General features: G+C 38.1%; 59 protein-coding genes and 1 other annotated feature (2 of these 60 running past the window's edge). Of the genes, 6 read left to right on the top strand and 53 right to left on the bottom strand.

Annotated features, from left to right (window positions below; genetic code table 11):
- From HCH28_RS03480 to HCH28_RS03425, 12 genes are all read right to left on the bottom strand, one after another.
- On the bottom strand, positions 1-240 hold the 5' portion of the coding sequence (locus HCH28_RS03480) for a dihydroorotate dehydrogenase (protein WP_048394627.1). Its footprint begins 672 nt before the window's first position; the window shows 240 of its 912 coding nt (coding positions 1-240); the start codon lies at positions 238-240; its stop codon lies beyond the left edge, outside the window.
- Positions 237-1,010, bottom strand: coding sequence for a dihydroorotate dehydrogenase electron transfer subunit (locus HCH28_RS03475; RefSeq protein ID WP_004227355.1), 774 nt, complete (start codon positions 1,008-1,010; stop codon positions 237-239). The genes HCH28_RS03480 and HCH28_RS03475 overlap by 4 nt, the downstream gene beginning before the upstream one ends.
- A gap of 1 nt (position 1,011) precedes the next feature.
- Positions 1,012-4,209: a carbamoyl-phosphate synthase large subunit gene (carB, locus tag HCH28_RS03470; protein WP_221679773.1), complete on the bottom strand. Its 3,198-nt coding sequence runs from the start codon at positions 4,207-4,209 to the stop codon at positions 1,012-1,014.
- Positions 4,202-5,302, bottom strand: a complete 1,101-nt coding sequence (gene carA, locus HCH28_RS03465; RefSeq protein WP_221679772.1) for a glutamine-hydrolyzing carbamoyl-phosphate synthase small subunit — start codon at positions 5,300-5,302, stop codon at positions 4,202-4,204. Before carA ends, carB begins: the two co-directional genes overlap by 8 nt.
- Complete coding sequence (locus HCH28_RS03460; protein WP_221679770.1) at positions 5,302-6,579, bottom strand: dihydroorotase; 1,278 nt, start codon at positions 6,577-6,579, stop codon at positions 5,302-5,304. Before HCH28_RS03460 ends, carA begins: the two co-directional genes overlap by 1 nt.
- Before the next feature lies 1 nt (position 6,580).
- Positions 6,581-7,459, bottom strand: a complete 879-nt coding sequence (locus tag HCH28_RS03455; protein ID WP_131521614.1) for an aspartate carbamoyltransferase catalytic subunit — start codon at positions 7,457-7,459, stop codon at positions 6,581-6,583.
- 194 nt (positions 7,460-7,653) lie between these two features.
- Positions 7,654-8,964: a uracil-xanthine permease family protein gene (locus HCH28_RS03450; protein ID WP_221679768.1), complete on the bottom strand. Its 1,311-nt coding sequence runs from the start codon at positions 8,962-8,964 to the stop codon at positions 7,654-7,656.
- Positions 8,965-8,978: 14 nt separating this feature from the next.
- A complete protein-coding gene (pyrR, locus tag HCH28_RS03445; RefSeq protein ID WP_004227349.1) occupies positions 8,979-9,527 on the bottom strand; it encodes a bifunctional pyr operon transcriptional regulator/uracil phosphoribosyltransferase PyrR in 549 nt (182 codons plus the stop codon).
- 240 nt (positions 9,528-9,767) lie between these two features.
- Complete coding sequence (locus tag HCH28_RS03440) at positions 9,768-10,679, bottom strand: RluA family pseudouridine synthase (RefSeq protein ID WP_221679766.1); 912 nt, start codon at positions 10,677-10,679, stop codon at positions 9,768-9,770.
- Complete coding sequence (lspA, locus tag HCH28_RS03435; RefSeq protein ID WP_004227346.1) at positions 10,676-11,155, bottom strand: signal peptidase II; 480 nt, start codon at positions 11,153-11,155, stop codon at positions 10,676-10,678. Before lspA ends, HCH28_RS03440 begins: the two co-directional genes overlap by 4 nt.
- Positions 11,156-11,319: 164 nt before the next feature.
- The gene (locus tag HCH28_RS03430; protein ID WP_004227344.1) at positions 11,320-12,888 is read right to left on the bottom strand and encodes a sodium/solute symporter; all 1,569 of its coding nucleotides are present in this window, start codon (positions 12,886-12,888) and stop codon (positions 11,320-11,322) included.
- Between the two features lie 24 nt (positions 12,889-12,912).
- Positions 12,913-13,248, bottom strand: coding sequence for a DUF485 domain-containing protein (locus tag HCH28_RS03425; RefSeq protein WP_004227342.1), 336 nt, complete (start codon positions 13,246-13,248; stop codon positions 12,913-12,915).
- A 202-nt stretch (positions 13,249-13,450) separates the two neighbouring features.
- Here HCH28_RS03425 and HCH28_RS03420 point away from each other — a divergent pair, with 202 nt between their 5' ends.
- A complete protein-coding gene (locus tag HCH28_RS03420; RefSeq protein WP_221679763.1) occupies positions 13,451-14,656 on the top strand; it encodes an AraC family transcriptional regulator in 1,206 nt (401 codons plus the stop codon).
- A gap of 99 nt (positions 14,657-14,755) precedes the next feature.
- On the opposite strand, the gene ileS is transcribed toward HCH28_RS03420, so the two are convergent.
- The 32 genes from ileS to HCH28_RS03265 all read right to left on the bottom strand — a co-directional run bounded on the left by ileS (position 14,756) and on the right by HCH28_RS03265 (position 45,174).
- Positions 14,756-17,524 (bottom strand): isoleucine--tRNA ligase, encoded by a 2,769-nt coding sequence (gene ileS, locus HCH28_RS03415; protein WP_221679761.1) that lies wholly within the window; start codon positions 17,522-17,524, stop codon positions 14,756-14,758.
- Between the two features lie 112 nt (positions 17,525-17,636).
- Positions 17,637-17,860, bottom strand: a binding site (T-box leader).
- A 96-nt stretch (positions 17,861-17,956) separates the two neighbouring features.
- Positions 17,957-18,481 (bottom strand): DivIVA domain-containing protein, encoded by a 525-nt coding sequence (locus HCH28_RS03410; RefSeq protein ID WP_221679760.1) that lies wholly within the window; start codon positions 18,479-18,481, stop codon positions 17,957-17,959.
- Positions 18,482-18,576: 95 nt separating this feature from the next.
- Positions 18,577-19,365, bottom strand: a complete 789-nt coding sequence (locus HCH28_RS03405; RefSeq protein ID WP_221679758.1) for a YlmH family RNA-binding protein — start codon at positions 19,363-19,365, stop codon at positions 18,577-18,579.
- 170 nt (positions 19,366-19,535) lie between these two features.
- Positions 19,536-19,817 (bottom strand): YggT family protein, encoded by a 282-nt coding sequence (locus HCH28_RS03400; protein WP_221679756.1) that lies wholly within the window; start codon positions 19,815-19,817, stop codon positions 19,536-19,538.
- A gap of 20 nt (positions 19,818-19,837) precedes the next feature.
- Positions 19,838-20,335, bottom strand: coding sequence for a cell division protein SepF (locus HCH28_RS03395; RefSeq protein ID WP_004227319.1), 498 nt, complete (start codon positions 20,333-20,335; stop codon positions 19,838-19,840).
- Positions 20,319-21,023: a YggS family pyridoxal phosphate-dependent enzyme gene (locus tag HCH28_RS03390; protein WP_306829647.1), complete on the bottom strand. Its 705-nt coding sequence runs from the start codon at positions 21,021-21,023 to the stop codon at positions 20,319-20,321. Before HCH28_RS03390 ends, HCH28_RS03395 begins: the two co-directional genes overlap by 17 nt.
- 118 nt (positions 21,024-21,141) lie before the next feature.
- Positions 21,142-21,384, bottom strand: coding sequence for a PRC-barrel domain-containing protein (locus tag HCH28_RS03385; RefSeq protein WP_225340754.1), 243 nt, complete (start codon positions 21,382-21,384; stop codon positions 21,142-21,144).
- Between the two features lie 131 nt (positions 21,385-21,515).
- The gene (gene sigG / locus HCH28_RS03380; protein WP_004227313.1) at positions 21,516-22,289 is read right to left on the bottom strand and encodes an RNA polymerase sporulation sigma factor SigG; all 774 of its coding nucleotides are present in this window, start codon (positions 22,287-22,289) and stop codon (positions 21,516-21,518) included.
- Between the two features lie 114 nt (positions 22,290-22,403).
- Complete coding sequence (sigE, locus tag HCH28_RS03375; protein WP_009373518.1) at positions 22,404-23,111, bottom strand: RNA polymerase sporulation sigma factor SigE; 708 nt, start codon at positions 23,109-23,111, stop codon at positions 22,404-22,406.
- Between the two features lie 13 nt (positions 23,112-23,124).
- The gene (locus HCH28_RS03370; protein ID WP_221679751.1) at positions 23,125-23,958 is read right to left on the bottom strand and encodes a sigma-E processing peptidase SpoIIGA; all 834 of its coding nucleotides are present in this window, start codon (positions 23,956-23,958) and stop codon (positions 23,125-23,127) included.
- 182 nt (positions 23,959-24,140) lie between these two features.
- Entirely contained in the window at positions 24,141-25,298 is a 1,158-nt protein-coding gene (ftsZ, locus tag HCH28_RS03365; RefSeq protein ID WP_221679749.1) for a cell division protein FtsZ, read from the bottom strand.
- A 53-nt stretch (positions 25,299-25,351) separates the two neighbouring features.
- A complete protein-coding gene (gene ftsA / locus HCH28_RS03360; RefSeq protein WP_221679748.1) occupies positions 25,352-26,635 on the bottom strand; it encodes a cell division protein FtsA in 1,284 nt (427 codons plus the stop codon).
- A 95-nt stretch (positions 26,636-26,730) separates the two neighbouring features.
- Positions 26,731-27,102 carry a small basic family protein gene (locus HCH28_RS03355; RefSeq protein ID WP_004224852.1) on the bottom strand — a complete coding sequence of 124 codons (372 nt, stop codon included), beginning with the start codon at positions 27,100-27,102 and terminating at the stop codon, positions 26,731-26,733.
- 3 nt (positions 27,103-27,105) lie between these two features.
- Positions 27,106-27,825, bottom strand: coding sequence for a DUF881 domain-containing protein (locus HCH28_RS03350; protein ID WP_004224851.1), 720 nt, complete (start codon positions 27,823-27,825; stop codon positions 27,106-27,108).
- 123 nt (positions 27,826-27,948) lie between these two features.
- Positions 27,949-28,677: a DUF881 domain-containing protein gene (locus HCH28_RS03345; protein ID WP_221679746.1), complete on the bottom strand. Its 729-nt coding sequence runs from the start codon at positions 28,675-28,677 to the stop codon at positions 27,949-27,951.
- Positions 28,655-29,488, bottom strand: a complete 834-nt coding sequence (locus HCH28_RS03340) for a cell division protein FtsQ/DivIB (protein ID WP_221679744.1) — start codon at positions 29,486-29,488, stop codon at positions 28,655-28,657. The genes HCH28_RS03345 and HCH28_RS03340 overlap by 23 nt, the downstream gene beginning before the upstream one ends.
- Before the next feature lie 21 nt (positions 29,489-29,509).
- Complete coding sequence (ftsW, locus tag HCH28_RS03335; RefSeq protein ID WP_221679742.1) at positions 29,510-30,589, bottom strand: putative lipid II flippase FtsW; 1,080 nt, start codon at positions 30,587-30,589, stop codon at positions 29,510-29,512.
- A gap of 40 nt (positions 30,590-30,629) precedes the next feature.
- The gene (gene murD / locus HCH28_RS03330) at positions 30,630-31,979 is read right to left on the bottom strand and encodes a UDP-N-acetylmuramoyl-L-alanine--D-glutamate ligase (RefSeq protein ID WP_221679739.1); all 1,350 of its coding nucleotides are present in this window, start codon (positions 31,977-31,979) and stop codon (positions 30,630-30,632) included.
- Positions 31,979-32,950, bottom strand: a complete 972-nt coding sequence (gene mraY, locus HCH28_RS03325; protein ID WP_221679737.1) for a phospho-N-acetylmuramoyl-pentapeptide-transferase — start codon at positions 32,948-32,950, stop codon at positions 31,979-31,981. The genes murD and mraY overlap by 1 nt, the downstream gene beginning before the upstream one ends.
- Before the next feature lie 125 nt (positions 32,951-33,075).
- On the bottom strand, positions 33,076-34,992 hold the full coding sequence (locus tag HCH28_RS03320; RefSeq protein WP_221679735.1) for a stage V sporulation protein D: 1,917 nt from the start codon (positions 34,990-34,992) through the stop codon (positions 33,076-33,078).
- 57 nt (positions 34,993-35,049) lie between these two features.
- Positions 35,050-37,272 (bottom strand): penicillin-binding protein, encoded by a 2,223-nt coding sequence (locus HCH28_RS03315; RefSeq protein WP_221679732.1) that lies wholly within the window; start codon positions 37,270-37,272, stop codon positions 35,050-35,052.
- Positions 37,269-37,640, bottom strand: a complete 372-nt coding sequence (gene ftsL / locus HCH28_RS03310; protein ID WP_004224836.1) for a cell division protein FtsL — start codon at positions 37,638-37,640, stop codon at positions 37,269-37,271. The genes HCH28_RS03315 and ftsL overlap by 4 nt, the downstream gene beginning before the upstream one ends.
- On the bottom strand, positions 37,641-38,591 hold the full coding sequence (gene rsmH / locus HCH28_RS03305; protein ID WP_221679727.1) for a 16S rRNA (cytosine(1402)-N(4))-methyltransferase RsmH: 951 nt from the start codon (positions 38,589-38,591) through the stop codon (positions 37,641-37,643).
- Positions 38,592-38,653: 62 nt separating this feature from the next.
- Entirely contained in the window at positions 38,654-39,085 is a 432-nt protein-coding gene (mraZ, locus tag HCH28_RS03300) for a division/cell wall cluster transcriptional repressor MraZ (protein WP_048394670.1), read from the bottom strand.
- A 254-nt stretch (positions 39,086-39,339) separates the two neighbouring features.
- On the bottom strand, positions 39,340-40,956 hold the full coding sequence (bshC, locus tag HCH28_RS03295; RefSeq protein WP_221679724.1) for a bacillithiol biosynthesis cysteine-adding enzyme BshC: 1,617 nt from the start codon (positions 40,954-40,956) through the stop codon (positions 39,340-39,342).
- 395 nt (positions 40,957-41,351) lie between these two features.
- Positions 41,352-41,747 carry a DUF3397 domain-containing protein gene (locus HCH28_RS03290; RefSeq protein WP_221679721.1) on the bottom strand — a complete coding sequence of 132 codons (396 nt, stop codon included), beginning with the start codon at positions 41,745-41,747 and terminating at the stop codon, positions 41,352-41,354.
- Positions 41,744-42,646, bottom strand: a complete 903-nt coding sequence (locus tag HCH28_RS03285; protein ID WP_221679719.1) for a ketopantoate reductase family protein — start codon at positions 42,644-42,646, stop codon at positions 41,744-41,746. Before HCH28_RS03285 ends, HCH28_RS03290 begins: the two co-directional genes overlap by 4 nt.
- A gap of 120 nt (positions 42,647-42,766) precedes the next feature.
- Positions 42,767-42,892, bottom strand: coding sequence for a hypothetical protein (locus HCH28_RS24855; RefSeq protein ID WP_255600467.1), 126 nt, complete (start codon positions 42,890-42,892; stop codon positions 42,767-42,769).
- A gap of 131 nt (positions 42,893-43,023) precedes the next feature.
- Complete coding sequence (locus HCH28_RS03280) at positions 43,024-43,401, bottom strand: transcriptional regulator (protein ID WP_004224822.1); 378 nt, start codon at positions 43,399-43,401, stop codon at positions 43,024-43,026.
- 111 nt (positions 43,402-43,512) lie between these two features.
- Positions 43,513-44,280 carry an enoyl-CoA hydratase/isomerase family protein gene (locus HCH28_RS03275; protein WP_221679716.1) on the bottom strand — a complete coding sequence of 256 codons (768 nt, stop codon included), beginning with the start codon at positions 44,278-44,280 and terminating at the stop codon, positions 43,513-43,515.
- Between the two features lie 162 nt (positions 44,281-44,442).
- Positions 44,443-44,616 carry a 50S ribosomal protein L32 gene (rpmF, locus tag HCH28_RS03270; protein WP_004224819.1) on the bottom strand — a complete coding sequence of 58 codons (174 nt, stop codon included), beginning with the start codon at positions 44,614-44,616 and terminating at the stop codon, positions 44,443-44,445.
- A gap of 24 nt (positions 44,617-44,640) precedes the next feature.
- Entirely contained in the window at positions 44,641-45,174 is a 534-nt protein-coding gene (locus HCH28_RS03265) for a YceD family protein (protein WP_004224818.1), read from the bottom strand.
- A gap of 166 nt (positions 45,175-45,340) precedes the next feature.
- Here HCH28_RS03265 and HCH28_RS03260 point away from each other — a divergent pair, with 166 nt between their 5' ends.
- The gene (locus HCH28_RS03260; RefSeq protein WP_221679714.1) at positions 45,341-46,552 is read left to right on the top strand and encodes a nucleotidyltransferase; all 1,212 of its coding nucleotides are present in this window, start codon (positions 45,341-45,343) and stop codon (positions 46,550-46,552) included.
- Positions 46,553-46,596: 44 nt separating this feature from the next.
- Here HCH28_RS03260 and HCH28_RS03255 read toward each other — a convergent pair whose 3' ends face one another.
- Complete coding sequence (locus tag HCH28_RS03255; protein ID WP_221679711.1) at positions 46,597-47,643, bottom strand: SepM family pheromone-processing serine protease; 1,047 nt, start codon at positions 47,641-47,643, stop codon at positions 46,597-46,599.
- Positions 47,644-47,762: 119 nt separating this feature from the next.
- On the opposite strand from HCH28_RS03255, the gene HCH28_RS03250 reads away from it, so the two are divergent.
- Complete coding sequence (locus HCH28_RS03250) at positions 47,763-48,662, top strand: hypothetical protein (RefSeq protein ID WP_255600463.1); 900 nt, start codon at positions 47,763-47,765, stop codon at positions 48,660-48,662.
- Positions 48,663-48,720: 58 nt separating this feature from the next.
- On the opposite strand, the gene coaD is transcribed toward HCH28_RS03250, so the two are convergent.
- From coaD to HCH28_RS03235, 3 genes are all read right to left on the bottom strand, one after another.
- On the bottom strand, positions 48,721-49,212 hold the full coding sequence (coaD, locus tag HCH28_RS03245; RefSeq protein WP_004224812.1) for a pantetheine-phosphate adenylyltransferase: 492 nt from the start codon (positions 49,210-49,212) through the stop codon (positions 48,721-48,723).
- A gap of 1 nt (position 49,213) precedes the next feature.
- Complete coding sequence (gene rsmD / locus HCH28_RS03240) at positions 49,214-49,780, bottom strand: 16S rRNA (guanine(966)-N(2))-methyltransferase RsmD (RefSeq protein ID WP_221679710.1); 567 nt, start codon at positions 49,778-49,780, stop codon at positions 49,214-49,216.
- Positions 49,781-49,851: 71 nt separating this feature from the next.
- Complete coding sequence (locus tag HCH28_RS03235; RefSeq protein ID WP_221679707.1) at positions 49,852-51,273, bottom strand: RNA polymerase II; 1,422 nt, start codon at positions 51,271-51,273, stop codon at positions 49,852-49,854.
- Between the two features lie 56 nt (positions 51,274-51,329).
- On the opposite strand from HCH28_RS03235, the gene HCH28_RS03230 reads away from it, so the two are divergent.
- The gene (locus HCH28_RS03230; RefSeq protein WP_036077099.1) at positions 51,330-51,719 is read left to right on the top strand and encodes a DUF7147 family protein; all 390 of its coding nucleotides are present in this window, start codon (positions 51,330-51,332) and stop codon (positions 51,717-51,719) included.
- A 2-nt stretch (positions 51,720-51,721) separates the two neighbouring features.
- Here the strand turns inward: HCH28_RS03230 and HCH28_RS03225 are convergent, their stop codons facing one another.
- On the bottom strand, positions 51,722-51,994 hold the full coding sequence (locus HCH28_RS03225) for a YlbG family protein (protein WP_004224806.1): 273 nt from the start codon (positions 51,992-51,994) through the stop codon (positions 51,722-51,724).
- 377 nt (positions 51,995-52,371) lie between these two features.
- Here HCH28_RS03225 and HCH28_RS03220 point away from each other — a divergent pair, with 377 nt between their 5' ends.
- Positions 52,372-53,283, top strand: coding sequence for a glycerophosphodiester phosphodiesterase family protein (locus HCH28_RS03220; protein ID WP_221679704.1), 912 nt, complete (start codon positions 52,372-52,374; stop codon positions 53,281-53,283).
- Between the two features lie 90 nt (positions 53,284-53,373).
- Here the strand turns inward: HCH28_RS03220 and HCH28_RS03215 are convergent, their stop codons facing one another.
- Both HCH28_RS03215 and HCH28_RS03210 read right to left on the bottom strand, forming a co-directional pair.
- Positions 53,374-54,426 carry a tartrate dehydrogenase gene (locus HCH28_RS03215; RefSeq protein WP_221679701.1) on the bottom strand — a complete coding sequence of 351 codons (1,053 nt, stop codon included), beginning with the start codon at positions 54,424-54,426 and terminating at the stop codon, positions 53,374-53,376.
- Positions 54,427-54,535: 109 nt separating this feature from the next.
- Positions 54,536-54,982, bottom strand: a complete 447-nt coding sequence (locus tag HCH28_RS03210; RefSeq protein ID WP_004224800.1) for a YlbF/YmcA family competence regulator — start codon at positions 54,980-54,982, stop codon at positions 54,536-54,538.
- Positions 54,983-55,069: 87 nt separating this feature from the next.
- On the opposite strand from HCH28_RS03210, the gene HCH28_RS03205 reads away from it, so the two are divergent.
- Complete coding sequence (locus HCH28_RS03205) at positions 55,070-55,570, top strand: PaaI family thioesterase (protein ID WP_221679699.1); 501 nt, start codon at positions 55,070-55,072, stop codon at positions 55,568-55,570.
- On the opposite strand, the gene HCH28_RS03200 is transcribed toward HCH28_RS03205, so the two are convergent.
- The gene (locus tag HCH28_RS03200) at positions 55,551-57,023 is read right to left on the bottom strand and encodes a UDP-N-acetylmuramoyl-L-alanyl-D-glutamate--2,6-diaminopimelate ligase (protein WP_221679697.1); all 1,473 of its coding nucleotides are present in this window, start codon (positions 57,021-57,023) and stop codon (positions 55,551-55,553) included. The genes HCH28_RS03205 and HCH28_RS03200 overlap by 20 nt on opposite strands.
- A gap of 151 nt (positions 57,024-57,174) precedes the next feature.
- Positions 57,175-57,671, bottom strand: partial view of a CAP domain-containing protein gene (locus tag HCH28_RS03195; RefSeq protein ID WP_221679694.1) — the 3' end only. The gene runs 658 nt beyond the window's last position; the window shows 497 of its 1,155 coding nt (coding positions 659-1,155); the start codon falls outside the window, past its right edge; its stop codon occupies positions 57,175-57,177.

The following is a 57,671-nucleotide window of genomic DNA, read 5'->3' as shown; positions in this document are numbered from 1 at the left end:
TTTTTCAATGCCTGGATTTTGTAGACCAATGGCATTTAACATCCCCGCTGCTGTTTCGGCAACACGTGGCGTAGGGTTACCTGCACGCGTTTCGACCGTTGTTGCCTTAATCATGATAGCCCCCAGTTTAGATAAATCATAAAGCTGTGCATATTCACGACCAAAACCAAAGCAACCTGAGGCTGGCATAATAGGGTTTTTTAAATCTAAGCCTGGTATTTGAATTGTTAAACGACTCATAGTGCCACCGTTCCTTTCGGGAAAACTGGTCCATCAGAGCAAACTTTAACATAGTCTTTTTCAACCTGATCAGTTGTTTTGCATACACATGCAAAGCAAGCTCCAATACCACAGCCCATACGTTCTTCAAATGATAAATAGCCTTCTTTTTCAGGATAAAAGCCTTCTAATGCTCTTAACATTGGTAAGGGTCCACAGGAATAAAAAACATCAAATTCAGGAGCATGCGACTCTAAAACCGTTGTTACAAAGCCTTTTGTACCTTTCGAGCCATCCACCGTAACATAATGCGTTTCACCAAGTGCACTAAATTCATCCTCATAAAAGCAGACATCTTTTGTTTGGAAGCCTAAGACGTGGATTGTTTTCACACCACGAGCATTCAATTGCTTAGCTAGCTCATGTAATGGAGGGACACCAATGCCACCACCAACTAATAGTGCAGTACCTCCCTCTTGCACCGCTTCTACTGGGAAACCATTCCCAATTGGTCCAAGTACGTTGACCAGCTGACCTTCTCGATTTGTTGCCAGAACTTTCGTACCACGCCCCTCAGCACGATAGATCATTGTAAACTCATTGTTGTCTTTATCAATATTTGCAATACTAATTGGTCGACGTAAAAGCGGCTCCAGTGAATCCGACACCTTTACATGGACAAACTGGCCAGGAGTCATCTCCTGAACCAGTTCACCATGAAGTGTCAGTTCGAAAATGTTTGTCGCAATTTGCTTTTGAGAGACGACCGTCATTTTCTCTTGACGTATCATATTAGTGTACTACCTCCGCTTTTGGCATTTGTTCTGCTGTAAATGTCATAGATTCGATAACACGTACCATTGCTTCTGCTGTATCTAAAGATGTTAGACAAGGAACACCATTTTCTACAGACTCACGACGAATTCGGAAGCCGTCACGAGCTGGTTGCTTGCCTTTTGTTAAAGTGTTGACAACAAGCTGAGCTTCCCCATTTTGGATAAGGTCAATCAATGTTTGTCCTTTCGCCCCAATCTTGCCTACTACATCAGTTCGTACGCCTGCTGCTTCAAATGCTTTTGCTGTACCTTCAGTTGCTACAATGCGATAGCCTACTGTTGAGAAGCGTTTTGCTAATGCAATCGCTTCTTCCTTATCTTTATCAGACACAGTGAATAATACTGTACCTTCTGTTCGTATTTCCATACCTGCTGCAACTAAGCCTTTATAAAGAGCTTTTTCTAATGTTGCATCTTTCCCCATTACTTCACCAGTAGATTTCATTTCAGGTCCTAATGTAATGTCTACACGTCGTAATTTAGCGAATGAGAACACTGGTACTTTTACAAATACGCCTTTTTGCTCAGCTGCTAGGCCTGTTGGATAGCCTTGCTCTACAATGGATTTGCCAAGGATTGCTTTTGTTGCAATATTAGCCATTGGGATATTTGTAATCTTACTTAGGAACGGTACTGTACGTGATGAACGTGGGTTCACCTCGATAACAAATACTTCGTCTTGTGAAATGACATATTGGATGTTCATTAAGCCGATGATGCCTAGCCCCTTCGCAAGACGAGTTGTATAGTCAACTAATGTATCTTTTTGTGCCTGTGTTAATTTTTGCGGTGGATAAACAGAGATTGAGTCACCAGAGTGAACTCCTGCACGCTCGATATGCTCCATAATTCCTGGTATTAACACATTCTCACCGTCACAGATAGCATCTACTTCAATTTCCTGTCCTGTTAAGTAACGGTCTACTAATACTGGATGATCTGGAGATGCCTCTACCGCGTTTTCCATATAGTGCTGTAATTCTTCTTGGTTATAAACAATTTCCATTGCACGTCCACCAAGTACATAAGAAGGGCGGACAAGCACTGGGAAGCCTAGACGCTCACCAATGGCAAGAGCCTCCTCTGTAGAAACCGCTGTTTCTCCTTGAGGTTGTGGAATATCTAATTCACGTAGCGCCTGCTCAAATTTATCGCGGTTTTCTGCACGGTCAATATCCTCAAGAGACGTACCTAAGATTTTCACACCATTAGCAGCTAATTTATCAGCAAGGTTAATAGCCGTTTGACCACCGAATTGAACAACAACACCAATTGGTTGTTCTAAGTCGATAATATGCATAACATCCTCAATTGTTAATGGTTCAAAATATAATTTATCGGAAATTGAGAAATCTGTTGACACTGTTTCTGGATTTGAGTTAATGATGATCGCTTCATAACCTGCTTCTTGAATCGCCCATACTGAGTGTACTGTGGCGTAGTCAAATTCTACCCCTTGGCCAATGCGGATTGGACCTGAACCGAGTACCACCACAGAAGGTTTTTCTGACTTAATCGATTCATTTTCGTCTTCATATGTGCCATAGAAATATGGTGTTTCTGATTCAAATTCTGCTGCACATGTATCCACCATTTTATAGACTGGCATAATACCATGCTCTTTACGATAAGCATACAATTCTTCTGGTGTTGTTTCCCAAAGCTCAGCAATTTTCTTATCTGCAAAGCCTAAACGTTTAGCTGTTCGTAGTACGTCTTTATCATTCTTATTGTCAGCAAGCGTTTGTTCCATATCCACAATATTTTTAAATTTATTTAAGAAGAATAGATCGATTGCTGACCATTCATGAATTTGTTCAATTGTTACACCTCGACGTAAAGCTTCACCGATGAAGAATAGACGTTCATCCCCAGCCTTGCGAATACGTTTTTCAATCCAAGAATCTGAATTTTCTTCAGCATGTTTTAACTCTAAGTGTACTTGACCTGTCTCAAGAGAACGAACCGCTTTTAGCATAGCTTCCTCAAAAGTACGACCTAAAGCCATTACTTCACCAGTAGCTTTCATTTGCGTACCAAGATTACGTTTAGCAGATTCGAATTTATCGAATGGCCAACGAGGAATTTTTGCTACGATATAGTCCAGTGCAGGCTCAAAACAAGCATACGTTGAGCCAGTTACAGGGTTCTTAATTTCATCTAACGTTAAGCCTACTGCAATTTTAGCGGCTAGCTTAGCAATTGGATAACCTGTTGCTTTTGATGCTAATGCAGATGAACGAGAGACACGTGGATTTACTTCAATCACATAGTAATTAAAGCTATATGGATCAAGTGCAAGCTGTACGTTACAGCCACCTTCAATTTTTAATGCGCGAATAATATCGAGTGAAATATTACGTAGCATTTGGTTTTCACGATCAGATAATGTTTGCGTTGGTGCAACAACGATTGAGTCACCTGTATGAATCCCTACTGGGTCAACGTTTTCCATGTTACATACAACGATGGCATTGTCAGCTGCATCACGCATTACTTCGTATTCAATTTCTTTATAGCCTGCGATTGATTTCTCTAATAGACATTGCGTTACAGGTGAATATTTTAAACCTGATGTCACAATTTCTTCTAAGTCTTGATCGTTGTAGCAAATACCGCCCCCTGTACCGCCAAGTGTAAAGGCAGGTCGAACAATGACAGGATAGCCAATTTTCGCAACAAATCTTTTCGCTTCATCTAAGTTATGAATAATATCAGATTCAGGAACTGGTGCTCCTAACTCATACATTAAATTACGGAATAAATCACGGTCCTCTGCTTTATGGATGGCATCTAATTTAGTACCAAGGATTTCAATCCCAAGCTCATCTAGAATACCTGATTTGTCTAATTCGATCGCCATATTCAGGCCCGTTTGACCACCAAGTGTTGGTAAAATCGCGTCTGGGCGTTCTTTACGTAATATACGTGATACAAAATCAAGAGTAATTGGCTCAATATAGACTTTGTCTGCAATTTCTGTATCTGTCATGATTGTAGCAGGGTTTGAGTTGATTAAAATAACGCGGTAGCCCTCTTCTTTTAATGAAAGACATGCTTGTGTTCCTGCATAGTCAAATTCTGCTGCTTGTCCGATAACAATTGGGCCTGAGCCGATTACTAAAATAGTTTCAATATCTGTACGTTTAGGCATGTTGTTTCCCCTTCCCTGCTTCTACTTCCATCATTTCGATGAATTCATCAAATAAGTGGTTTGAATCTTCTGGACCTGGTGATGCTTCTGGGTGATATTGCACTGTGAAAATTGGATATTTTTTATGACGCACACCTTCACATGTTCCATCATTTAACGCGATATGTGTTAATTCTAAATCGGTATCTTTTAATGATTCAATATCGATGGCATAGCCATGGTTCTGAGATGTTAAATCTGTACGACCTGTGCGTAAATCTTTTACTGGATGGTTACCACCACGATGTCCAAATGGTAATTTAAAGGCTTTCGCACCACTTGCTAAAGAAAAGATTTGATGGCCTAAACAAATACCGAACATTGGCACTTTTCCAATTAAGCTACGTACTGTTTCAATGCCTTCTTGAACATCTTCAGGATTTCCTGGTCCATTCGACAGCATGATACCGTCTGGATGCCAAGCTAAAATTTCCTCAGCTGACGTATTATATGGTACTACTAGCACATCACAATCACGTTTGTTTAATTCTCGTAAAATCCCATGCTTCATTCCATAATCAATTAGGACAACTCGTTTACCACGTCCTGGAGATGGGTAGGCCGCTTTTGGTGATACTTCACGAACATGGTGTGTAATGGCTGGCGTTGCTTTTAATTGTGCCACTATTTCATCTACATTTACTTCTTCATCAGCAGCTGTCAAAATCGCTTTTACTGAACCTTTACTACGAATAATACGTGTTAATTTTCGTGTATCAATCCCTTCAATTCCTGGGATATCCTTTGATGTCAAATAGTCATCTAAAGTTAAATCACAGCGGAAATTTGAAGGATTTTTAGCTAATTCACGTACAACAAATCCACGAATTGCTGGCGTAATCGATTCAAAGTCATCACGGTTAATGCCGTAATTACCAACTAAAGGATAAGTTAAAGTGACAATTTGTCCATAGAATGAAGGATCTGAAATCGTTTCCTGATAACCCGTCATGCCTGTTGTGAATACAACCTCACCTTGTGAAGCGCGCTCGCTACCAAATGCTGTACCTGTAAATACTGTGCCATCTTCTAAAACTAGTAAACGTTTTTTCATTACTCTGCCTCCTGATATACGATATTGCCTTCAAAAATCGTTAGTACGGGCCAACCCTTTGCCACCCAGCCGTTGAATGGTGTATTACGACCTTTTGATACAAAGCCTTCTGCATCAATCGTTTGTTCTTTTTGAATATCAATTAAAATCATATCAGCTGAAGCACCCACTTCTAATGTGCCATATGGCAGATCAAAAATCTCAGCTGCTTTCGCTGTCATCCAATCAATTAATTGTTTTAACGTCCACTTTCCTGTTTCTACAAACTGTGTATAAAGTAGTGGGAAAGCTGTTTCGAAACCTACAATACCAAATGGTGCGCCAACCATACCGCAGCATTTTTCTTCTACTGTGTGTGGCGCATGATCTGTTGCAATGCAGTCGATTGTACCATCAAGTAGTGCTGCATGTAGAGAATCTTTATCATCAGCTGCGCGTAATGGTGGGTTCATTTTCCAATTAGCATCATCAGATGGAATATCCATCTCTTCTAGCAATAAATGATGTGGACAAACTTCTGCTGTAACACGGATTCCCGCAGCCTTTGCATCTCTTACCGCACGCACTGATTCCTTCGTCGATACATGACAAACATGGTAACGAGCGCCTGCTGCTTCTGCAAGTAGTACATCTCGTGCAATTTGTACGGATTCACAGATGGAAGGTATTCCTGGGAGGCCTAGCTCTTTATTACGCTTTCCTTCATGCATCACACCATCATAGATTAATGAGTTGTCCTCACAATGCGCTACAACGACCATATCGTGCTGGGCCGCATCTTTCATTTGCTCATACATCGTTGAGGCTAGCTGGATACCAACACCATCATCTGAGAATGCCACTGCTCCATGTGCTTTTAATTCTTCAATATTTGTTCGAACCTCACCCGATATATCCTTTGTTAGGGAACCGTATGGGAGTACTCGAATAACCGCACTGTCCTGAATGAGCCCATTGATGAGTTGCATGTTTTCAACCGAATCAGGTACTGGCTTTGTATTAGGCATTGCGCAAATTGTCGTAAAGCCACCTTTTGCTGCTGATGCCGAACCTGTTGCAATGGTTTCCTTATGCTCAAATCCTGGCTCTCGTAAATGTGTATGAACATCGATAAAGCCTGGCGCTACGATTAAACCATGTCCTTCAATCAGTTCTGCACCCGCTACAGTCACATCTTGACCAATAGCCGTAATCTTTCCGTCTGCCATTGCAATATTGACTGTCTTCAATTCACCTTGTTCATCTAGCATTTGTACATTTTGAAGTACCTTTGTCATGTTATTCTCTCCCCTTTAAAATGGTTTCCATAATAGCCATCCGTGTGTAAACACCGTTCCGCACCTGTTCAAAAATTCGAGAGCGATCACACTCAACTAACTCAGAGGCAATTTCAACATCACGATTGACGGGTGCTGGATGCATAATAATGGCTGATTCTTTCATTTGCTTTTCTCGTTCAATTGTTAAACCAAACTCTTGATGGTAACCTTCCTTTGAAAAGCTTTTATTTACTTTATGACGTTCATGTTGCACACGTAGTAACATAATGACATCACTTATTTCGATCAGATTATCCCATGAATGATGCGCTTCAAAACCGCCAGACCATTCTTCTGGACAAAGGAAATGAACATTTGCCCCTAAATTTTGTAATGCTGTTGCATTTGATTTCGCTACTCGACTATGAGAGATATCTCCTGCAATAGTGACATTCAACCCTTCGAAATAGCCAAACTCCTTTTTGATGGTATAAAGATCCAATAAGGATTGTGAAGGGTGTTGCCCAGCACCATCCCCTGCATTAATAATCGCTACATTAATACCATCCAGCAGCTCATTGTAATACTCATCTTCTGACGCTCGAATGATGACAGCATCTAAACCAATCATTTCCAACGTTTTGACAGTATCGTACATCGTTTCCCCTTTCGTAACACTTGAAAACCCTGCATCAAAAGGGATAACATGACAGCCAATTTTGTATTCTGCCATTTCAAAGCTTGTTTTTGTGCGAGTACTTGGTTCAAAAAATAAATTGGCCACTTTGTGTGTGCGAGATAACGATGATGTTTCACCATTTTCAAATGCTTGCGCAAGATCTAGGATTTGGTTAATCTCTTCTGTTGTTAAATGTTCCATCGATAATAAGTTCTTCATCATGTGACCTCCATTAGGTTGTGAATCGTGAACGTCTATATATGACGTTCTCTTTATATAAAGTAAAAGCCCCGTTGATGTCATCAACGAGGCATGAGGAGGCGTGACAAACTACAGCAAGACATATATCCTACTTCAGCCTGTCCACAACTTCCCTTTTTTTGCCTCTCTGGACAATTCATTAAAAGGTACTACTATGAATCTTTATTTTGATTGTATTGTACGGGTATATCAGCTTCTTTTTTACCTGGTAGAATCGCGTTCAATAGCACACCAATAATCGCCGCTAGTGCCATTCCTTCAACACTCAATGATTCTGAGATAACAAACTTGGCACCGCCAATACCAATGACTAAAATCACTGAAGCAATTACTAGGTTACGACTGTTACCAAAATCAATATGATTATCTACTAGCATACGTAAGCCACTTGCTGCGATAATTCCGAAGAGTAATATGGAAACTCCACCAAGTACTGCGGTTGGAATCGTTGCAATTACTGCCATTGCTTTCCCGAAGAATGATAGTAAGATAGCAACCACTGCTGCACCTGCAATAACGTAAATACTGTATACTCTAGTAATGGCTAGTACACCAATATTTTCACCATACGTTGTTTTCGGAGGACCTCCGATTAAAGCACTAACAAATGTGCCAAGTCCGTCACCTAGTAGCGAACGGTGTAGTCCTGGCTCTTTAATATAATCCCGATCTACTACTTTTCCTAATACCAATTGATGACCAATATGTTCCGAAATTGTTACAATTACGATTGGTACCATGATAAGTAGAATTTTTGTTGTTATTTCAAACTCATAATGCACACCTGGTATTAAGAAATCAGGCATTGCGAAGAATTTTGCTTTGGCAATCGGTGTATAGTCTACTATGTCGATCAGCATGGAGTAAATGTATCCTACAATTAGGCCCATCAAAATTGGCATAGTGCTTAAAATTCCTTTAAAGAAAATCGTAAAGATGATAGCTGTAAAGACCGTAACTAAAGCAGCTGAGAAGTGTAAAAAGCTATACTCTCCATTGACGTTCATCGCCATATTCACAGCCGTACCAGAAAGTCCAAGCCCAATTACCATAATTACTGGACCTACAACAATCGGTGGCAAGATTTTCATAATCCACTTATAACCACTTTTCCAAATGATTAAGGATACAATTCCGTACGTAATGCCGACAGCCATAGCACCGATCATGGCATTGCCTGGATTTACACTTGAACCGTCTTCATTTAAACCACCTGCAGCAAGTAAGATTGGTGCAATAAAGGCGAAGGATGATCCTAAATAAGCTGGTACCTGAAATTTCGTAATTAATAGGAAGAATAATGTAGCAATTCCGCTTGTTAAAAGGGCAATCGCTGGACTAAGACCAACTAACTGCGGTACTAAAATCGTTGAACCAAACATCGCAAACATATGCTGGAAACTTAATGTCACTAGCTGGAGCGGAGTCGGTTTATCCTTAATATCTAAAACTGCATTTGACATACTGTTTCCTCACTTTATTGTTCGTCTTCTTTGTAAATAATGACGCAATCTTCTCCGTCTACTTCTTGTAAATTGACAACAATGCGCTCAGAGCCAGAAGTTGGAACGTTTTTTCCCACATAGTCTGCTCTAATTGGTAGCTCTCGATGTCCTCTATCTACTAGAACAGCTAGTTGAATTTGTGCAGGTCTTCCTAAATCCATTACAGCATCTAGAGCTGCACGTACTGTTCGACCTGTATAAAGTACATCATCCACTAAGATGATTTTTTGATTTTTCACTTGATACTCGATATCAACTTGTTCTACATGTGCTTGTTCGTTTTCATGTTTCGTTGTTAAATCATCTCGGTAAAGTGTAATATCAAGTTCCCCTGTACGAATCGGTTTACCTTCAATTTTTTCAATTCGCTGCGCCAAACGTCTGGCTAGAAAGGCACCTCGTGTTTTAATGCCAACTAAAATACATTCATCGATTCCTTTATTACGTTCAATAATTTCATGGGCTATACGTGTTAATGCTCGTGTCATTGATGGGCCATCTAATAATTCATTTTGTGCCATATTCGTATCCTCCTCTCTTCAATCTATTATCGGCCATGTGTCCATAAAAAAACCTCTCGAGGCGAATAGCCTGAGAGGGTTGTATACGTGTCGAAAAAGCATGTTGGAAAAATTTGCAGCACAAATTTCCACAACACTATCACATGTCCCTTCTCAGCCTCTCTGGACTGCCATTAAAGGTGAATATTTAGTTAAATTGTTCATTCACTGTCGTTAGTATAGACTTTCTTTTCGTATACGTCAATGCCTATTTCGTAAATCATTTAATAATTGTTCATAATCAGCTGGAAGTGGTGTTTCAAACTCCAAATATTCTCCAGATGAAGGATGATCGAATCCTAAAGTCGCTGCATGTAACACTTGTCCCCCAAAGTCGATTGTCTTTTTCGGGCCATATTTTGGATCTCCAACAAGTGGGAAACCAATATAATTCATATGCACACGTATTTGGTGTGTACGTCCTGTTTCTAAACGACATTCCACGAGCGTATAGTCACCAAAACGTTCATCAACTTGGAAGTGTGTGACAGCATGTTTACCATTATCGACAACTGCCTGTTTTTGGCGATCTTTTTGGTCACGTCCAATTGGTGCATCAATTGTCCCCTTATCATGTGCAATATGCCCGTGGACAAGAGCAATATATTTACGAGTAACTGTTTTATTAACTAATTGATTGACTAATGATTCATGAGCCGTATCATTTTTAGCAACCATCAATAAGCCCGATGTATCTTTGTCGATACGATGGACAATCCCAGGTCGTAGTACACCATTAATCCCCGATAAGTCTTTACAATGATACATTAACCCATTTACTAGTGTACCTCCCATATGGCCCGGTGCTGGATGTACCACCATACCCTTTGGTTTATTCACAACAAGAACATCTGCATCCTCATAAACAATATCTAAATCTAAATTTTCCGGGACAACATCCAATTCTTCCACTTCTGGTACATCAATAGCGATGATGTCACCAGCTTTAACCTTATATTTTGCCTTTACAGCATCACCGTTTACTTTAATGACTCCATCACTAATCCAGTTCCCAATTTGCGTACGTGACCACTCAGATTGTAAGCTGGAAAGTGCTTTATCAATGCGCTCTCCTTGCTGCTGTTCTTCGATTGTATATGTTACTTGCGTCATTGTTTCACCTGTTTCTTCTCTTTTTTATCTTCCATAATTAAGCCAATCATCAGCACGACAACTGCTATTGTTAATGCAGCATCTGCCACATTAAAAATAGGGAAATCATAATTAATAATTGGAATTAAAACATCTACAAAATCGACCACTTCTCCTCTAAATAGACGGTCAATAAAGTTACCTACTGCACCACCAAGCAAGAGCATTAAGCCAACTTGAAAAACAGGCTTTCCCTTTGCTTCTTTATGATAAAAATAGACAATCGCACAGATAACAGCAACTGTGACAATACTAAACAGCCACATTTGCCCCTCTAGCATCCCCCATGCTGCCCCTCTATTTCGATGAGACAAAATACCAAACCATGGGTCCCATACAGCAATGCGTTCAGCATATTCCATATTTTTCACAATCAGCCATTTTGTCCATTGATCCAGTAAAACGACAAAAGCAGCTAATCCATAATATTTATACACAGACATTCCTCCGTTCACTCAACATCTTACCTATTCTACCATAACAGTACCATTCACAATAACTAATATCATATCTAAATATGGCTGATTCTAAATCTCTCCAAGAAATATAAAAAGGCTATCCCTATTACGTTTAAGCAATAGAAATAGCCATAACTTATTGATTAGACAGTTTCAGATTCTTTTGAATGTACTCGCTTCATGAAGTCATTAACATCTGCAGGAACTTTGCGATCTATTAATGACACGATAATAACAGATAAGAAGCCCACAGGCACTGTCACAATACCTGGAATTTTAAACTGCAAGAAGCTTGGTAATGTTCCTGGTAAAAAGATCATCCACATAGACACGCCAAGTCCTATTAATAATCCTGCAATGGCTCCTTTTTCTGTCATGCCTCTCCACCAAATACCTAAAATGAATATTGGTGTAAATGTACTTGCAGCGACAGTAAAAGCGAGCGCCACTAAATGGCCAATGGATGCATCCTTTACAAGTAAACCCAATGCTCCATATAAAATACCTAATAATACAATAGCCACTTTCCCAGCAATCACTCGTTGTTTTTGTGTAATATCCTTTTTCATGATATTGGCATATAAATCATGAGCTAGTGCACCTGAGCTTGTAATAAACAACCCTGAAAGATTGGAGAAGATCGCTGCAAATGCTCCCGCTATAACTAATCCTAGTAGCCATTTGCCCCCTAGTGCAAGGGCTGTAGTAGGAATAACCATATTATTACCACCTAGCACTAAATCACGCATAACTTCCTCACTAGCTGTCCCGGAAATGAAAATAGATCGACCTACAACACCTAAATAAACAGCTAACAAGAAGAACGCGCTTGCAATCCCAATAGCCATGAGTGCAGATTTACGGGCTGCTTTAGCACTTGGATTTGTATAAAAGCGCAATAATATATGTGGAAGTCCAATTGTTCCTAGCGCTAATCCAATCGTCATACTAATTGTTTGCCAGAACGTGGGGAAATAGAAGCCCGTGCCTGTCCAAGCAGCACCATCAAAATTGATATCATTGCCATCTAAAGCATATGGTGAAGTGCCTGTGATTGGACCACTAAATGAATGGATGGCTGCTAAAATTTTATCATAATGTAAACCGCCATAAACTGCTGCAATTAACATCACGATAAACGCACCAAGACGAATCCACAACTCTAATGCTTGGTTGATGGTTGTTCCTTTCATACCACCAATACCTACATAAAAAATCATAACAACACAAGTAAATATAATGCCGAATTCATAAGAAGTACCGAAAAACATACTTAAAATTTGTGCAGCACCTAATAATTGGGGAGCTGCATAAAATCCAGAAATTGCTAAAACCACCGCTACCGCTACAAGTCGTGCTCGTCTACTATGAAAACGATAACCTAAAAAATCTGCAACGGTAAATGCACCAAAGCGTCTTAAAGGACCTGCCACAAAAATCGCTAATAATGTTAACCCAATGGAGAAGCAAAAAGCATAATAAGCACCATCATATCCAAGTTGAAATGTTAACCCTGCGATGCCTAGGAATGTTGCTGCACTTAAGTAATCCCCACCAATGGCAGAACCATTTGTAAACCATCCGAAACTTCGGCCACCTACAAAGAAATCCGATGCTGTTGCATTTCTTTTTGTTAAATACGTAATGTATACAATTGTTCCCATTAAAGCAATGGTCATTAACATCTTTGGTTCTAATAGAGCTTCCATCATTCAACATTTCCCCCTTTATTCCAACTACTTATTTGCTATATCGTATTTTTTTAGACGTTTCTCGTACATGGCCGTATGAACATATGCAATAATAAATGCCATAGCCATCATTACAATCGTTGTCACAAACCATGTAACTGTCATACCACCCCACATCTTCTTAAACGCAAATGCTGGCGCAAACCAATTCATAACAGGGATACTAAAAATCAAAATAAAGTAAAATATCGATAAACCTAAACCTGTTGTAAATTCATCTTTCATAATTTTGTTTGTTGTTGCATCTAAAGGTGGTAGATCTTTCACATCAATTGTTCCTGCTTCTACATAGTCATAATCATGACTGCCTACTTCTGCCATAAGCTAACTCCCCCTTTTCTGATAAATGAATAATTGTCTGAAATTTCAAATTATTATTCACTACAATTATTCTATTCTATTTCCACTTCAATATAGATATAAAATATTGCTGTATTAGTACAAAAAATTGCTATTTTAAGTTAAAATATTTTTATCTTTTTATTCGTAGGGGGCTGATAGCATTTTAAAGGTGGTATGGTATATGGAAAGCTCATTTGACAAGCAGCAAATGAGTGAATGGTTAAAAGGGGTTTTACCAAACGCTTTAGAGGAATGTAAAGTGCCAAAGCCAGAAGATGAGGTCATTATTGTCTATGAAGTCAATCGGTTATTTGATTGGGTAAAGATTAATCGATTAAAAAGAAATTATCCTAATAGTATTATTGTCCCATTTGTTACAGAACACCTTACCTACTCGACTGGTATAGCAATTGAATTAGCTTTACCTGCACTTCTCATAAAACCATTACAAAAATCAAAATTTTTACGAATCGTAAAAAAGCTGTATACGTCCTATCAGGAAAAAAAGGCGAGTACACTTACAATGCTTGAGCTATCACAACAAGTATCCCAACAACATACCTCTCCATTTAGGGAAGCATTTTTAAAACGCCTGATCCGTGGAGAAATTGACAATGAACAAGAAATAATACAATCTGCTTCATTTTTATCTACAAGCTGTATACCTAATATTGTATTTTTAATTCAAGGCTATATTGATGGGGCTAATAAGAAAGCTGTCCCACAGGATGCAAGTAGTAGTATTACAACTGTTTTTCGTCAGCACTTTGCTGAGAAAGCCTCATTATCCTTTTTACATTTTGAACGCTATTTATTACTTCTTATGCGAATTCCTAGTGAGTACAACTCTTTCAAACATTGGACCGAGGGTGAAGCCTGTTTATTAGAGGTTATCGAAACCCTAAAAAGGGATTGTTCTATTCATCTTTTTATGGGGGTTGGGGGTGTATTTCAGGATGCTATGCAAGTGAAGGAATCCTATAGCCAGGCTAGAAAAGCCCGTAGAAAACCACCTATCCATAATATACACATCAGATATTACGAAGATTTAACAAAGCATGAGCAGCTTCAAAAAGCTATTCAGTATATTGAAGAACATTACGACGAACAACTGACCATTCGTGATGTTGCAAAATATATTAACTTTAGCCCAACTCATTTTAGTAGACTATTTAAAAAAGAAACAGGTCGCAATTTTGTTGACTATGTTGCTTATACACGCATTATCAAAACCTTACCTTTTTTACGTAAGTACGACTACACCATAGAAAAAATCTCCTCCATCTGTGGCTTCAATACACCAAATTACTATAGTTTAACATTTAAAAAATATGTAGGTATCTCTCCAACAGACTATCGCAATACGACAGAAATTTTATTTAAATAATAGAAAAGAATCTGCAACACTTCCATGAAAAAAGCAAGCCTCCATCAAGGAGACTTGCACATCCTCTACATTAAAATGCAGATTCTTGTTATTTATAGATTAAACGTAATACTTTTCTACAACCTCTGCACAGCGAGCACATACTGTAGGTTGTGCTTCATTTGAACCAACTGTTTCAGAAATTGACCAGCAACGCTCACATTTCTCACCTGTAGCTTTCTCAACAACAATGGAAACATGCTCAAGTGTTAAAGCTTCAGCAGGTGCCTCTTCGATGGTAGCTACCTCAAAAGCTGAAACGATGGAAAGTTGTGCAAAATCAATGTTGGCATCTTTCAATAATACGACAACATCTTCTTTCGCATAGACAGTGACTTTTGCTTCAAGTGATTTACCAATTGTTTTCGCATTACGTGATTCCTCTAATGCTTTTAAAATATCATCGCGTACATCAATAATTTTTTCCCATTTTGTACGTAGGCTGTCAAAATTCGCTTGATCATCTACCTCTGGGAAATCTGTTAATTGCACAGAAACTTCTTCTACAATACCTTGAGCATGTAGATAAGACCACATTTCATCCGTTGTATGTGGGATAATTGGTGTCATGATTTTTACCAATGTCATCAATGTATCATAAATAACTGTTTGCATCGCACGACGATCCTTATTGTCATGACCCTCGATATAGACTACATCTTTGGCAATATCAAGATAGAATGAAGATAACTCTACAGCAACAAAATTATTGACTACATGATAGACAGCAGCAAAATCATAGCGATCATAGGCAGCACGCACAGTTTTTAAGACATCCTGTAAGCGCATAAACACATATTGATCCATTTCACGAAGCTCAGCATAACTTACACGATCTTTCTTAGGATCGAAATCAGCAATATTGCCGTGTAAGAAACGGAAAGTATTACGAATTTTACGATACACTTCAGATACTTGCTTTAACATATCCATAGAGATGCGCACATCTGCTGTATAGTCAACAGAAGCAACCCATAAACGAAGTATGTCTGCTCCATACTGATCCATTACTTTTTGTGGAATAATCACATTCCCTAAAGATTTACTCATTTTACGTCCTTCACCATCAAGAACAAAACCATGTGTTAAAAGTCCTTTGTATGGTGCATAGCCGTTAATAGCTACAGATGTAATAAGAGATGAATTAAACCAACCACGATGTTGGTCAGAGCCCTCTAAATAGAGATCAGCTGGATATTTCATACCACGCTCTACTAGTACACCTTGGTGTGATGAACCGGAATCAAACCATACATCCATAATATCATTTTCTTTTGTAAATTCGCCGTTCGGGCTACCTGGATGTGTAAAGCCTTCTGGTAATAACTCTTTTGCTGTTTTTTGGAACCAAATATTTGATCCATTCTCACGGAATAATGCTGAGACATGACTAATTGTTTCAGGCGTAATAATAGGTTCACCATTTTCAGCATAGAAAATCGGAATCGGCACACCCCACGCACGTTGACGTGAAATTACCCAGTCTCCACGATCACGAATCATATTATAAAGACGAGTTTCTCCCCAAGCTGGTGTAAATGCTGTTGCTTTTACAGCCTCTAATAACTCCCCACGGAATGCTTCAACAGATGCAAACCATTGTGGTGTCGCACGGTAAATAACAGGCTTTTTCGTACGCCAGTCATGTGGATAGGAGTGCGTAAAGAAATCAAGCTTTTCTAAAGCTCCTACTTCTTTTAGTTTTTCTGTAACAAGTTTATTTGCATCATTATAAAACACGCCTTCAAAGCCAGGTGCTTCATCTGTATAACAGCCACTATTATCAAGAGGGCTAAGAATACCTAAACCATACTGTTTACCAATATGATAATCGTCTTCACCGTGCCCTGGTGCTGTATGAACACAACCTGTACCCGCTTCAGCAGTTACGTGTTCACCTACCATGATAAGCGATTCACGATCATAGAATGGATGTTGTGCTACAATACGATCTAATGCCTCACCTTTTACTTCTTGTACAACCTCATAGTCTTCCCATCCAAGCGTAGTTGCTACTGACTCTAATAACTCTTTGGCAATGATGAATTTTTTAGTAGCCACAGCAACTACTACATAGATAAATTCAGGATTCAAAGAAATCCCTAAGTTTGCTGGTAATGTCCATGGTGTTGTTGTCCAAATGATAAATTTAGCATCTGCTGGAACAATGCCCTTCGCATCCTTGATAGCAAAGCTTACATAAATGGATGGGGATTTGATGTCCTTATATTCAATTTCAGCTTCCGCCAAAGCAGATTCAGAAGATGGAGACCAATAAACCGGTTTTAACCCTTTATAGATATATCCTTTTTCCGCCATTTTACCGAATACTTCAATTTGACGTGCTTCAAACTCAGGCTTTAACGTAATATATGGATTTTCCCAATCACCTCGAATGCCTAGACGGCGGAATTGGGCACGTTGATTGTCAATTTGCTCATAAGCATACTCTTCACAAAGCTGGCGGAATGCTGCTACTGACATTTCTTTACGTTTTACACCTTTGTTAGTCAATGCTTGCTCAATTGGTAAACCATGTGTATCCCAACCTGGAATATAATTGACATGGTAGCCAGTCATTGAACGATGACGTGTAATCATATCCTTCAATACTTTATTTAGAGCATGGCCGATATGGATATCACCATTTGCATAGGGAGGACCATCATGTAGAACATATTCTGGTCGACCTTCCGTACGTTCCATCTGTAATTTGTTAATATCCATGCCATTCCATTTTTCTTGCATTTTTGGCTCATTCGCCGGTAAATTTCCACGCATTGGGAAATCTGTTTTTGGCATTAATAAAGTATCTTTGTATTCAACCATTAAAATTCCTCCTTTATTTTACACAAACAGGTAGACATTATTCTCATAAGACAGTTATTGGCAAAATTATCTAAAACGATTCGGAAACAAACAAAAAAAGCCCTCAATCCCACTAAGGGACGAGAAGCTTCTACTCGCGGTACCACCCTAATTGTAGTACAAAAAATTGCACTACCTCTTAAAAGCACGTTTAACGTCGTGCATCACGAAATAACCTACTTTTTTCAGTTATTTAGCTCAGAAGTGATGTTCAATGCTAGTTGTATGTTTGGGCTCTCACTGTCCCCAAATCGCTTAACAACGCCTAACAAATACTGTCTTCGTCTCTGCTTTTATGCATATCTGTTCAAAATAATTACTATTACAAAGTATATGAAATTCAAACAATCGCGTCAAGTTTCATTTGTCAATTGTAACAATTAAAAAGAAAAGTTAAATATCCTCAGAATCCTGTGCTTCATCAACAGATGCTTGAATTTCTGTTAAATCAATATCATATTGCAGCAAATGATCCCAGTCATCTGCATTAAGTAAATCCAACTGTGCTTCTACGAGCATCTTGAAACGATTACGAAATACCTTAGATTGCTTTTTAAGCTCATCAATTTCAATCGTCACCTTACGAGCCTTCGTCAACGCTTCATTGACAATTCGATCAGCATTTTTTTCAGCTTCTTTTACGATGAGCTTTGCTTCTTTTTGAGAATTTCTTCTCACTTCATCAGCCGCTTCTTGTGCAACGACAATAGATTTCTGCAAAGTTTCTTCTAAGGAGTTGAAATGTCTCGCTTGTTCTAAAGCCATCTCTAATTGCTTATCAACCTCTTTTTTTTCACGAAGCAGAATTTCATAGTCTTTAATAATCTGATCTAAAAATTCATTTACTTCATCTTCAGCATAGCCTCTGAAGGCTTTTGTAAACTCCTTATTATGTATATCAATAGGTGATAATGGCATACAATCCTTCTCTCCTTTACATGTACATTCGTAATTCCTATTATACAATTGTTCCGACAACTTAGCAGTAAAAATTAATGAAATTTACTTCACTTTCAGCTTTTTTGGGCCAATCGACCGACTTGAAGACGGATTTTATCTTTTTTAGTTCGGCCTTCAGTCATAATAATTTTCACCCGACCACTTCCACGTATCGATAAAATATCTCCTTCTTGTAATTCAAAAGCAACTGTATCTCTTTCTGTCCAATTTACACGAACCTTTTTCCCAGTAATTAAAGTTTGCGCTTTTTGGCGTGATACATTTAATACAGTTGCAATAATTACATCTAAGCGCATGGAAGATACTGTATGGGATTCCTCCAACCATTCTTCCTCATTTACAATAAGGGAATCCGCTTCTTTTAAAGACTCAATATGCACCTTAACTTTACCAATACCTGTTAAATGTAACCGAACATATTCTGCTACCTCTTGAGCTACAACGAATTGCACCTGCTGATCATTTACACGAATATCACCAAATTTGCCACGGTTTAAGCCTAATGAAAGCAACGCACCTAAAACATCAGGATGTCGTAATTGGACAAATTTCACTGGATATTGAATCGTAAATGCCACTAACTGAAAGTCTTCTTCTATCGCTTCATAATAAGAAGGAAAAATAAGCATACGCTGCCTCTCTGCCTCTTCAAATAAACCTGTGCATGCAGTTTGTAGGGTATCATCTTGCCCGATAATCGATGTCACAATAAAACGCTGTCTTGGATCAAGAAAATCTGTCAGCTTAGGCGCATAACGATCTTCAACCTCACGCTGCCAGCTTATTACCTGTTCAATAAAGGGCTGTTCATCTTTTCGAAAATGCTGGATTAAGTGTTCCATCTTGTTGTCTCCTCTTTCACTAGTTCCATTTTGCTTTGTTAGTTGGAAACTTAGTATTCCCAATTAATGACGTTGGGACGTCATTGTTTTAATATTTTTTATTAGTCGCTTTAGTAGCGGAGAAAATTAAAATAAATAAAAAATCCCCACCAAAACGTGAGGATTTATTTCTAAGCGAACATAAAATATAATTTCTGAATGACTATATAAAGCCCTCTTTCTATAAAATTCAGCATAAAGATGGCCACAATTGGGGAAATATCAATCATACCAAGAGGAGGAATGAATTTCCTAAAAATCCCTAAATATGGCTCACAAACTTTTTCAAGCATGCGACCAATGGCTGAATTTTGAGCGGCAGGCACCCAAGACATTAAGATATATGCAATTAGCATGAATGAATAAATCTTAAATGCTAATGATACATAACCAAGTATAATAAAAAAAGTCATATAAACTACAATCCTCGCTATTAATTATCGTCTAAAATAAAGTTTGTAATTTCACCAGTCACTTCTACATTATCTGGCGTACAAAGGAAGATATCTTTACCGATACGTTGAATATCTCCAGCAAGAGCATAGACTGTGCCACTTAAAAAATCAATAATGCGTTTACCTTGTTCTCTTTCGATACGTTGCAAATTGACAATTGTTGCACGTTTATTTTTTAAATGCTCTGCGATATCTTGTGCTTCTGCATAAACTCTCGGCTCTATTAAAACAACTTTTGCTCCCTTAGAACTCATAGCTGCCTGCAAACTGACTATGTTATTAGGAGTTGCTGTGCTTTGTGGCATGATTTCATGAATAGGTGCTTTGCGTTCTTTCATCATTTTTTTTGGCTTAACTGAATGAATCGGTTGCTGTTGTTGTATGGGTTGTTGTTGCTGAATAGGAGCTTGCGTGATTTCTTCTTCTAATTCTTCTTCAAGGTAAAAGAAGTTTTTAATCTTATTTTTCATGCTCATCCTGTTCCCCTCTTTCATTTCCAACAAGAGCCGTTCCGACTCGAACAAAAGTAGCCCCTTCCTCTACCGCAATTTCAAAGTCATTAGACATGCCCATTGATAACTCGGTACAAGGTGCATGTGCGAATCCTTGCTCGGCTATTTGCTGTTGACATTGTTTTAATTGCTTGAAAACAGAGCGAATAATTGCTTCGTTTTCGGTGTTTGGTGCCATAGTCATTAAACCTACAACTTGAATCTTCGTAAAACCTTTTAATGCTTCTACAAAAGGCAAGACTTCTTCGATGGTTAAACCATGTTTTGATTCTTCACCAGAAACATTTACTTGTACAAAACATTTAACAGGTTGTTCTGCTCTTTTTTCAATTTCTTCTGCTAAACTCAAACGATCTAAGGAGTGTAAATAATCAATGCTGTTAATCACTTGTTTTACTTTACGTGTTTGAAGCGACCCAATGTAATGCCAATGAACATCAGCATGAATCTCAGTAATTTTACGATGTAAGCCCTCAGGTCTGTTTTCTCCTAAATGAGTGAGCCCTGCTTCAATTGCTTCTTGTGTTCTTTCAACAGAAACTTCCTTCGTCACGGCAATTATTTGGACTTTTTCGCCCTCACGATTCCCTTTTTTTTCTGCTGCTGTTATTAAATCATTTAGTTTGTTTAAATTTGTTAAGATTTTTGTCACTGTTTTTCCCAACTTTACAACAATATTTTCTTTTATTGTAACAAGCAATGCTTGATTTATCAATGAATAGCCTGACCTATGTCAGCATACAATTTCACAATTTAAATGAGCTGATGTCTTAAGAAAGGGCTTTGACTAAAATGACATCCTTACCAACAACAAGCACATCCTTCATATACACTTTTCTCACAGACTCTTCACCTTTAAAAAAACCAAGATATTTGCGAGGCTCTGCAATCAAAAATGCTGTCACATAGCCTGTTTCTTTTGATACTTCAGCATCTATTACAAAGCCTATAAATCGTCCATTTCCTGCTTCTATGACTTCTTTTTGTTGTAACATCGAAAAACGCAATGACATACCTCCTCTATTGTTTACTTTCGTATAATCATTTCTACTACCATCAAACTTTGCTGTTACTTTATATTTATGTATCATTTGTTCATTGAATGAAGATAAAATGCGCACCGAATTATACGATGCGCATTTTTTTATTTGTAATCTTTTTGCATTGTTTCAATTGCATTTTTTTCAAGACGTGAAATTTGTGCTTGAGAAATCCCAAGTTCTTTGGCAATTTCAGTTTGGGTCTCTCCATAATAAAATCGTTTGGCAACGATCATTTGCTGACGTTCATCTAGCTTTTGCAAGCTTTCCTTTACCGACACATAGGCAACCCATTGATCCTCTGATACATCATCATCACGTAATTGGTCCATCATATAAACAGCATCTCCGCCATCTGAATAAATGGGTTCCTGTAACGAAACTGGATCTTGAATGGCATCCAAAGCAAATAAAACGTCTTCCTTTTTCATGTCAATCATCTCAGCAATTTCTTCAATCGTTGGTTCTCGCAAATTATCGGTTATCCATTGTTCTTTTGCCTGCATTGCCTTATAAGCTATATCTCTTAGAGAGCGAGATACACGTAATGCATGATGATCACGCAGATGGCGACGAATTTCACCAATAATCATTGGTACAGCATATGTCGAAAATCGTACATTATGCTTTAAATCAAAATGATCAATGGCTTTCATGAGGCCAATACAGCCTACTTGAAATAAATCATCTGCCTGTTCACCTCTATAGGCAAATCTACCGACAATACTAAGCACTAACCTTAAATTGCACATCACAAGCTCTTCTCTAATCTCTGTTTCTCCAGCTTGTAATCGGATGAAGAGTTCCTTCATTTCCTCGTGCTTTAGAATTGGCAAAGTCGATGTATCTAAGCCGCAAAGATCTACTTTTGTTCGCATATTCGATTCCTCCGGATGTTATTCTCTGACTAAACCGTGACATCAGTTTGTCCGAGAGAAACAAGAATATGCACAAAAGCTGCGACCAATTTTAGGTAGGATAAATTTCCCTTTCTAAGAAATTGGTTGATTTAAATTTTCACGTAAATCTTGAATAATTTTCTTTTCTAAACGGGAAATATATGATTGCGATATGCCTAAATGATCTGCAACTTCTTTTTGTGTCATTTCAACTTTTCCATTGAGACCAAAGCGACATTCCATAATATAACGTTCACGCGCACCTAGTAAATTAATAGCGTGGAACATATGCTGACGTTCAATTTTTTTCTCCACATTATCTAAAATAATGTGCTCTTCTGTTCCTAAAATATCTGACAGTAATAATTCATTTCCATCTGCATCAGAATTTAGTGGCTCATCTAAGGATACTTCACCCTTCATACGACTTGTTTTTCGTAAATGCATTAAAATTTCATTTTCAATACAGCGTGATGCGTATGTTGCAAGCTTAATATTTTTATCCGTATTGAACGTCTCAATTGCCTTTATTAAACCAATGGAGCCAATACTGATTAAGTCTTCGATTGGCGTTCCCGTATTATCAAAACGTCTAGCAATATAAACAACAAGACGTAAATTACGTTCAATTAGTGTGTCTCTAGCTCGTAAATCACCATTCATAAAGGATGCAATGACTGTAACTTCTTCTTCTCGACTTAATGGCACTGGCAATGAATCATTTCCCCCTATATAGTACGTTTCACGACTCCGAAACTTACTCCATAATTTTTTCAAGCTAGCAAGTAGCCTAAGAAGCAATAGTTCTCCCCCTCTATGAGTTATTTGAAAGCGCTGAAAAATGTAAAATTGCTGCTGTGCTATGTGGAAAATTTTTAGCTTTTTTGGTTAATACGATATATTCATTCATTTTCACTTGCGAAGGCTCCCCCTTTATATGCCACTCATCAAAGCGAAAACCAAGGACAACGGTTTGCTGTTGTACTGTATTGACATGAATAAATCGTATATAACGCTGATAATCTTCTGAAAACATAGATACATTGTACGGATCTGTTTCTTGCCATTCCATTAATGCTTCCCGGAACGCTGAAGGTAAATGTGGTCTCAAAGCAGTATAGGAAACAAAATGAACCGGCTTTCCTGATAATGGCTCAATAGCTTGATTTCCAGTATCTACAAAGGCAGAAAGTGGTATCTTTGCCCCAAAGATTGTTAAAGTTGTATCAAATACAAATTGACCACTTAAGCGTTCTAACTTTACAAAACCCCATTGCTTATAAAATGCAATAAGATTTAAAACTGCAAGCAAAAAGCAAATCATAATGAAATGGGTGGCAGAAAGATTTTTTAAAAAAGGTTGTAGTGCTGTTAACAATCCGCCAATAACGATCGTTGCTGTTAACACAATCGGTCCTTGCTTCTGAAAGCTTCGAATCTTAAAGTGAAACGCTATACCAATTAACAATATAAAACTAAGAATTGTCGTCCACAGCATTTGACCGCCAATGACAGCTACAAAACTACTACAAATAGAACTCATTAATAATCTTGAATTTTTTACAAGGACTCCTGTTACTCTTGCCGTAAACGTGAGTATCGCTAGATTAAAAAGCGTATTAATGAGCACCAGCCATTCTCCATACATAACAGCCGCCTCCTACTTACAAAGTTAGCACGTTACTCCCACAAATATTGTCAAACAATCGCATCATTTCCTAAAAATGTTTTGACAAAAAACATGGTTTCCTTACACATTTGAACATTATGGCAGTCAATATAAAAAGCTCGTATTTTACATATGTAAAATACGAGCTTTTTAGAAGTTAATTAACCACGATTTTTGCGGTTACGTAAAAATGCCGGAACCTCAAGCATGTCATCCTGTGCATAATTTTGCTGATTTTGACGTGGCTGCTCATGTTGAACATGCATTTCTTGTCGTTGTTCACGAATAGGTGCTTGTTGCTGTGGAGCAGATTGTCTGTTCATATTCAGTGTCTGTTTTGCTGTAGGTCGTTGTTGTTGTAAAGCTTCCTCGGTGAAGCCTGTCGCAATAACTGTAACAATGATTTCATCTTTAAGATTTTCATTAATTACAGAACCGAAAATCATATTTACCTCTTCATCTGATGCAGAAGCTACGATATCTGCTGCTTCTTGTACTTCAAATAAGCTAAGATTTGAACCACCTGTAATGTTCATAAGGACACCTTTAGCACCATCAATGGATGATTCAAGCAATGGACTTGAAATAGCTTTCTTTGCAGCCTCAGAAGCTCTGTTTTCACCTGTTGCAATACCAATTCCCATTAAAGCTGAACCTTTGTTGGACATAATCGTTTTCACGTCTGCAAAGTCTAAGTTAATAAGACCAGGCGTAGCAATTAAATCTGAAATACCTTGTACACCTTGACGTAATACATTATCGGCTTCTCTAAAGGCTTCTAACATTGGTGTTGATTTATCAACTATTTGTAGTAGCTTGTCGTTTGGTATTACAATCAGTGTATCTACTGCTTCTTTCATACCGCCAATGCCACCGATTGCTTGGGTTTGACGTTTACGACCTTCAAAAGTAAATGGACGTGTGACAACACCTACTGTTAGGGCTCCCAATTCACGCGCAATTTGTGCAATCACTGGAGCTGCACCAGTACCCGTTCCGCCGCCCATACCAGCAGTCACGAATACCATATCGGCGCCTCGTAAAACCTCTTCTAGCTGTTCTCTGCTCTCTTCAGCAGCTTTTTTTCCTACTTCTGGATTTGCACCTGCACCTAATCCACGCGTTAATTTAGCCCCAATTTGTAGCCTTACTTCCGCTTTGGATAGATTTAATGCCTGTGCGTCCGTGTTAACTGCGATAAAGTCAACACCCTGTACACCATGTTCTATCATTCGATTGACAGCGTTGTTACCGCCGCCACCAACACCTATGACCTTTATTACTGCAAGTTCATCAACACTTGTATCAAATTCTAACATCTCTTTTTCCTCCCACGGTAACTCGACTCTGTATCATTCATTACGCATTCTAGTTAATCAAAAAACTTATCAAATAATTTTTTTGCTCTCCCAATTACGCTTTCTTTTGGTTCTGAAGGTGCAGAATACTCTTGCTTTTTGCTTATAGCTGGTTGAGCCCCTACAACTGCATATTCAACAGGCTGCGTATTCGTACTTTTACCGTAAAAATCATCTTCTAAATGGGCGTAACGAATAAGTCCAACTGCCGTCGCAAATGAAGGCTCTCTAACACCGATATAATCAGGTGTATAGATTCTAACACGCGTTTGTAGAATTTGACGTGCTAATTGGGCAATCCCCTCAAGCTTTGCAACACCACCAGTTAAAACTACACCGCCTGGTAAATCTCTAACACCTAAACGTGCTAATTCATCTATAACTAACTCTAGTAATTCTTCTAATCTAGCACCAATAATCTCCGATATAAATCGTTGGCTGTACTGATCAGTAGAATCTGTACCCACGACAGGCACTTCAAAGAGTTCGTCATCTGATGCGTCATCATAAAAGGCATGTCCAAACTGGTGTTTAATTTGTTCTGCTTGTTCTGTTGGTGTTTTTAAAACGATTGAAATATCTTTCGTTATATGATCACCACCAACTGGTATGACACCCGTATGCGTTAATAATCCCTCTTCAAAAACTGCAATTGTTGTAGATCCGCCACCTAAGTCAATAAAGGCAGTTCCTTGGTTTTTTTCATCTTCTGTTAATGCAAAGTAGCCTGATGCTAATGGCTGCAAATATATTTCTCGTATACTTAAACCCGCTCGCTCAACACAGCGAAGAACATTGTGTAAAAGCGTTTTGGATGTCGTTATCATTGTTGCATCCATTTCAAGACGGATGCCAATCATACCACGAGGATCTTTAATTTCATCAAGGTTGTCCACAATAAACTGTCTTGGAATGATGTTAACTAATTCACGTTCAGGAGGTATTGACATGACTTGTGCAGATTCTACCACTCTGTCTAAATCATCATCTGTAATTTCTCTATTTTCACTATTTACAGCGACAACACCTTTAACTAGCTGTAACATCGTCTGGTTAGCTGGAACGCCTAAAACGACTTCATGGATTTGATAACCAGTCATTCGTTCGGCCTGTTCTATTGCTTTTCGAATAGATTGTACTGTTGCATCAATATCAACAATTGCACCTTTTCGAACTCCATTCGACTTTACATTTCCGACGCCAATTACATGTAATTGCCCGTCACTCATTTCACCTATTAATACCTTGACAGAGGAGGACCCAATATCAAGGGAAATGTATAAATCTTGCTGATTCAATTCGCTGCACCTCCTTGAAAAATGCTCTTGTTTTCATTCTATTGTAAATTTGGCATAATGTCTAAGCAAATCGAGTATTTTGGTCAATTTTTCTCTCATTCTATGGAAGTTTTTTTCCGCTTGTGACGTTTCTCATCTAACCGAGTTAGTAATATACGCCTAATAATTGCTATATTTTGGAATAAACGTACTCCAAAAGCGAAAATCGCTGCTAAATACAAATCTATCCCCAAATTCACTCCTATAAAAGCTAATCCTGCTGCTAGAACTATATTAAAAAAGAATCCTGATACAAAAACTTTATCATCGTAAACTTGCTGTAATTGAGCACGAATACCTCCAAATAATGTATCTAAAGCTGCTAAAACAGCTATTGACAGATAATTTTCATACATAGAGGGGATTTGTATATTTGTTAACAAGCCAAGGGCAAGTCCAAATATCAAACCTAAAAATGGTAGCCACATATATTAATCTCCTTTTTTTACCTCTGCTAAATAATCATTTGTCAACGGCTGATCAAATGCTGGAAGTTGTAACTGTTCAATTGGTTCTTCAATTACTAAATTAAAATTGTCTAAATAAAATGAGTCTATAAATGTTGAGGCCTGCAAGGAATTATACATTTTTTGCGCTGCTTTATAATCGCTTGTCCCAACAAATATCTCAAATGAAGGCGAAGACAGTGGTATACTGTTTACTGTCGTCTTACCATTGATATCCCGTATGGCTGTTGTTTGTACTACACGGTTACCATCAATTGAGACATTAGTAGCATTGTTCTTAAAAAGGGTATTCAATAATTGAGTTAACAAATCGGGTGAAATCTCTTTAATTTCATAGCCCATTTCTATCAGTTCAGGTGCAGGTTCAACTCGAAGTACAACACCTGGCCCTATAACTTCTGTTAATCCTGCTTGTAGCTTTAAACGATTTAATGTTTCATTTAAGGCTGCTTGCTGATTTACTTTTTCAGATTGCTCATAGCGATCCACTACTTCATGAAGTGAGCGAATTTCTGCCAGTAGTGCGGAATGTCTTTGTTTTTCTTGTGCCAATTCCTCTCTTATTGCCCAAATATCTCGTGTATCTCGCTCAGCTGGTTTTTGTATGGTATTGTATTGTACCGCTATCATCAAACCGATAATAAATAGCACGATCGTTATTCGGGTGTACATATTTCTTTTCAAAATAGCCCCTCCTAGACGTATCGTATGCCCCTCAGAATACGACTTTGAATTGTATAATTTTCTACAATCGACTATATAACTGGAGGCTAAATTAAACATGAAGTTTAAAGTATAGAACTTGTCCTAACTTTCTATTTTTACTTTTGGCATGGTAAGCTTCTGATTTTCTTCAAGGGACACCACAATATTGTCATTTAATAATTGATCTACAACGCCCCCGTTTAAGTTTAAAGAAGCTATTAATGTATCTGAATCACCAACCGCTTCGATCACAAACGGAGCTGGATGTTGTGTACCATCAATTGTTATTACTGGGCCATTACAGCGAATATAAGAACTCGCTAATACACGTTGTCCATTAATAGCAATAGCTTGCGCGCCTGAAATTTTTAGTTCATTTAACAATTTAAATACATGACTTTCATGAACAATATAGTCATTTGGATTTAAGGATTTTGGATCATAGTCTCCATCTTGAAGGGTTATGCGTATACCCTTCCCCTCACTCTTTAGTTCACCGAGTAAAAGCCGTAAATCTTCTGCTTGCTCAACAAGCTTCTTATAGTCCTTTTCGTTTGATGCAAATGATTTTTCATACTTTCGAATTTGTTCTTGTAAATTATTTACTTCTTCCGTTAGTTCTTTATTACGCTCTTGTTGAGTGATTAACTCCTCACGATAAGAATCTTCTTGCTCAAAAAGCTCAGAATTAATAGTGCCTGCCTCTCGATTATCTTTCGCCTGGTTGTATGAATAGCCGATGATAAATCCTGTTGTTATACAAACAATTAGTAATTCGAATTGTTTTCTAGTAAAAAAACTACCTTTGCTATTCGTCTTCTTGTTGTTCATCTTCTGTCACTTCCTGGTTAACCATTTCACCATCTGCATCTGCTTCCATGTCAATACTAATCTTGTTGTATTCCTCGTTAAAAGGACGATAGTATGAACCAACCTCTAAATCAATCACACCTTTTTCTAAGTTAGCAATTTGTGCGACAATAGAGGGGTAGTAATTTAACTTTTCCGCTAGTGTCTGAATAACAGCACGTACTTCGTAGCCATCATTCATATAAAGCTTGACTGCATTTGGATTTGCTTCATTACTATTCGTGTTAACCTGAGAAATTAAAGCTAATACTTCGGGCTTTAATTGTGCTAGCTGTTCAACAAGCTTATTAATTGTCTTTTCACCGGTTATCCCGATAAAAACAGGTGCATCAATGGGTGTATCATTTCCCTTTTGTTCAAAGCGCTTACCGTTTTCTAGCAAAGGATAATAAGTCCCGTCCCCAGCTAAGTACGCAACTTTTTTCCACTCTTTAATATCAATTGTTACGCCTTGTAACCAGTTACGGTTAACATGTACTTCTTTTACCCATTTATCCTTTAATAAAATCTGCTCAATATCTTCCACTTTGAAACTCCACATTGATTTTCCTGGTGCAAGAGTACTTGCCTCCAAATAATATTGGTCATTCGCTAGCTTAGCACCATTGACAGTGATTTTATTGATGTTACTGTATGGAGATTGAAAATAAAGGAGTACTGCTAACACAATAAAGAAAAGTAATATTAGCACTATAAATTTCCGGTTTGTACGCTTTTTTCGTCGCTTTTTTAGCGTAGGTATGCGTTCTTCTATATCAATTACTTTCTCCACAAAAGTACTCCTCCTTTATATTTATTTCGCTAATTGATAAATAATACCTATTATTAACCACATTGTTACTAAAGATGTTCCACCATAGCTAATAAAAGGTAATGTAACACCCGTTACTGGCACTAAACCTATTACTACAGCTATATTTAGAAAAGCTTGCACCATAAGCATTGTGACTAGCCCAATAATCGCATAATAGGACGTTCGGTTTTTAGCCTGTACAGCAAATCTATAGCCTGCATAGATCGTTAGTATAAAAAGCGCTAAAATAACGAGGCCACCAATCAATCCGACTTCTTCTAAAATAATGGCGTAAATAAAGTCATTTTGAGGCTCTGGTAAATACAGAAACTTTTGTCGGCTTTGTCCAAAGCCATGCCCAAAAATCCCTGCTGGACCGATAGCCATTAAAGATTGCACCGCTTGGAACCCACTAACCAAGGGATCAGCCCATGGATCAAGAAATGCTTCTATACGCTTTAGACGATATGGTGCTGTCGCTATGAGACCTACTAATCCCGCGACACCAGCTAGCATAATCATGGCGTATAGTTTTAGAGGATAGCCAGCGACAAAAAACAATAAAAACACAGATACAACGAGAATAAATACTGAGCCAAAATCCGGCTGCAACATGATAAGAACAACAGGTAGTAACAGGATAAAACCATGTCGCCAGTTAACAACAGGAGTGCCCGTTTTATGTTGGGCTAATATATGGCTCAAGTACACAATGACGGTAATTTTCGTTAGCTCTGCTGGCTGTATTGTTAATGGACCTACACCAATCCAGCTTTGCGAACCATTTCGCACCAATCCTATACCAGGAATCAGTACGAGAACGAGTAAAATTAACGAAAATATATAGGCCATTTTCCAAAAGGACTGCTCTCTCAAAATATTTAATCGAATCGTGATTAAAAATACGACAATGGCTACCACAAAGTATACGCTTTGCTTCATATAAAACGGCATTTTTCCACTATAATGAACGGCACTCCAATAGGTACCTGCAGAATAGACGAAAATAATGCCGATTATTGATAGCATCAAAGTTGTGACGAGCAATAAGTAGCTTTCTTTACCTCTCAGTAATGCCATCCTTCCAAGTCAAGTATATTCTAAAATAGTTACAGGCTCATTACAGCTTCATTACAGCATCAATAAAAACATCTCCACGTATTTCAAAGCTGTCATATTGATCCCAACTTGCACATGCTGGAGATAGTAAAATAACATCTCCTTCTGCAGACATCGGTGCTGCATATTGAACAGCGTCTTCTACATTTTGAGCAATGACGGTTTGTTGGACACCACACGATTTTGCAAATTCTACAAATCGTAAGCCAGTTTCTCCAAACGCAACAACACCCTTTACGTGACTCATACAAGGGCGAAGTTCTTCGAAAGAATGTCCACGATCTAAGCCACCTGCGAGTAAAATGACAGGAGCTTGGAAAGCATCTAAAGCACTCTTTGTCGCTAAACAATTGGTTGCCTTAGAGTCGTTGTAAATCTTTCGACCGTTCCATTCACGTACGAATTGTGTACGGTGTCTAACTCCACCAAATGTCGCTAAAACCTCTTCCATCTTCTTTTTGTCACAACCAACTAAAATACAGGCTGCCACGGCTGCTAAGATGTTTTCTAAATTATGCTTACCAGGCAAGGCAATGTTCGCGCGATCCATGTATGGTTCCCCTTGCCAATAAATTGTTGTATCATCTGCACTAATCCCATTTGCAGTACGTCCCTTCGAACTGAATGGAATCTTCTGTGCATGAGATTGTGCTGCATATCCAACCACAATCGGTTGGTCGGCATTATAAATAAAATAATCACTGTCATCTTGATTACGAGTTACGCCAAACTTCGCTTCAGCATAGTTATTAAATGTTCCATGATAGTCTAAATGCGCATCATAAAGATTCGTCAAAATAGCAATTTTAGGCTTAAACGTTTTGATCCCCATCAATTGGAATGAGGACAGTTCTGTTACAATGATGTCATCTTGATTCGCTTCTTTTGCGACGCCACAAGCAACTGTTCCAATATTTCCAGCAATTAACGGATTTTTACTTCCTTTACTTAACATGTCGAATATTAAAGTTGTCGTCGTTGTTTTGCCATTTGAGCCTGTTATACCAATAAATGGTGCATCACTAATTAAAAAAGCTAGCTCAATCTCTGTCCAGACTGGAATCTCTCGACTAAGGGCATCAGCCACAATTCGATTGCTATAAGGTATACCTGGATTTTTCACCACTAACTCAAAGCCTTCATCAAGTAAATCTTCAGGATGGCGACCACAAATTACTGTAATCCCCTTCTGTAATAGCCCTTGTGCATCTGGACTTTCATCAAATGGTTTTGAATCATTTACTGTTACAAATGCACCAAGCTCATGTAAAATTTCAGCAGCGGCCACACCACTTTTTGCTAGACCTAACACAAGTACTTTTTTATGTTGTAAATCAGTATAGTTTTTCATTAGAACGCCTCCGATAAGACTGCAATTAATGCTACTGCTAAGGCAGTTGACCAGAAGACAAGCACTACTTTCCATTCTGACCAACCCGATAATTCAAAATGATGATGAATAGGGCTCATTTTAAAAATACGCTTTTTTCGAAGCTTAAAGCTACCTACCTGCAAAATAACGGAAAGTGTTTCGATAACAAACACTAAGCCAACTAGTAAAAGCAAGAATTCTTCTTTTACTAAGACAGATACCATAGCCAATGCTCCACCTAATGCTAATGACCCCGTATCCCCCATAAATACCTTTGCAGGATTTGCATTAAATAATAAAAAGCCTAATAAAGCACCTGTTACAGCAAACGAAAATAGTGCAATATCTGCCTGACTTTGGAATAGCGCAATAACACCAAATGCTGCAAAGGCAATGGAGGCAGTACCCGCCACTAGCCCGTCTAGTCCATCTGTCAAATTCACTGCATTGGAGAAGCCTACTAACCAAAAAATTAAAAAGGCTACATAGAATACGCCAAGATCAATTGTCCACTCCGTAAATGGAATAGCTAACGTTGTATCAAACGATCCTACATGTAGAAGAAAATACGCAAGAATAGCAATAACAATTTGACCAATCAATTTTTGAAGAGAGGTTAAACCTAAATTTCTTTTAAATACAACCTTTAAACCATCATCTAATAAACCTATTAAGCCAAATCCTGCTAATACTAATAAAAGTACTACGGTCTGTGTCGTTAATAAATCTAAAAAGCTACCTACACCAACAGTTGTTAGGACGATGGATATTAAGAAAATGATTCCTCCCATTGTTGGTGTACCAGCTTTTTTCATATGTGATTTTGGTCCCTCTTCTCGAATACTTTGCCCAAACTTTAGACGACGAAGAAGTGGAATACTAATTGGTGCCAGGATAACTGTTACTATAAAAGCAAGAGCTAAAATGGTAAGTGTTGTTGCGAGTTTCATTGAAAAATCTCCTTTAAATCTTGTTTCACTTTCTTCTTTAAGAAAAAAGCATTAACTTTCATTTTATTATTACTACCCTTCATAATAATAGTGGTTCTTTCCCATTTTTTAAAGGTAAAGTTATTTTAGTTCTCCAAATATAAATGAATGGTACCATCTTGTTTGATAACACTATCCACTTCAGGTAATTGATTACCAATTTTAGTCCCTTCTCCATGCCATTCAATACGGAATGGATAAAATTGCTTGGCAATATCATCCTTTGTTTGACCAATAAAATTCGGTACCTTCACAGTAATTGGGTCACCATAACGATAATCCTTTTCCAGTTGTTCCTTCGATTTTTCAATACCTACAAAAGGCGCAACATCCTCAATAATTTGCCCCACTATAGGTGCTGCTACAACACCACCAAACTGGGTTGTCTTTTTCGGATTGTCAACAGCTACATAGACAACAATTTGCGGATTGTCTGCTGGTGCAAAGCCAATAAAAGATACGATGTATTCTCCGCTTTTATAACGGCCATTTTCAACTTTTTGTGCTGTTCCAGTTTTGCCACCAATTCGCAGTCCATCTCGAAAGGCTTGTCGACCTGAACCATTCGCTACTACTGATTCCAAAGCACCTCGAACCTTAGCAGAGGTTTCTTCACGAATTACCTGATTTTTAACAACTGGTTGCGTTTCCTGTATGACTTCTCCTGTATTTGGATTAAATACCTTTTTCACAACATATGGCGTATAAAGCTTGCCTCCATTTATGGCAGCAGCTACTGCTTGAACTTGTTGAATAGGTGTCACGGCTACCCCTTGCCCGAATGAAGTCGTGGCCTGCTCAACAGGACCAAAGGCATCCTTAGAAAATAAAATACCAGATGCTTCACCAGCAATATTAGACCCTGTCTTTTGTCCAAAACCAAAGTCTTTAATATATTGTAGTAGTCGCTCATTGCCTAGACGCTGTCCTAATTCTATAAAGCCTGGGTTACAGGAGTTCTCAACCACCTCTAAAAATGTTTCATGCCCATGTCCTTCACGTTTCCAACAGCGAAGCTTTGCTCCCGCCACCATTGTATAACCTGGATCATAAAAGGTTTCATGCTCCAAATCCACTAGGTTTTCTTCCAACGCAGCACTAAGGGTAATAATTTTAAAAGTAGAACCTGGCTCATACGTCATCCATACAGGTAAATTTCGATTGTAGATGGCTGGCTCTACTAATTGATATTCAGCTGGATGAAAAGTAGGATAAGAGGCTAATGCCAAAATTTCGCCAGTGTTTGGATTCATCGCAATCGCTAGTGCTTGGTCAGCTTCATAGCGCTTCATTGCTTGCGATATTTCACGCTCTACGACTTGCTGTACATCAACGTCAATTGTTAGCTCGATCGTAGCCCCATCCTCTCCTGCTTTCCAAGCACTTGAAACATTAGGCAAATTATTACCTTTTGCATCTGTAAAGAGACGGATCGCAGAAGAATTAGCCTGCAGAAATTTATCATATTCATATTCAATTCCAGCTAATCCTTGGGCATCATACCCCGTAAAACCTAAAAATCGAGATAATAGCGTGCCGTAAGGATAATCCCTAGAATAATCAACACCACTATACAACCCTTCAATTTGCATACCTTGTAATTCTACTGCTTTTTCATAAGATATATTTTTGCCTTCAGGTGCTAGTTTCACTAAGTAAGCTTTTTTTTGCATTTTCTCTAATAGCTTCGCCTTATCCACTTCGAGAACCTGGGCAATTTTTTCAGCAGCTCCTTCAATATCATTACTTTGTGAAGGCATGAAATATAATGTAGGCGCTAGCTTATTAGTTACAATACTCTCTCCATCTCGATCTGTTATATGCCCTCGTTCATTCGCAAAGGGAATTTCCCTGTCCCAGTTCTCCTCTGCCTTGGTAGTCAATTCTTTTTGATCTAACACTTGCAAAAAGAACAACCTAACAACAATTGCCACTGCTACGAACATAAACAACACATATAAAATACGTAAACGCTTTTTAGAATGGATAGAAATCCACTTCATTCGACATCACACCTTGTTTTTTACAACGTATGAAATAAAGTGGACTTCTATTCAGTATTATTCATCCTCTACTTCTTCAACTTCACCCTCAGAGGCAGCTTCAACGTCTTGTACAAAGCTTTCAGCAGGTGTTTTGAGCTTGACAACAATGGGGGAACTATCAGTGATGACGGTTCCAGCTGAAACGCTTTGACTTGCTACAAAACCTTCACCGAATATTTCCATCTCTAGTCCAGTCATAGATTTAAAGACTAGTAAATTACGTAATGACCAATTCGTAAAGTCTGGCAATGTTACCTCGCCATCTGTCTTTAAAAATACAAAACTACCTTTTACCAGTTTTTGAGTGTTCGTTGGATATTGTTCAATAACTTTACCACCACTACCAACAACAATTGGTTGTAAACCATCATTGGCTAATTCTACTTCAACCGCTTCAGCACTTTGACCTGTAAAGTCCTGAATGCTGACTTTGTTAACATGTTGAACATCGTCTGGGTTGATATTAAGGTGCTTTAAGCTATTTAACATAACTGGATTAAAGACTTTTGATACTGGTACCGATCCAAGCTCATTGTTCAGCTTAGGTTTTTTCACTGAGACATATACAATTAGCTGTGGATCATCTACAGGAGCCAAGCCTAAAAATGAATAAAGGTATTGGTTTGAAAGATATCCACCACTAGCTTTTGGAATTTGGGCAGTCCCCGTTTTCCCTGCAACCTCATAATCCTCCAATATAAAATCTTTCGCTGTCCCATGTTTTGATGTTAATGTTGAGGCTAGGATTTCTCGTACTTGTTTCGCTGTATCAGCTTTAATTGGTTGACCTTTCTCAACAGGCTCATGATTTTGAATAATTTTCCCTGTAGAAGAATCAACAATACGGTCGATAACATATGGCTGCATCATCTTGCCATCGTTCGCAATAGCAGTCATTGCCTGGATTAACTGAATAGGTGTAACTGTTGAACCTTGGCCATAAGTTGTTGTTACTCGTTGAATAGGATACTTTGTTAAAATAGTACCCGCTGCTTCATTCGGTAAATCAATTCCCGTTTTGTGCCCAAAACCAAAGCGGTCCAGATAATCAATAAATACGTCATCGCCAATCTTAGTTAATAAATGGGCCATACCAGTATTGGCAGAGCGTTGAAAGCCTTCTAAATAAGTAATTGGACCCCAACCATATCTATTGTGATCTCGAATCGTACGGTCAAATACTGTATATGAACCTGACATAAATGAATCATTCGGTGTCCATTTTCCCGTATCGATAGCTGAAGCAAGCGTGAATGTTTTCATCGTTGAGCCAGGCTCAATTGTCTCCTCAATCACCTCGTTCAGCCACTTCATGTTTTGACTTTCACGTGTTTCTGGGTTAAATGTAGGACGCTGTGACATTGCTAAAATCTTTCCAGTCTTCGGATCTGCTACTACCGCGGTCATGGACTCAGGGTTATATTCCTGTTCAACCTTTGTCATTGCTTCCTCTAAGAAGCTTTGGATTGTTTTATCAAGTGTTAAATAAATGTCGTCCCCATTTTTTGCAGGTGTAATCATTTTCTCACTGTTTGGAAGCAAATAGCGGAAAGCATCTGTCTCATATTCTACTTTGCCATTAACGCCTGTTAATTCTTTATCATACGTATATTCTAGACCCATTTCCCCCTTGGTTGTAACCGTGCCATCTTCATTATCTTTTTTGAGAGCATAGCCAATTAAATGAGAGGCAAATACACCATTTGGATAATACCGTTTTAAGTCACTCACAAAGAGAATTCCTGGTAATTTTTCTTCCTTTATTTTACTCATGACCTCGTGACTAATGCCGCGGCCTGCACTACCAAACTCAACTTGATATAAAGGTTCACCATCACTTCTATATCGATTGTTCAATTTTTTAACAATCTCGTCTTCCTTTTCCTTCATCGCTGGAATATATTTCGCTAGTACTTTTGCCGTTTTCTCCGAATCCACTACATGTCGGGGATTCTTAGGATCTGTTGTAGCCTTTTCACTTACAATGGCAATCATGCGATAACTTAATGTATCTTCTGCAATTACTTGTCCATTTTGATCATAAATCTTTCCACGATTAGCTGTAATTACACTTTCCTTACCATACTTAGCTGCTGCTCTCGCTGCAAGCTCTTGTCCTTCCACTTCACCTGTAGCCTGTAATGTCACCATTCTTGTGAATAATAGAAAAAAGAGCCCTCCATAAAAAATTAATAATAGAAAGGCTCCCCATTGGAATCGAAATCTCTTTTTTTTCATTCTCCCGGCACTACCTTTACATTTTTCTCATTTTGAGTTAAACCGAGTTCTTTGGCTTTTTTCCATATGTTTTCGTATGTAGAAAGTTCACTTACACGAACCGTTAAGTCAACATTCTGTTTCGCAATCTCTTCTGCTTCTGATTCGATTTTTTGAATGTCTATACTTGTTGTTTGAATCGCTGCTTGTTTATTTAATACAAGTATTCCTAGTACAGCAATAATGCCAATTAAAACAATTAGCATTGTTTTTTCAAACTTCTGGTTCGTTTTTTTACGACGTATGATAGTGGGTTGTGGACTAGGTGGTGTTATCGGTTGTTGCACTTGTTGATGTTGGTGCTGTTGCCTTACACGAACTGCTGCCATTTACTCACGCCCTTTGTCGTTAATTTTCTCCACCACTCTAAGCTTCGCTGAACGCGCACGATTATTAACTGCCAATTCTTCATCAGAAGGAATAATAGGCTTTCGTGTAATAAGCTTTAAAGTTGGCTTCATGTCATCAGGAATTACAGGTAGATTTGGTGGTAATTCCGGTAATGATGACGCTTCCTTAAAGATTGTCTTGCATAGGCGGTCCTCCAATGAATGGAACGTAATGACACTAATGCGCCCCCCTACGTTAATCATATCAATCGCATCGACTAATGAATCCTCTGCTGCGCCTAGCTCATCATTAACAGCAATTCTTATTGCTTGGAAAATGCGCTTTGCCGGATGCCCACCTTTTCGGCGTGCCGCTGCTGGAATACCCTCTTTAATTAATTCTACAAGTTGACCAGTTGTTTCAATCGGTGCTGTTTTTCGAGCCTCTTCAATTTTACGGGCCACTTGTTTAGAAAACTTCTCTTCTCCATAACGGAAAAATATACGTACAAGATCTTCGTATGCCCATTGATTAACAACATCTGATGCTGTCAGTGTTGCAGTTTGATCCATACGCATATCAAGTGGTGCATCGTGGTGATAACTAAAGCCTCTCTCAGGTGTATCTAATTGTGGAGAAGATACGCCTAAGTCATATAAAATACCATCAACCTGCTTAATGCCATGAGCTACTAGTTCTTCTTTTAAGTAACGGAAATTCGAATGGATAAATGTAACACGCTCTATATAAGGTGCTAATCGAATTTTCGCATTTTTAATAGCCGTCATATCTTGATCAAAACAAATTAAGCGGCCTTTATCTGATAATTGTTGTACTAGATATTCACTGTGTCCCGCACCACCTAGTGTACAGTCCACATATACACCATCAGGATCTATGTTCAACCCATCAACAGTTTCTTTTAATAACACGGTTGTATGATCGAACATACCACTCGCTCCTCTCAGGCCTTAACCTCATTCAACTATCACGTTGTAATGCCTATTACAAGTTAAAAATCAAAGCCAATCATATTTTCTGCAATTTCATTAAAAGATTGTTCAGACTCACTGAAGTAAGCTTCCCAGGCATCCTTAGCCCAAATCTCGATTCGATTTGAAACCCCCAACACCACACATTCTTTTACTAGATGCGCATGTTGCATAAGAGTAGTTGGGATATTGATACGCCCCTGCTTGTCTATCTCTACCTCTGTTGCTCCAGAAAAGAAAAACCTCGCAAATGCTCGTGTATCTTTTTTGGTCATTGGTAAACCTTTTAATTTCTCTTCGAGTTTTCGCCATTCATTCATAGGATAGCCAAATAGACAGTTATCGAGACCTCTTGTGACAACAAACGTTTCGCCTAAAGCTTCACGAAATTTTGCCGGTACGATTAATCGCCCTTTCGCATCAACGGAGTGTTGATATTCTCCCATGAACATACTACTCACCCCACTTTATTAAATAATGTACCACATCCCCCCACTTTCCTCCACTTTTTTTAAAAAAAACTTGACATTTTATCGCTTAATATGCAATTAGACCTTTAGGAATTTTTTTGACATATGCTAAATGATATAAAAAAAGAGCAACCCCTAGTAGGATAGCTCTTTAAATACTATTTATCTCGACATTATTCATCAAATTCACAGGATATCAAATTACTACTTAGGTAAAAAGTATCTATTTATTAATTTTATAAATAAAGTAAATAGTGGTGTTTACCGATGCTATAATTTTGCTTCAACATTTCAGTAATTAACATAGGTCCAAACTCATTGAAATATTGATATGGATTAAAGGATCTCTCTTGGAAACCATCATTAGGATATAATTCATTTTGCAGTGTCATAAATTTACGAATCGTCGTTTCATGCTTACCTAATACAGTTTGTTCAATTTTTTGCTGTAAATAGTCAAATTGTTTCGCATGATTTTCTTGATTTTTCTCAAGAATCTTATCTAATTGCAGATGCTGTTTCTCTAAATAGGAGGCTAGCTCTTCATATTTTTCTACTAACAACTGCTGCATAGCTTGGATTTGACGTTTGGCTTCACTGTCCTGGACATCTGCAATAAAACGTTCTTTCAGGTGTAATGCTTTCCCTTCCCATACGTCAGTAACAGTTAGTTGATGCTCACGTAATAATTGCTCTACATGACGAGTGACAATAGTAATATGTAGGCGCGGAGCAAAAATCGGCATTTGTAAATCTAACACCGAAAATGCATTTTTCAGTGTCGCCCAATAAGCTAGCTCTCCTGGACCTCCAACAAACGCTAATACTGGTAATGTCATCTCCTGCATCAACGGGCGAGTTACTACGTTATTACTTAAACGTTCAGGATGATTATGCGCCACTTCTAATAGCTCTTCTTGTGTAAATTTAAGGTTTGCCGCTAAATTAACAAACAGATCATTTTTTCTTTCTAAAAGATGTCGCTCCCCATCTTCTACGTAAAATAAATTAGCGGCTTCATATGTTGCTAAAATAGGCTTACCATAGCCAGCACGTTCAAGCTCTTGCTCCTTTTCCGTTACTCCTCTAGCAATTTCTTCATTGGATTGAATGATTTGAGCAAAATATTTATGTTCAAATTGACGGAATTGAAAGTTGGCGGCATCGATTAATAATAAACCTTCCTCTTTGAACAATTGATTCATTAGACAGGCAAAGAAATCTGTAAATGTTTCACTATTATTCAATGCGTCAACTAATTGCTTAATCAGCGTTTCTGTATACTCTGTTTCTCCAATATCACGAATAATTGTATTAATTAATTGCGTCATCGACTCTTTGTTTAGGGCTGTTGCAGAAGCCATCGTTTTACGTCTAGATCGCTCTCCATAAGCTCTTTTTTTCAGCAATTCCCCATGAACCGTATAGGTGTGATTAATTTCTTCTAAGTCATGATCTTCTCCAGCGATCCAGAAAACAGGAATAACAGGCTGTTGAAGCTTCGTACTTTGCTCTTTCGCTAATGCAATAACTGAAATAGCTTTATGAACGGAGTAAAGAGGGCCTGTTAAGATACCTGCTTGTTGTCCACCAACTATTACCATAGCTCCTTGCTCTAGTTGTTCTAAATGTTCATTCGCTTTTTTTGATAACCCCAGCGGCTCCATAAATTGACGGATGATTGTTGTTAATTCTTTTTGATCACGGGAATTTCGCGCTAAATGCTCCGCTCTTTTCTCAAAAGCTTGATCATTGTATTCATACTCAAAAAATTGATGAATGGCAGTATTTGGCGACCAGTAATCTGCTAGTACATGATTTTTTATAGGTACTTGGATTGACTCCAGTTTCATTTAACATAAACTCCTCTACTCACTAAATCATTTCCTTACTCATAACAAGAAATTGAATTTCATTCATACTATGCACATGAGGCTTTCAATGTCGCCTTGACATTCAAATTGCTCAAAAAAATCCGCGGCATCCATTAGCGGCTTTGAGGCAACAATGTTGCAGCAGACATTTCGATTTAAAAGCCATCGTTCTCCCTCAAGAAGGATTTTCTATACCTAACTTTGCTTTTGGTACAAAAAACACGTGCTGGTTCACTTCCTATGTCACTGAACTACGCTTCTAGTTACGAAGGTTTATGAATGCAATCAATATTCTCATCCCCATAGAATGATTTTTATAACTATTTTAATGCTATTATTTTAACGCTTAAAGCTTCAACATGAAAAGAAAATGCTTAGACAACCTGTAAATATTCCATAATGGATTGAATAACACCCACGATACATATCACTAGATAAGCTGTACTAAGTATTAAGAATAAAAAACGCCAAATTTTCTTTAATAACGGCTTTACTTCTATTTCCTTTTTAGTCCGCCAATCAATATATGTAAAAATCATGGCCATCATTATCGCGAGTATCACCAAAAGCGCCCCAACATTCACACGCCAAAGCACACCGATAGCTAACGGAACAGAAAAAAACAAGCACAATGTCGTAACATCAGAGGCTGCACCAAAAGCATGTGTGCCACGAATTTTAACTTTCCTGCCAACCAGATAAACAATTATGAAAAGAACAATTGGACAAAAAATAATGATACTAATAACTATATGTAAAAGGTCTTTCAACTTCTTTCACCGCTCTCCTCTATTGCAAGCACTTGATGATATAAAGTACGCAAAGTAGGTAAATTATGACCGTTTGCTAAAGCTTTATTTAGAATGACACCAACAATTGTTTCGATTTCACTTTTTCTCCCCTGCAGACGATCCGCTAGCATAGATGAAGTATTGTTGGCCGTTTTCCTACATAAGTCTATCACATCACTAAAAGATATGGTGAGTTCAATATCTTCAAAAGCTTCCGTAAGCTCTCGATAAATACTTTCTAGCAGTAAAAATGCTTGTTGATTAGCCACTAACTCTCCGTTCTTTACTTGCAAAACAGCTGTCAATGGATTAATTAAGCTATTAAGTACCGCTTTTGCAAAAAGCATTTGCTCTGCATTACTAGCCAATTCAATAGGAAATAAGGAATGTTGTAATTGTAGTAGCTGTTGAAAGGCCCGGTGTTCTCCTCGTTCTATCGCTATTTTACATAGCCCTACTCCTCTATGATGAACCGTTGATTGGTCCAACAATTGAGCTCCAAAGGTCACTGAACCAAAGGCGATATTTTTTTGCGGCAATAGTAGCGCCTCCTCAAAATGCGCTAAGCCGTTTTGCATAAAAAGCAACGGCATATCATTTGAGAATAAGGCTAATTGATTGTAGAGTTTTTGCAAATGTCCGTATTTAACAGCAATCACTAATAAATCTTGCTTTGGAAGATTAGTCAAATCTGTCGTAGCAACAATCCTTTGCACAGTTTTAGTTCCATCAACGTTGATACGTGTTAACTTTTTGGCATTTAGTTCATTTACTTGTTCCTGCCTTCTGGCAACCAACGTTACTGATACACCAGACTCCGCTAAAAAACTTGCTGTTAATTGACCTACCGCCCCTGCCCCAATTATCGCTACTTTCATTGTCTACACCCTTTCCATCTTTACTGATCAATGTTACCTCGACGTCATTACATCAAGATTGTTCCAAAAATCTAGAAACACTCTGTGATACCTCGGAGCTACACGATATTATTCACACCATCAAAGAGGGTGACGCACTTTTGGCACGCCTTCTAAATCAGCAGACTTTAAAACACCCATCTGATGCTTCACCTCTGAATAGCCTATATTCATAAAACTATAAGAATAAGGTGCCTTAGAATACATCTAAGGCACCTTCTACGCAGGTTCTTTTATTATACAGGATAGTCTGATTATTGACGATACACAGAAAGGGTTTTATGTCCATAAAAGAAAAGCAATGTAATTCATGTTCCAAAAGCCACGTAATCATAATTTTAATCTTTCATTAATGAATAACCTTGTTGAAGCCATTTCACTAGCTTCTCATGCTCATTTTGCAATTCACGATGCTTCATTTCAAGCGTTTGATAAGCCTCCGTTAATTCGTCAAAACTTGTCAACGCTAATTTCAAATGACTTCGCATAGATTGTTGGGGCTGATTTCGCACAGCTAATAGTGACTGACTATATTGACCACGCAATGTTTTATTCCAACGGAAACCACACGCTTGTTTTGTACGACCTAGTTCTATGGCCGCCATTTCAAAGGCCTCTAGCTGTGTTTTGCCATTTTGCACATTATGCAATACGATTTCTGCTAGTCTTTCATCATCTTCCTTTGTCCATTGATCTTTTCTTTTTTTCAATTCCATAATCTATCACCCTCGCATTTTTTACTACTATATGCAAAAGCAAGCAAAATAGAATCATTGCATGAAAAAAGACAGTGATGATGTTTTTACTCTCATCACTGTCTTTATACATTACTTATTATTCTTCTTTGTCAAGAAATTATTAACCGCTTGATGATGCGCTTCACTTTCCCACAACTTTGCACAGGTACGAACTTCTTCCATCACACGCTCATACATATTTCGTTCACGCCACTTTCGAAGCTCAATCTCCTTATAAGCTTTATGAACAGAAGGATGAATTTTTCGCATATGTTCAATAAAATCGTTCAAGGCATCTTCTTTTGAGCCTTCAAAAACACGCATAGCCCATCCTATCTCATATAATAATTGTGCAGGGTAAGGCTTCGCATCCACTAGCATCTTCATTGCACGATCATGACGCAAACCTCGTTCAAATAAATATGTACCACCACCCCAGCCACTTGTAATGGCTAGTGTTCCTTGAATAAATCCACATTTCGCATGGCTAGCTACTAAACGAAAATCACAAGCTGTTGCAATCTCACAGCCCCCTCCAACAGCAGTTCCATTTATAAGTGCTATAGTTGGTACAGGAAGCGTAGCAAGGTCATATAATATTTTCCCCATCTTACTTAACATACCAAATGCCTCATCCTCTGTTTCCAGTGAATGAAACTCAGATAAATCCCCTCCTGAGCAAAACGATTTATCGCCAGCACCAGTCACTACTAAGAAACGCACATCTTCATGCCCACGAATATACGTAATGACTTCTTGAAGACCGTTCATCACTTCATCATTGACAGCATTCCGTTTCTCTTCACGGTTAATGGTAAACGTCATAATGCCATCATGATTGCCAATCGTATAAGACATATTACTCCCCCTTTGTCGCAATGAATAAATTGTATCACACAATTATTTCACTATTGTAAAGAACTTCATAATCAACGCAATATTCCGTCTTTTTAAGCAAACAAAAAGGCTAGTAAAGAGCCATGGTCTCTCTACTAGCCTTTTAAGTGAGCAAACACTGTATTATTTGCTTACTACTTCTTTACCTTTGTATTGTCCGCAAGCTTTGCAAACACGGTGTGATAATTTAGCCTCACCACAGTTAGGGCAAGTTACCATACCAGGTACAGATAATTTGAAATGCGTACGACGCTTTCTTTTTGCAGTTTTAGAAGTTCTTCTAAATGGTACAGCCATTGATGGCACCTCCTTACAGATCGTCTATTCGTCTGTTTGATCAAAATACTTAGCTAAAGCAGCTAGTCTTGGATCCACTTTTTGTTCGTCAGCTTTTTTGTGTAGCTCTACGTCTTCATCTGTTGCATAAGACCAATTTTTACCACCATGCACTTGTCCTTCAGAATCTTCCTTGAACACTTGCATTGGTACCTCAAGCAAAACTAATTCCTCAAGAACCGGTTTCATGTCGATGACTTCACCGTCAATATAGTGAATGTCTCCGTCATCGTCTCCTCGTTTATCTTCGTCGATCCAGCTAAAAATTTCAACTGTCTCAACTTCAATTGGAAACTCAACATCCTCCCATGTGCGAGCACATGGTAGTGTTAACGTTGCTGTCACAGTTAACTGACATGTCATTTGCGATGCACCAAAAGTACATAGCCCTTTTACATGAACGGGCGAAATTGCTCGAATATCCTGGTTTCGCTCCATCACTTCGTCCAGTTGGACAAAGGCATCGATTGGCATCCCGTTTTGGCGGTATTTAGATAATTGATGAATTGACCATTTCATTCGTTTAATCACCTCGAGACAACAATGTTGATTATATAATGTGTAAAAATAGATGTCAAGATAATTTCTTGTCACCACTTTAAAACCCACCTATAATTATATACTATGAGAAGTGTATTTACTCCTAACAGTTTAAATAAAGACACAAATTATAAGGGGGAGAAGCATGCAAGCAGTTGGAATTGTTGTTGAATATAATCCTTTTCACAACGGACATGCTTATCATTTAGAACAGGCTAAAAAAGCAGCACAGGCAGATCTCGTAATCGCTGTTATGAGCGGCACATTTTTACAACGTGGAGAACCTGCCATGGTAGATAAATGGACACGTACTAAAATGGCGCTTTCTGGCGGTGTAGATATTGTTATTGAACTGCCTTATGTCTATAGTACAGCACCTGCCACAGATTTCGCAAAAGGAGCCATTTCCTTATTAAGTGCTGTTGGTTGCAACTCTTTTGCCTTTGGAAGTGAAGACGGCTCTATACAGCCCTTTCTAAACACTTTCGAGCTGATTGACAGCCACCGTGCAGAATATGACCTGTTCATTAAAGACAGCCTTAAAACAGGTGCCAGCTACCCAAAAAGCCTACATTACGCCTATGAACAGCTTTCTCAGATGTACCCTGCTCCATACATCGATCTTGCACAACCAAATAATATACTGGGCTTTCATTATCTTGAAGCAACGAGGGCACTTAACAGCAACATTAAACCACTAACAATTCCTCGCGTTGCAGCAGGATATCATGATGCTTTAAAGGAAGATGCATCGATCGCCAGTGCCACTGGCATACGTAAAGCCCTTGCCTCTACAAATTCTTTACAAAGTGTACAAAATGTTGTTCCTACTGCTACTTTTGATTATTTAACTGACTGGCATACAAAGTATAACCAATTTGCAAGCTGGGAAACATTTTGGCCGTTATTACAGTTCACCATTATAAGACATACCCCTTCAGAACTTACTCGTTATGCAGAAGTAACAGAGGGCATAGAAAACGCAATTGTAAAAGCAGCCAAAACCAGCTCTACATTTTATAGCTTTATGGAAAAAATAAAATCTAAGCGTTATACTTGGACCCGCCTTCAACGGATGATAACACATATCTATACAGGGTTTACCAAAAAGCAGCTTCAAAGTTTTAACGCGCCCTCCTTTATTCGGCTATTGGGTATGAGTTCGATGGGACAAGCTTATTTAGGTCAGCAAAAAAAGAATATAGAATTACCCTTAATCAGTCGCGTTGCAGCTACAGATGATGCGATGTTAGCTATCGATATACATGCGGCAGAGCTTTATAATTTAAGTATCGAGCAAGGAACAAAGGATCTTACGCTGCCGAAGGATTATCAAACACCACCTATTCGTTACTAAAGACATCAAAAGGGATGCTAAAGTCCTCTTAGCATCCCTTTATATTATTTTGGTTGAAGTTGCTTTAAATAATTGATAGCATCGTCAACGCTCTTTACTGGAACGATTTTCATTTTTGTTTTAATCTCTTTTGCCGTTTTGACAGCCGTTGCATAATTCGATTCTAGCTCTGGATACTTCGCTTTCATTTCTCGAGAGATTTCATCATCTGGTGCAAAAAAGATTTCCATGCCGTCACGATCAGCGGCAATAACCTTATAGTCTATTCCACCAATTCTTCCAACGGTTCCATCTATTAGCATTTCACCTGTACCAGCAATTGCATAGCCTTTTGTTAAATCTTCATCAAGTAATTGGTCTAATATTTCAAGTGTAAACATCAGTCCAGCAGAAGGCCCCCCGATATCCTCTGTTTTCATCGTCACTTTCGGATTAGTTTCAATCGATTTGCTTTCAGTATAGGAAATACCTAAACCTGCTCTATGTTCTTGGGCATTAGGAATTTCCTTTAGTGTAATAGTCTCCTGATGTTGTTCTTCATTACGTATAAATTGAATGGTTACCTTATCGCCAAGTTGCTTAGGTTTTAATAGATCCACAAGCATTTGCTGGCTAGTTATTCTTTGACCATCAACCTCGACAATTTCATCACCAGCTTTTAAAATACCGTCCGAAGCTCCTCCGTCTAAAACATTTAATATGAATACACCATTAAAAAGAACCTTTGTCTCCAGCCCTGCTCTTTGGAAGGCTACAGATTTGGCATTAAATTGTGAATCAGACATTAACTTTAACTGTCGGATATTATATTCCTCATCATCCTCTAAAGGATTTCGTACTTGTTCAATATCCATTAGCTTTTGATATTTTTGGACTTTCGCCCACAAATACGAAAATGGTGTGGCTTGCTGCATAGCAACTGTCATTAAACTTAAAGACCCCTCACTATCTGCCTCTTTACTATCCACAGTAACAAATTTACTGACATCATAGGCACTTCCAGGTTTCATAATATACGCGTCTAGTCGGTATAACATCATAAAACAAATCACGACTATCAACACTGCATAAATACTAATTTTTTTCTTCACTTGAAAACACCTCCTAGGACGCTTGCAAAACCATACGTTCATGTTTTTGCCTTTCTCACATATATTGATTTTAGCATTTGCCTATGTGAATGACAAAAAGTTGAAACGAGATGATTAACATGTTTGCTACAATTCAAATAGTGCTCTGCGTGATTCTAATTCTCTTACTCTTGTTATTCCCACAAACCGCTCACAGTGGTACAGATTTAGGCTTAAATCTTTTCATGGAAGCACTTTTCCCGTACTTATTGCCGTATCTTGTGTTAACACAATGGCTGCTGCGTTTAACAGCCCCTATGCGTACCAAAACAAAAAGGGCTTCTTTATACGTACAAGCCTACGTTATTAGTGCCCTTGGAGGCTATCCAACTGGCGCAACCACTATTGTTTATTTGAAAAATAGTGGTCAATTACACCCTAAAGAGGCAAATTTCTTGCTAGCTGTTTGTCATGCACCTAGTCCACTTTTTGTATTAGGTTTTGTAAGCCTTGATTTACTAAACAGTAATACGTTTGGATGGTTGTTTTTATGTTTACTACATACGTTTAATATTTGTTGCCTAGTAACTGGCTACTTTTTCTTTCGCAAAACTGATTCACCTAATATCTCCGTACACAACACACCACTCTATAGTGCTCCATTTTCGGAAAGTATTAAAGAAACAGCCCCAACCATTCTGCTAGTTGGTACAACCATTATCTTTTTCACAACGATTCAAACCATTGTACAACAAGGCTTAGATCAGCTGATACCAAAGCTTCCCTATACGATTGAGCTTTCCATAGCAGCTGTTCTGGAGGTAACGAACGGTCTTAAAATGACAGTTACAGCATTTCCAGATCTTCCGTATACCCATTTACTTGTTGTGATTTTGTTAACGATGCAAAGTATAAGTATTCACTTACAAATTTTTGTTATCGCCAAATCTGCGAAACTTTCTGTACGACCTTATATTAAATTCCGCCTCCTTAGCATAATCATTGTACCAACTATTTATGCTTTATTTTTTCTAAAATAACACTCGCTCTAAATATCAAAAAGAGGATGTCATCGTTCTCTTGACATCCTCTGCATCCTTATTGTGTAAAACCATATTTTTCTTTTAAAGCCTTTACGACACATGTAGGGACTAGCTCGTTAACATCACTACCGTATTTCGCAACCTCTTTTACTATACTAGAACTTAGGAATGAATATTGATTTTTCGTCATGATGAAAAATGTTTCGATTGTTTCATCCAGGAAACGGTTCATAGAAGTAATTTGCATCTCATATTCGAAATCTGAAACTGCTCGTAAGCCACGGACAATTGCCTTCGCCTTTTTTTCCTTAGCATAATCAATCAATAAGCCTGAAGAACTCTCTATACGAACATTAGGTAAGGTTTTTGTCACTTCAGCCATCAAAGCCATACGTTCCTCTACAGAAAACAAAGGATTCTTTGCTGAATTGTTTAATACTGCTACATATACGATATCAAACACGTCGGCCGCACGTTTAATTATATCTAAATGGCCGAATGTTACAGGGTCAAAACTTCCAGGAACTACAGCAATTTTTTCAGACAACTTATTCTCCCTCTTCCTCTGTACAGCGATAAACAGAAATAATTGTTCCGCCATAGGTTTCTTGTCTTGTTAAAACAAACTCCCCAAAATTTTGAGGTAATCCTATCTCTTTTGCATGTTCACATAAAATAATACCATCTTGTTGTATTTTACTGTTATCGACCAAAATCTGTACGAGGTCATAATATTCCTGCTGATGGTAAGGTGGATCTAAAAATACGAGTTTAAATGTAATATCACGCTTTAATAGCGCTTTCACAGCGCGCTTTGCATCTATACGAAAAAGCTCTGTATATTCTTCATAACGGCATTTTTTTATATTTTCTTGTAGCACCTGGAATGCTTTAGGATCTTTCTCAATAAAAATAGCACGTTCTGCTCCTCTACTTAATGATTCAATCCCCAAACCACCGCTTCCAGCAAACAAATCTAGCGCCAAACCTCCTTCAAAAAATGGACCGATTATATTAAAAATGGATTCCTTTACTTTGTCAGTTGTAGGCCTTGTCGTATTTCCCGCTATTGCTTTAAGCGGCATTCCTTTGCGCTCTCCTGCTACAACTCTCATATCAGTATCTCACCGTACTTTCGTCTATATAAAGTATTTTGCAGCGAAAGGTTGGCCCTCCGCTGCAAAAGTTATTGTTGCTCTTGTTTTAATACTTGAATACGCTCATCCTTTTTTTGCAATTCAACTTGGAATAATCGCTGTAACCAAGCTTCTTCTACATAATAATGATCAGCAATCTTTATGATTGGTTCAGAGATTGATGAATACCTACGCTGGTTGAATACATAGAATCCAGGCTCTTTAGGGAAGCGGAATGTACGATGCTCGCTATTAACATAATAGCCATTTTTTCCTTCCTCAGCTGAGTAGCCAAGGTAAGGCAATAATGTATCTGCCGTATACAACACCTGTCCCTCATAAAGAATAACATGAACATCTTCCTTCAATGTATCATCCACATAGACATCACGTGGATCCTCAAATAAAAGTGGATAGGTTCCATTTTGCTGAGCTGCATTTAATGCAAAATAAGATGTCTTGGCATCTAATACCTGTGATAAATACTTGTCCATTGTATCTGGTGAAATTGATTCATCTCCAAGCTTTTTCAATGTTTCCTGCCAAGCTTGTTGTTGAGCATCTGTCATGTAATCATTTAATGTCTTGATGATTTTCTTTGTTTTTTCTCCACCAATTGGATCGCTTATTAAATAGGATGCCACAACCTCAGGCAACCATTCTGGGGAATCTACAAAATTATATTGTGATTTGATTTGTGATAAAATTACTTCTTGCTCTACAGCTTGTGCAGTAAGCGTTGGTAAAAATAACAATCTTTCGTCATGAACTGCTACTGGACTTTTTTCTTGAATAATTGCAATATGCTCATCACTTAGAAGCTGTAAATTTTCTAATGACTTTAGAAAATCATTAGGGACTTTTTGCTGGGCATAAATTGATAACACAGGTGTCTGTTCTTGCGCTTTAAGCTCCCCGGCTTGCCAATATAAATCTTGAACAGTACCGTTTCCTCTAAACATTGTGTAATTGACAAGTACAAGTTGTTGTTGACCTACTAGGGGTAAACCTGTAACCCATTGTCCTTTCACTTTACTGTCTGTAGAAATTGAAACAATCGAATACGATGCTTCACCATTTATTAGTGTAGCAAAAACATTTTGAAGGAGCATCTTATTTTTTAAGCCACCCTCAATTGGAATTATGTATGACACAGATTGTGATTTTGTCTCCCCTTTTGCAAAGTAAGAAACTTCATCTGATAAACGATCACAGCTTTTTTCATTTTCAATAAAGCAACTAGCATTTGTTGCTTTTTCAGGCCATTTAATTTTCACCTTTTGATTTGGTAGGTTTTTAAAATGTTGACGAATATCTAAGCTATTTTCGCGATAGACAATTTCTATTTCCTGAGAATAATGAAAATCTCCTATGCCTGTTTCTAAATCAGATGAATAAGCATGGTATTGGAAAAATACCGTTCCTGTAATGATTAGTGCTAAAATAGAAAAAAAGCTCAATGCAAATTTCATGTGCTTGACCTCCCGCAGCATGATACTATGAATATTGGAAAGGATGTGCAATTATTATGCCACAACAATTTATAGAATTAGGTGAAGGCTATGGTGATGTTTACGAGCTACTCGAAATTATTAAAACCAACCAGGAACGTTTTCATCAAGCCTTTTTACTAACATCTACAAAAGAAGACAAGAAGGTGATTTCTTTAGCTGTCGCCCTTAAACCAGTCGGCGAAAGTAAATTCATGCCTATTTATATTTGTCGAGAAGGCATCCCATACAATGAAGAACAGCCCACACAGCGACAAAAAATGTTTGAAGCACAAATAGAACAACTCGGTCGAAAAGCAGTAGTTGTAGAAATAAAGCACTCATCTATATTTTCGGAATCAAAACTATTTTATCAATACCTAATAGGTATATTAAGACTAAATAACTATATACCTGCATTGACATAAGTTTATAGACCTACTTTATAGTCATATTCCTTTGCTTTATCTGGTTTTGCATTTTCATATTCAGTTTTTACAAAAGGACGATAAGACGCCACAACGTCTTTCACAAATGGAAGGCGTTGTAGTTTTGTTGTCATCATGTCAATATCCTCACGATCGCAGTAAAGCACTACGTATTTTTGCCTTCTAGAAATATAAAGAACATGACCATATTTCCGAAGTGACTTCGCATGTTTTAATTGATGGACGTAAACGATTAGCCCTTGTCGTTCGTTCATAGTGGATTCCCTCATTTCTTACATAAAAGAATACCATAGACCAGAAAATGATAGCAACAGAGTTTAGCTGACAGAACGCTCAATTTTCCGTTATAATGGAAAAGCATGCGACGTTGAACATCGTGAAGATGAATCAGTTGTTTTAATTAAATTCAATTGTAGCATCATTACAGGAACAGAAAAATGCTGAAAGATGGTCATGCCTCAAATGAACCCGATTGTTTTTCAAATAGGATGGCAAAAATCGGCATAAAAAAATCATCATTCATTTATACTAGTAACTAATTTTAATAGTAGTCCCTGTACTCACTACTATTAATTAAACAATGCTTTCACTACAACTTTTTATATGAGGATAATTTTTAAGGAGGACGAATATGGGTAAGAAAACAAAAATTGCGCTTGCAATTGCAGCAGCAAGTGCAGCAGCTTGGGCAGGCAGTAAAGCTATTTCCAAACCACAGCAACGCGAAGGTAAACAAGCATTACAATTTGAACGCCCCATAATTCTTGCACATCGTGGCGGAGCTCTTTTAGCACCAGAACATACAATGGTTGCATTTGAAAAAGCTGTACAGCTAGGTGTTGATGGCTTTGAAATCGACATTCGCCTAACGAAAGATGAGGAAATTATTGTTTTCCATGACGAGACAGTTGAACGTACAACGGATGGCTATGGGCTCATTGCAGATATGACGTTGGCAGAAATCAATGCCTTGAACCATGGCTACCAATTTGAAGATTTAGATGGAAATTTCCCATATCGAGAGGATAAATTGAAAGTCGTAACTTTACGAGAGTTGCTGGAAACCTATCCAAACATGTTAATCAATATTGATATCAAAGATGCTCCAGATACTTATGAAGGGAGTCTGATGCCTTCTAAACTTTGGCGCTTAATCGAAGAACTTCAAGCTGAACATCGTGTTGTTGTGACAAGCTTTTATGGTGAGCAAATAGATCGTTTTAATTTATATGCTCAAAATCAAGTAGCACTTGGTGCAGGTGAATCAGATGTCAGAAAAGCATTTGCTTCCTTCTCAAGTCAGTTTGGACATTTATATCACCCTAAAGTGGATGTTTTTCAAATTCCTCCAAAGTCAGGGGTTATTGCATTAGATTCTCCTAAATTTATTCAGTTTTTAAACAACCTCAATATACCTGTCCACTATTGGACAATCAATGACCTAGATACGATGAAAAAACTACTCAATAATGGGGCAAAGGGCATTATTACCGATCGTCCGGATATTGCTGTTGAGTTATTACAGGTTCAAGAGTCTAAATAAGACAAGGAATGAAAGGGAAGCACACTGAACGGATGTGCTTCCCTTTCATGTAAATGTTAGCCCCATTATTACTTTCCATTACAAGAATACTTATGTTAAATAATCTAAGATTGCATCTGTTACTTCTTTTAGTGTGGCAACTCCACCCAAATCAGGCGTTTTTATACCCCGCGCTATTGTTTGCTCTATAGCATTCAATATCCTTGTTCCCACATCTTGATAACCAAGGAAATCGAGCATCATCTTACCTGTCCAAATTTGTCCTATAGGATTGGCAATTCCTTGACCAGCTATATCTGGTGCAGAACCATGGACAGGCTCAAACATTGATGGATATTGCCCTTCAATGTTTAAATTTGCTGCAGGTGCAATACCGATGCTTCCCATAATGGCACCGCCTAGATCTGTCAAAATATCCCCAAATAAATTCGATGCTACGATAACATCAAAATTTTCTGGCTTCATCACTAAAAATGCTGCTAGTGCATCAATATGATTAGATGCTTGACCTACCTCTTTATATTCTTTTCCTACTTGAGTAAACACTTCATCCCAAAAAGGCATGCTATATGTAATCCCATTTGATTTAGTAGCACTTGTCACATGTCCATTACGTGTTTTGGCTAGTTCAAATGCATAGCGCATCGCCCGTTCTGTACCTTTTCTTGTAAAAACAGCATTTTGGATTGCCACCTCATCTTGACCACTATGTATTCTTCCTCCGCTTTCAGCATACTCCCCTTCGGAATTTTCCCTTACAACTATAAAATCAAAATCATTTGGTTGTCGTAAAGGTGATGGTAATCCTTGAAGTAGCTTTGCAGGTCGTACATTAATAGATTGCTGTAGCTCACGTCGAATTTTAATGAGAAGGCCCCATAATGATACATGATCCGGAACCAATTTAGGCATTCCGACTGCACCTAAGAATATTTGATCATACTGTTTTAACAGCTCAATACCATTATCAGGCATCATTTTCCCTGTCTCTAAATAGTATTCACATCCCCATGGAAAGGTTGTCCATTCAAATTGAAAGCGTCCATCTAACAACGCTGCCTGGTCAAGAACTTTTATTGCAGCTGGCACAACCTCTTTTCCTATTCCATCTCCAGGTATTACAGCAATTCGATAAATTTTCATTAATGTTTCCTCCTTCAATTTAATTATAAAAAAGACTGTAAACTAACTCAGTTATTGCCTTCGAGTTGTCTACAGTCTAGAAGAGATATGCTATATACACACATCCTATTTACGCTGAGCAGGAGCATGAACCGCCCGAGCCACATCCACCACCGCAAGATGAACCAGATGCAAAGAATGGATTACTAACAGGAACTTTTACCGCTTCAGAGACAGTTTTTCCTATTAATAGGCTAATCTCATCAAGTAAATCCTGAAAATCGTTTTCAGCAATTTTCAAGGCTGAAACTTTCTCATTTAAGTCAAGTGCCCTTTTCTGTTGGCGAATCGACTTCATAATTGTATGGTAGTCCGGATGATATTTTCCGAAACGTTGTACATCTTCGTACTGCTCTTTCATGCGATTAAATGCATATATAGCTTCTACAATTTGTGCATCACTATATACAGCTTCATACGCTTGTTGTAGCGCCATCGCAGGTTCTGAGGAAAGAATCATCTCACAAAGCGCTTCCGCCTCATCCAAAATGATTACCCAGTCAGAGGTCATCATCATCTTTAATTCCCCCAATCTCTTTCCCATCATAACAGATTTTATGGTAATTTTACATTAATGATAATTTTCATGAAAGAGGTTTTCAAAATGATGACAACATCTAAGGATCAGGTTGAACAGTTAGTTGCCGAGATTTTACAAAACAGTACCGAGGAAGATGAAGAAGTTTTATTACATCTTTTAAAGGGCCTACGGGAGAAACAGCAGGGCATTCACCGTCGTTATATTAATGCTATTTTACATATGGTAGGTAAATTTGAGACTGAGGTCAGTGAGGTCCGTATCCCTATTACACCGGTCATCCACAATACGATAAAGGTGCCACATGGAGGTATTGTTGCAACGATTGCTGATGCCGCTATGGGAGGGCTTGCTTCGCGCTCTGTGCCTGAGGGCTATAATGTAGTTACTACGAATATGAATGTATCGTATATTGCTACCACCACAAATAAAGAATTGATTGCACGTGGTCGTTTTGTTCATAAGGGACGCCAAACGCTTGTCATGGAATGTGATATTGAAGATGAGACTGGTCGTAGGCTTGCTATTGCTACAGGATCTTTCTTCGTTATTCAGCGTCGTCCGTAATTAAACTCGCAAAATAGTCTTTAACACATTGTTGATCGGAAAAAGGGAACTTTTGATTTTTAATTTGCTGTGTTTGTTCATGCCCTTTTCCGGCAACAAGGACAATGTCACCCTTTTCTGCCTTTGCTAATGCTTGATGGATAGCAAGTTTGCGATCTAAATAAATTTCATAATATTGTTGCTCTGTAAAACCAGCAATAATACTTTCATTAATCACAATAGGATCTTCATCACGTGGATTATCTGTCGTTAAATAAATAACATCAGCGTATTTACTTGCTACTGCCCCCATTGCAAAGCGTTTCGCCTTATCTCGATTTCCTCCACAACTAAAGACAAGGTAAATTGTTTTAGAGCGATCAAAGGTTTGCAATACCGCTTGTAAAGCTTCTGCTGTATGGGCATAATCTACATAAACATCAATTCCTAATGGATTTTCAATCTTCTCCAGCCTGCCCTCTGGTAGCCTTAATGACCACATATGTCCAACTATATCTTCCATAGGTACACCTAAGCGCCATACAGCCATTAAGGAAGCAACAGCATTTTGCACATGGTATTTACCGACAAAAGGAATTTCTACAATATGCTCACTCGCGGAAGTCTGTAAACAAAGTACGGTTTTGCCAACTGATTCACTGACGATTTGGATATGTAAATCATTGTGATTATCAAAACCAAATGAGCAAGATTTTTTCTTATCATAAATGCCAACAGAACGGCAAAAATTATCATCTCCATTTAATACTAGCTTTTTTGATAAATCCGCTAAACGTTTCTTGGCACGTTTATAAGCTTCTAACCCTCCATGATCTTCTAAATGATCTTCTGATAAATTTAAAAATACACCACAGTCAATGTCACAATGATCGAGCCTATGCTGCTGCAACCCCATTGAAGAAGCCTCTAATACAACATGGGTCACACCTTTCCGCACACATTGCTTAAGAATGGGGTGTAATTCTTTAGCTTGCAATGTTGTTAATTGCTCATAAGCCGTTTGTTGTTTCTCACCATTGATGAAAAAGCCAACTGTTCCAATAACTGCTGCATGTTTATGTAGTGCATTTAGAAGCTGACTGACAAAATGGCTCACTGTAGTCTTTCCATTTGTACCTGTAATGGCGATAACAGTTAAAGCTTCTGCTGGAAAAGCAGCAAGCTTCGCACTTGCATACGATAAAAATAATGCTGTATTTGGAACCCATACAAATGGAATTTCTTTATCTATAATTGGCAAAGAGATACTTTCTTCTGAAACGATGGCAGCAGCTCCACGTGCCAATGCCTCTTTGACAAACCGACTTCCCGATGTTTTTTTTCCTTTTCGCACAATAAATATATCACCAGGTTGTACCGCCTGCGCATAGTCCTCTACACCAGTAATTTCTGTCCGTATAGATCCTCCCGTCACGCTACATGGCCAGTCTTTTAATAACTCTGCTAATTGCAAACCTCATTCCCCCTCTCAGTTCTCTATCATATGACGGCGTTTGTAACGGTGTGACGAAAAATGTAGAACCCTAAAAGAAGGAGAAACTCCACATAAAAAATGAAGACAAGCCCGTTTGTTGAAAGCTTGTCTTCATCTGAATATTATTCTGTTATGGTAAGGTTTGATTTGATTTATCTGTAGAATCTTCGCTATCTTGTTTTTCAATTTTCGTCTCTTCATTATCATGTTCTTCTCTATCCAGTTCTTGTGTAGTAGGTTCAAGATATATTTGCGTATAATAATCTACAAAGGCGCCAGAACCAACGTGGGTGTATCGATCATTCAAAAGAACTTTTCTGTGTTCAGGAGAATTTGTCCAGCCATGCATGGCTTCAATCGCATCAAAATAAGCAGTTGCTAGGTTTTCATTCGCTTCACTATACTCGATTTTTTGCGTCTGTAATCTTTTTTTTAGATCGCCATAGGTTGGAGATTCATGCGCTAAAAAATTTTGCACTTTCATGTCCTCACTATGCATTCTTGCTACTTCCTCCAAGGATTCATCCATTTCTAAAGGAAGTAAATCATGATGGACTCTTGTTACATTTAGCAAATCGTCTAATTGTTTAGCGCTAGCCACATCAATTTCTTGCTGTAAGAAAGAGG

The sequence above is a fragment of the Lysinibacillus sp. K60 genome, assembly GCF_019731275.1.
GTDB lineage: Bacteria > Bacillota > Bacilli > Bacillales_A > Planococcaceae > Lysinibacillus > Lysinibacillus capsici.
The sequence above is the reverse complement of the archived record's forward strand: the minus strand, read 5'-3'. Positions and strand labels throughout refer to the sequence as shown.

Excerpts from the sequence above, each read along its gene's own strand:
- HCH28_RS03475 (WP_004227355.1), bottom strand. The coding sequence starts at position 1,010 with ATGATACGTCAAGAGAAAATGACGGTCGTCTCTCAAAAGCAAATTGCG.
- carB (WP_221679773.1), bottom strand. The coding sequence starts at position 4,209 with ATGCCTAAACGTACAGATATTGAAACTATTTTAGTAATCGGCTCAGGC.
- carA (WP_221679772.1), bottom strand. The coding sequence starts at position 5,302 with ATGAAAAAACGTTTACTAGTTTTAGAAGATGGCACAGTATTTACAGGT.
- HCH28_RS03460 (WP_221679770.1), bottom strand. The coding sequence starts at position 6,579 with ATGACAAAGGTACTTCAAAATGTACAAATGCTAGATGAACAAGGTGAA.
- HCH28_RS03455 (WP_131521614.1), bottom strand. The coding sequence starts at position 7,459 with ATGAAGAACTTATTATCGATGGAACATTTAACAACAGAAGAGATTAAC.
- HCH28_RS03450 (WP_221679768.1), bottom strand. The coding sequence starts at position 8,964 with ATGTCAAATGCAGTTTTAGATATTAAGGATAAACCGACTCCGCTCCAG.
- pyrR (WP_004227349.1), bottom strand. The coding sequence starts at position 9,527 with ATGGCACAAAATGAATTATTAGATGGCCCATCAATGACACGAGCATTA.
- HCH28_RS03440 (WP_221679766.1), bottom strand. The coding sequence starts at position 10,679 with ATGACGCAAGTAACATATACAATCGAAGAACAGCAGCAAGGAGAGCGC.
- HCH28_RS03430 (WP_004227344.1), bottom strand. The coding sequence starts at position 12,888 with ATGATGGAAGCTCTATTAGAACCAAAGATGTTAATGACCATTGCTTTA.
- HCH28_RS03425 (WP_004227342.1), bottom strand. The coding sequence starts at position 13,248 with ATGGCAGAAGTAGGCAGTCATGATTATGACTATGTAGAAGCAGGAACA.
- HCH28_RS03420 (WP_221679763.1), top strand. The coding sequence starts at position 13,451 with ATGGAAAGCTCATTTGACAAGCAGCAAATGAGTGAATGGTTAAAAGGG.
- ileS (WP_221679761.1), bottom strand. The coding sequence starts at position 17,524 with ATGGTTGAATACAAAGATACTTTATTAATGCCAAAAACAGATTTCCCA.
- HCH28_RS03410 (WP_221679760.1), bottom strand. The coding sequence starts at position 18,481 with ATGCCATTATCACCTATTGATATACATAATAAGGAGTTTACAAAAGCC.
- HCH28_RS03405 (WP_221679758.1), bottom strand. The coding sequence starts at position 19,365 with ATGGAACACTTAATCCAGCATTTTCGAAAAGATGAACAGCCCTTTATT.
- HCH28_RS03400 (WP_221679756.1), bottom strand. The coding sequence starts at position 19,817 with ATGACTTTTTTTATTATACTTGGTTATGTATCATTAGCATTTAAGATT.
- HCH28_RS03395 (WP_004227319.1), bottom strand. The coding sequence starts at position 20,335 with ATGAGCATGAAAAATAAGATTAAAAACTTCTTTTACCTTGAAGAAGAA.
- HCH28_RS03385 (WP_225340754.1), bottom strand. The coding sequence starts at position 21,384 with ATGTCATTGCGTTTTTCGATGTTACAACAAAAAGAAGTCATAGAAGCA.
- sigG (WP_004227313.1), bottom strand. The coding sequence starts at position 22,289 with ATGCGAACAAAAGTAGATCTTTGCGGCTTAGATACATCGACTTTGCCA.
- HCH28_RS03370 (WP_221679751.1), bottom strand. The coding sequence starts at position 23,958 with ATGTATGGAGAATGGCTGGTGCTCATTAATACGCTTTTTAATCTAGCG.
- ftsZ (WP_221679749.1), bottom strand. The coding sequence starts at position 25,298 with ATGTTAGAATTTGATACAAGTGTTGATGAACTTGCAGTAATAAAGGTC.
- HCH28_RS03355 (WP_004224852.1), bottom strand. The coding sequence starts at position 27,102 with ATGTGGCTACCATTTTTAGGTTTGATATTTGGACTTGCCCTTGGCTTG.
- HCH28_RS03345 (WP_221679746.1), bottom strand. The coding sequence starts at position 28,677 with ATGAACAACAAGAAGACGAATAGCAAAGGTAGTTTTTTTACTAGAAAA.
- ftsW (WP_221679742.1), bottom strand. The coding sequence starts at position 30,589 with ATGGCATTACTGAGAGGTAAAGAAAGCTACTTATTGCTCGTCACAACT.
- murD (WP_221679739.1), bottom strand. The coding sequence starts at position 31,979 with ATGAAAAACTATACTGATTTACAACATAAAAAAGTACTTGTGTTAGGT.
- mraY (WP_221679737.1), bottom strand. The coding sequence starts at position 32,950 with ATGAAACTCGCAACAACACTTACCATTTTAGCTCTTGCTTTTATAGTA.
- HCH28_RS03320 (WP_221679735.1), bottom strand. The coding sequence starts at position 34,992 with ATGAAGTGGATTTCTATCCATTCTAAAAAGCGTTTACGTATTTTATAT.
- HCH28_RS03315 (WP_221679732.1), bottom strand. The coding sequence starts at position 37,272 with ATGAAAAAAAAGAGATTTCGATTCCAATGGGGAGCCTTTCTATTATTA.
- ftsL (WP_004224836.1), bottom strand. The coding sequence starts at position 37,640 with ATGGCAGCAGTTCGTGTAAGGCAACAGCACCAACATCAACAAGTGCAA.
- rsmH (WP_221679727.1), bottom strand. The coding sequence starts at position 38,591 with ATGTTCGATCATACAACCGTGTTATTAAAAGAAACTGTTGATGGGTTG.
- mraZ (WP_048394670.1), bottom strand. The coding sequence starts at position 39,085 with ATGTTCATGGGAGAATATCAACACTCCGTTGATGCGAAAGGGCGATTA.
- bshC (WP_221679724.1), bottom strand. The coding sequence starts at position 40,956 with ATGAAACTGGAGTCAATCCAAGTACCTATAAAAAATCATGTACTAGCA.
- HCH28_RS03285 (WP_221679719.1), bottom strand. The coding sequence starts at position 42,646 with ATGAAAGTAGCGATAATTGGGGCAGGGGCGGTAGGTCAATTAACAGCA.
- HCH28_RS24855 (WP_255600467.1), bottom strand. The coding sequence starts at position 42,892 with ATGTATTCTAAGGCACCTTATTCTTATAGTTTTATGAATATAGGCTAT.
- HCH28_RS03280 (WP_004224822.1), bottom strand. The coding sequence starts at position 43,401 with ATGGAATTGAAAAAAAGAAAAGATCAATGGACAAAGGAAGATGATGAA.
- HCH28_RS03275 (WP_221679716.1), bottom strand. The coding sequence starts at position 44,280 with ATGTCTTATACGATTGGCAATCATGATGGCATTATGACGTTTACCATT.
- rpmF (WP_004224819.1), bottom strand. The coding sequence starts at position 44,616 with ATGGCTGTACCATTTAGAAGAACTTCTAAAACTGCAAAAAGAAAGCGT.
- HCH28_RS03265 (WP_004224818.1), bottom strand. The coding sequence starts at position 45,174 with ATGAAATGGTCAATTCATCAATTATCTAAATACCGCCAAAACGGGATG.
- HCH28_RS03260 (WP_221679714.1), top strand. The coding sequence starts at position 45,341 with ATGCAAGCAGTTGGAATTGTTGTTGAATATAATCCTTTTCACAACGGA.
- HCH28_RS03250 (WP_255600463.1), top strand. The coding sequence starts at position 47,763 with ATGTTTGCTACAATTCAAATAGTGCTCTGCGTGATTCTAATTCTCTTA.
- rsmD (WP_221679710.1), bottom strand. The coding sequence starts at position 49,780 with ATGAGAGTTGTAGCAGGAGAGCGCAAAGGAATGCCGCTTAAAGCAATA.
- HCH28_RS03235 (WP_221679707.1), bottom strand. The coding sequence starts at position 51,273 with ATGAAATTTGCATTGAGCTTTTTTTCTATTTTAGCACTAATCATTACA.
- HCH28_RS03230 (WP_036077099.1), top strand. The coding sequence starts at position 51,330 with ATGCCACAACAATTTATAGAATTAGGTGAAGGCTATGGTGATGTTTAC.
- HCH28_RS03225 (WP_004224806.1), bottom strand. The coding sequence starts at position 51,994 with ATGAACGAACGACAAGGGCTAATCGTTTACGTCCATCAATTAAAACAT.
- HCH28_RS03220 (WP_221679704.1), top strand. The coding sequence starts at position 52,372 with ATGGGTAAGAAAACAAAAATTGCGCTTGCAATTGCAGCAGCAAGTGCA.
- HCH28_RS03215 (WP_221679701.1), bottom strand. The coding sequence starts at position 54,426 with ATGAAAATTTATCGAATTGCTGTAATACCTGGAGATGGAATAGGAAAA.
- HCH28_RS03210 (WP_004224800.1), bottom strand. The coding sequence starts at position 54,982 with ATGATGATGACCTCTGACTGGGTAATCATTTTGGATGAGGCGGAAGCG.
- HCH28_RS03205 (WP_221679699.1), top strand. The coding sequence starts at position 55,070 with ATGATGACAACATCTAAGGATCAGGTTGAACAGTTAGTTGCCGAGATT.